The organism is Photobacterium makurazakiensis (assembly GCF_050336715.1).
In the GTDB taxonomy this organism is placed as follows: Bacteria; Pseudomonadota; Gammaproteobacteria; order Enterobacterales; family Vibrionaceae; genus Photobacterium; species Photobacterium makurazakiensis.
On record NZ_JAKJSJ010000034.1, the window covers coordinates 1 to 57,671 of the forward strand.

Below are 57,671 nucleotides of genomic sequence, written 5' to 3' on the forward strand. Positions count from 1 at the left end.
CTTATTAATCCTGCTATAAATAATAGTAGACATTGTTGTGACTACAAATAGACATTTGAAGGTTTTTTTCAAGGAGTGATAAATGAGCCTGTTAAATCGGTTTTCTATAAAATCAAGGCTGCTTTTTTTAATAATCATACCGCTGGCACTTTCAAGTACACTTGCCTTTGTTGAGGTTAAGTCATTGTTTTATAAGGTTGAAAGCCTGAATTACCTTAATGCCAGAATACAATTATTAGAAGCGAATTCAAATTTTGGGACATTGGTCCACAAGTTAAGAACAAATAAGCTGTATGAAAATGAATCAGAGTTCACAACAGATGAATTAACAAGATCTATCTCTCAAATTACAACTGCAATACCGAGTGCCTTTACAGTCGAGTCGAGTTCTGATCTTATTTCTATTTCCGAAGAAATGGAGGAGTTAGCATCAGATTATGATGGTGTTGGGCAGGAAGATATTAATGATTGGTCAGATTGGGCGTATGACTTATCAGTACAAAGTATGGTTAATTTGGAAAAAAGTAGCCTGATCTTGAATGATGTGAATATAGAGCAGAAATTATCGGTTCTTTATCAACTTCAATGGTTACAACTGTGGGCACAACAAGAGAATTGGTATATTCATTTAATTAGTTATAACCCTTTAAGTAGTAATGACTTCAAAGAGCAGCTTGATACCATCATTGAACGACAGCAATTGATTATCGATAGATACCTTACTATAAATGCTAATCCAGAACAGATTGAGTTACTGAGTAAAACCTTTGCAAATCCCGTTTTCTCTGAAAGTTACCGTTTACGAACGGATATCATGTCTGATGCATTCGCTGGTATTCAATCAACGGAAAGTTTTAATGCGATTGATGAACGATTTAATCTGATCAAATTCGTTGTATATCAAATAAGCAATGAACTTAGAGCAGATATCGATCAGTCTATCAATGAAGCTAAACAATTAATGCTACTGTACTTGGTGGCTATTGTTTTATCACTTACGATACTCGTTATCTTGGGCGCAAACTTAATTAAGCGGATAGGCTCTTACTTGCACCGCGTACTAAAAGCTATGTCAGCCGTTAAAGACAGCTCAGGTGAAGAGGCAAAAGTAAAGGTTGATGGTAATGATGAATTTACGGTTTTCAGTAAGAAGCTAAATGCGCTGATTGAGGAGCGAACGCATAATCAAGCCAACCTTGTAAAAGCGAAAGATGAAGCAGAAAAAGCAAATGTGGCAAAAAGCTCATTTTTAGCCAATATGTCTCATGAAATCAGGACACCTTTAAACGGAATTATTGGTATGTCTTCGATTCTCTCCGATACAGATTTAAATCCATCACAATCAGAATATTTACAAACCATAGAAACGTCCTCGCAAACGTTATTGTTATTGATTAATGATATTTTAGATTTATCTAAAATTGAATCTGGTAACCTTATTCTTGCTCCAAACGATTGCCGCGTCAGTGAAGTTGTCTATGACACAATGTCAATTGTCATTGCTAAAGCGGCAAATACGGGGCTGGATTTAATTGTTAGTATTTCACCAGAGGTTCCCTCTGTAGCAATGATTGACGAACACAGGTTACGTCAAGTGCTGATGAATTTAATGTCTAACTCCGTTAAATTTACCACAAGCGGATCAGTTACGTTAAAAATTGACGCTGAATTGAAGGAAAATAATAAAGCTGCATTAACGTTCTCTATCATAGATACAGGCATTGGTATTGCTAAAGATAAACAAGCACAAGTATTTGCACCGTTTACGCAAGAAGATGGTTCAATCACTCGCCAGTTTGGTGGTACGGGGCTAGGACTTGCCATATGCCGACAACTTGTAGAGTTGATGGGGGGGGATATAGCACTTGAGTCTGAAAAAGGAAAAGGGAGTAATTTCTTCTTCACTTTAGAGGTTGATATTGTTACTCAAGAACCGAAACTGCTCCCTGAAATCAATCAACGTAAAGTCTTAATGATTAGTCGTGAGCAGAAGCAGCTTGAACGATTGAAAGCTGAAAGTGAGCTTAATGGACTTGTTGTTGAAACGTGTAATGAAGTTGATGAAATAAAAAATGTAACTCAACCAATTGATGTAGTGATGTATTGCCAAGAGTCACTGTTTTTATCTACGAAAGAACTAGGTGATATAAAGGGGCTGTTACCTAATACACCGTTAGTCTTGTGCTGTAGTCATTTGGATGAACAGCATGATTTTGGACATACTGTTGAAGGTATTGTGACCACACCACTATTGGGCAGTCGTTTTACCAAGACAATTAAATCTGTCATCACATCAAAGGGTTCTAATCGAACGCAGTTTAATGAGCAGCTTGATGAAGCAAATAGTATTGTGAAAAGCAATCATAAGGTTTTGATTGTTGAAGATAACTTAGTCAATCAAAAGGTTGCTTCTCTATTTTTGAAAAAAGCAGGTTATGAGTTTGACGTCGCAAATAATGGTCAAGAAGCGGTCGATTTTATTCGCTTAGGTAAACAATATAATGCGGTGTTAATGGACTGTATGATGCCGATTATGGATGGCTTTACTGCGACGCAAGCAATCAGAGCATGGGAAACTGAACAAGAAGAAAGCACGCGTATGCCGATTATTGCATTGACTGCGAGTGTGCTAGATGACGATATCAGCAAATGCTTTGATGCGGGTATGGATGATTACGTTGCGAAGCCATTCAAGAAGGACGTGTTACTCGAAAAATTAGAAGTGGCTGTTGCTGTGTAGTGTTCACTTCCTTTCGACGGTGCTCCTAATTTTTGAATACTTTACGGTGTAATCTTGCTCTATTCATATAGATAGCGGATAAAAAAGTGAGGCTCAATAGCCTCACTTTTTGAATTTATACTTAACTCGCTACTATTCTTGGCTTAGTACGTGCGCTCACAAGCAGCATGTAAATTGCGGTGGCTAAAAACAAGCTAAAGAAGAACCCCATTAACCCCATATCACCTTTCATAAATTCATTGGCAACAAGTGGTCCAGTCGCAGAGCCAACGCTGTAACTAAATAACATCACTTGAGTCGCTGAAACAATAGCTGAAGAAGCTAAGCCATCACACGCGAGCGTGATGGCAACTGGGTACAGCGCAAAAGCTGACATGCCCAGTATTGCTAAAGCAATAACTTGCGTACTGTAGCTTGGATCTAACAAATATAACCCCATCGCAAATACGCCAAGTAGCGAAAAAGCGGCGAGCAATAATGATTTAGACATCAGGTTTGATACTTTGCCCACAATAGGCTGTATAAGCATCCCACCAAGTACTGTTATAGCCATAAGTACACTAATTTGGTGATTGTCTTTCACTGTCACTTTCAGTGCTAAAGGCAGTAAACCATATATAGAACCCATCACCATGCCTGAGACAAGGCAGCCGATGATTGCAGGCTTACTTAATGCCAAAATTTTACGCATTGATAAGCTCTGGTGTTCATCACAGATCGGGTTAACATTTTTAGCCAAAGCGACTGGGAGCATCGCGATAATCAATAACGTCGCTATCGTGACAAAAGGAAGAACCCCCTCAATACCAACCGTACCTACACCAAACTGGCCAATTGTTGTTCCGCCGTAGAGCGAAGTCATATACAGACCCAGGTTTTTAGCGCGTTCTTTGGCATTGTCACCAATCAATAGCCATGACTCAATAACAACAAAAACACCCGCAACAGCCATTCCGGCAATAAATCGAGCGAAAAGCCAGCTTGCAAGGCTTGGCAGCATTATCATAGTGATGACACTCATGAAGAGTAAAATCATAAAAATAACAAAAGCTCGCTGGTGGCCGACTTTCTTTATGACAGGTTCTATAAACATCGAACCAAACAGTAGCCCTAAATAATAAACACTTGCTAACCAACTCGCCGATTCTTTTGGAAGTTGGTATTGCCCTAATGATAGCGGCAATAAACTCATTAAATAGCCAGAAGCAATAGCGAAAAGAGACAACCCTAAAATAGGAACCCAGACTGTGTTACGTGCAAGTGGTACTGTAGTGTGCTTATTCACTACTGTGATCTCCAAAGCATGAGAGACATAGACAGATAAAATTGCTATGAATCAAAAATTAATATTTAGAATGACAAATACGAAAGATCGATAAGTAGCGAAGGATTGCTAGTATTTATCAATCTTTTGGATGATTGGTTAAATCCGTGGGTGGAATATGAACTTAAAAAAGCACACCGTAAAATGAGTAAAACTAATAGTAAGAAATAAGGAAATTAATGGATTTAAAATAACATTATTACTCTACATAAAAAAATAAATAAGCAAATTTACTTGAAGAGCGATTATCTAATAAATCAGTTAGTTWGAGGTTGTAATCTTGAGAGAGGTACTTGAATTAGAAACAATTATTTAGTGGTGTAATCAAATTTCACGAAATAAACCGATATTATCGATAGGGATTTTTATCTGATTGTCAAAGACAGAGAGCGTGACTTTTCGGTTCATGGCTATCAAAGAGGGTTATCTAAGTGGTGCAAGAAAGCACAAAAAAAGTGCAGCTGGTTTATGTCGATAACACTAAGTAACTGATTATTAAGCCTTATACTATTGGCATGAACTATGCAGCTATTAATTTATCATTTGTCAGATAAGTGATACGTATCGGGAAGGAAGTGTAATCGCATTTTTAGGGCGCGACTCCCAGTAGCGGGGGAGTCGCGCCTCTTTTTACTTAACACGTGTGAACCGGGAGAGGTAGCGACCATCTTTTGAGAAGAAGATAATTTCACGTGTCGATTCATTATCATTTCTATTAATACGTATTTTATTATCGACACCAATAGCAAATAATGTGTTTTTATTCATTACTTGTAACGGTATATTGAATTGGTTGACCTTTGCCATCAGAGAGCTATCTTTGTATACAACTTGCAGCGGAATCCCTCCGGTGTCGAGGTAATTACCGATAACATCAATATCATACTGCCAGCTTGCTAAGTCAGTTTTTGGAGGGGTGACTTTATTAATGGGTTTCTTATCATTAAGTATATTGATTAAATCGACAACGAGTAAATCGATGTTGGTGTTATTTAAGTTACTTAATGCGACTATATTTAACCCAGAGTGGGGTTCTTGAACAATAAGCCCTTTAAAACCATCAATATTACCTCTATGCAAGTAGTAAGACTTCCCGTCAATTTCTTCATGAAATATGCCATATTGCTGCTCTAGCATCTCTTGATATAAGGGTTGCGATATAATACTGCCAGACTGTAGTGCTCGGCTCCATTTATAAAGATCTCGAGTTGTAGTGATCAACTCACCAGCTGACCATGCACAACCTGAAGGCGTGATAAATGCGTTAACTAAGCCTGATAGTTCATACGACTTAGCTAACTGAAATGACAATGTCAGCTTCAAGCTGCTGTCTTTCATGCCTAGGGGGCGTAAAAATTCCTCGGTAATGAAAGTGTTATAGCTTTTCCCTGAAGCTTGTTCAATAATCCCCCCCAGAAGATAATAGTTGTCGTTGCTATAGTTAAACATCTTACTTGGAGGGTAAGAGCTAGATTTTTTAATTGTTTCATTAATGAGTTGGCTCGACTCACATCTATCCTTATATTCACGCCAAGATGCATCACGATAAAACCCAGCGGTATGATTTAGTAGCATTGCTGTTGTTATTGAATTACTGCGTTTAAGCTTTGGGTAATATTGTTTAATCGGTTGATGAATGTTCAGCTTACCTTGATCATGTAGTCGTAATATAGCAGCAGCTGTCAATTGCTTAGTAATGGCCCCAACTTTAAAAAGAGTGTCTTGTGATATTTGGCGTTTAAGCTTTATATCGGCATAACCAATAGAATGTTCGAAGGCGATGTTACTGTTATAAGCTATGAGTATGTTACCGCTAAATCGACCATAATGATTTTGGTGTTCAAGATAGGATTTTAATGCACTTGATTGTGAGGATTCTGTTGCCTTTGCCGGTATTGTTATAAAGGAAGTAACAATCATGAATACAACGCAGACGAATTGAGTACTTAATGTTGGATGGGCCATTTTTCAATAAAGTAGAAGAAATAATGAAAACGATATCATTTGGTAAAGACAGCGAATATAGAATTGATTGCAGTAGTCTAAGAAAATGGACTCATTATTCTTTTTTTATGCTGTCTTAAGATAAGTTTCATCAAGTAATGTCGAATGATACGAGCTGGTGATTTTATTGACGTTTTTGTTTATTAACCAGTAAGACTGATCAAGTACTTATGTAGGTTGGTATAATAGCTGGAAATGAGAGGAAGATGTTGGAAAACAAAAATAGCGGCTCAAAAGTAGAGCCGCTGAGATAAGTTATGAAAAAATTACGCGTTTAGTCTTCCCATTGAACCAGCTTGTCTTTTGGCCAGTTAGCACCTACGTCATGGTACTTTTTCTCTAATAGGTGACGTTTAATTTTTAAGGTCGGGGTTAGTATCCCGTTTTCAATGCTCCAAGGCTCTTTAATCATCAGCACACCTTTGATTTTGGCATGCGACTCTAACTCTTGGTTTATTGTCTCGATTACTCTTTGTGCTTTTCGCTCATAACGAGCATGGTCGAAGTTAGGGAATTCATGAGGTATTGCGAGCAGGATTGGTGCTGGCATACCCGAACCCACAACACACATCATTTCGATGTTTGCTATTTCAAATAAACGCTTTTCAATGGGGACAGGGGAGACAAATTTCCCTTTCGCTGTTTTAAATGTATCGTTTTTACGGCCTTGTATACTGAGATAACCTTCTTCATCCATAAAGCCGATATCACCAGTATGTAACCAGCCATCATTATCGAACATGGCTTTAGTTGCATCTTCATTTTTATAATAGCCCGTAAATAGCCCCACACCACGAACAAGAATTTCTTCATCCGCAGCAATTTTTACTTCAACACCGGGTCCTGCATTACCGACAGTGCCGATTTTATCGCTGCGGAATGGGTGGTTAAGGGTGCTGTAAGCAAAGGACTCTGTCATCCCCCAAGCTTCTGTAATGTTTAAGCCTATACTTTCATACCATCGCAGTAGTCCTGCTGATACGGGGGCTGAACCACAGCCAAGCATACGTGCTTTATTGAGACCAAGGCCGTCAGCTAATTTACGTTTAATCACACCCGATATGAATGGAATTTTAAGTAATATATTGAGCTTTGCTTGTGGTAGTTTTTCTAGAATACGCTGCTGGAATAGTGTCCATAAGCGAGGGACTGAAATAAACAGGGTTGGGCGATGCATTTTGACATCATCAATAAAGGTATCAAGTGATTCTGGGAATGCGACTTGGATACCAGACATGACTGAAGCCCCAAGGATATAAACACGCTCGGTAATGTGCGCAAGTGGTAGGTAAGAGAATAACCTTTCGCCCTCTTGCATACCAATGTGGTCAACGATACGTTGTGCAGACCAAGCAAATGAGCCGTAAGTTAGCATTGCTCCTTTCGGAAGACCGGATGTACCTGACGTATAAACAATTGACATTAAATCATCGAGTTGATGATTAGGGCGCTCTTCAGTTGGGGAAAATTCTGCGACTAACGATTCAAATTGGTATTGGCAGGTTGGTGCCGACGGGTAATTAAATGCAATAGTTGGCAAAGAAGGGTATTTTTCCATGACAGAGGTTATTGCTTTTTGGTCGTCAAGCTTACCAATTAGCAGCACCTTTGATTCACTGTGAGTTAAGCAGTGCTCAACGGTTTCAGCGCCAGCTGTTGGGAAAATAGGGACGCTGATATAGCTACCGAGCATGAGAGCGAGATCGGTAATAAACCATTCAGCACAGTTTTTAGACATTAACGCGACACGTTCACCGGGTTTGATACCAAGATCTCTAAGGGCGCTAACAAGCCGTAATGCTTTGTCGGCAACCTCTGCATATGTGTAATCGACAAACTGGCGATTAATAATTTGGCGAAGATACACTTCATCTGGGCGCTCTTCTGCCCATTTAAGTATCAAGTCAGTTGGCAGTGGTTGTGTCATGAGTGTGTCCTTTAAGCGATCCGATTGCAGAGGTAGAGTCATACTACGATCCTTCCGTGTTGTGGTTATGTTAAAATAATGCTAATCCTACTGGTCAGTCAAGTATCAATTTGGTTTCTAACTGCTTTAATTTTAGTCATAAGTTAGCCAAAAAGGTCTCGATTTTTATATTGTTACATCATTAAAATAGAACAAAATTCAAACAACAGTACAATTTTTTACCATAACCTCCAGCTGTTTATAAATTTATGTTTCTATTATAGTTATGATAATTTTAAGCTAGTTACAGGTGTTATTGTGAAACGGCTTCCTCGTGAGGAAATGGTGCTTATAATAGCTAGTAATCAGAATATTATTCTGTAATACTGGCTTGATATTATAACTAGTTTAATGCGATGCACGTCGCATGATACTGTTATTTAAAGGTTAAAATGATGCCTTACGCAAAAAAGTTTGCGTTGGTTTTTTGTCGATTGAAGAGAACGATAGAGTCAACCCCTTATGCCGAAGCGTAGTAAAGAAGATACTGAAATCACAATTCAAACGATCATGGATGCTGTAGTTGATCAAATTTTGACGCTAGGTTATGACAAAATGTCATATACAACGTTAAGTAAACAAACGGGAATTTCTCGTACCGGTATTAGCCATCACTTTCCCAAAAAACAAGATTTTGCGAATGCATTAGATGGCCGAATTTTCCGATTATTTGTTGAAAAGTTAGATCTAGATAACGGAATTGATGGATTCAGTGCAAGCTGGGTTGCTGCTTTAGATGACGAAAAATTTCGTGCAACATTACGTTTGCTCTTCCACCATATTGCGGCAGCAGAAGTGACTAACGAGTTTTCTAAGCGTGGTATTGAGCGTTTATTTAGTATGTGTACTGAACGTTTTGGTATGGATAGTGTAAAAGAACTTGAATGGTTATTGGGTAAATCACTTATTAGCCTCGTTCGTTAGTTCTCTCAGTCAAACACCATAAAGCAGCCTTAGAGGCTGCTTTGATGTGATTAGCCTCATCAAAATTGCGCAAAATATCACCACTCAGCTAAGTTTAACAATGCTACTGCGAGTATTATTTTACTTGTTGTGCATTGTTATAATTCTTATGTATATAATGTGATTGTTGTTCGTAATATAAAAAAGAGAATCACATGCTTAAATATATTGTTATCGCATTAGTTGGGTTTGGTATCTATATCGGTGTAACGTATAAAGATCAGATTGAAGATCTAACGAATTCACGCTCACTCGAAGAAGTACAAGATGCGTATGAAGATATGAGCGACAAAGCGTCAGATACTGTCAGCGACTTAAATAACAAATTAAAAGAACTGAAAGAGTAGCGGATAAAGTGCTTTATATTTAAAGCCAGCACGTATTATCGTGCTGGCTTTTTTATATGGAAGATGCTTTAGACGTATTGAAAATGCATTATCTGAAACCAGTAGTCAGCAATTAATGCGATGAAATAATATAAAAATAGTAAATCATCGAAGAAGCAATAAGGTAAACCGACCAGTGATCTTCTTTATAACGCCCTGTTGCTAGTTTTAGGAAGGCATAGACCAGCATGGCAGCGGCAATACCATTACCAGCATTAAAGCTGAACACACTCATTACAACACAGACGAATGCTGGCAAGTACTCGGTAATATCATCGTAATTAATTTTCTTCATTGAACTCATCATCACAATCCCGATATACATTAGTACGGGGGCAGTGGCCGCCGTTGGGATCATGCCTGCGAGTGGCGCTAAGAATAACGTTAGGCAAAAGCAGGCCGCTGTCACTAAGGCAGTAAAACCTGTTCGTCCACCAGACTCAACACCTGCTGAACTTTCAACATATGTTGTTAATACTGGGCATGAGAATAGTGCACCGACGGTTGTTGCCGTTGAATCAACATGAAAATTCTTCTCTATACCAGGTAAATTACCGTTTTTATCAAGATAGCCAGCCTGAGCACCTAAACCTAACATTGCGCCGAGGGTTGAGAAAAAATCAGGAATAAAAAAGGCGAGTAAAAAGGGCAGGTAGACAGGGCTAAGCGCACCGATAACATCCAGCTCAAACATCATTCCATCCATGCTGCCTGGCATGCTGAAAAAGTTTTCTGGCATAGAGGTAATACCGAGAGGGATACTTAAAATCGTGGTGATAATAACGGCAAGAATGATACCGCCTTGTACTTTTCGCGCAGTAAAGAAAAGTACCATGAAAAAGCCAACAATCGCGGTAACTACATCAATAGATGCTAAGTCTCCAAAAATAAGCACGTTTTTACGTGGGTCAGCAATGACAATACCAGCTTGCTTAAAGCCTAGTAATGCGATGAATAAGCCAATGCCGACACCAACAGAAACTTTTACACTGTGTGGAATAATACGAACTACAAAGTCTCTCACACCAAGGAAAGAAACTAGCATAAATAAGACGCCACTGATAAATACTATGCCTGCAGCGATACTTAGGGGAACATCATTACCAAGTAATGTAAAAGAAAAGATAGCGACGCTGCCTAGACCAGGGCCTAAGACAAAAGGGCGGTTGGTATACAAAGCCATGGCAATCGTTGTGACGACTGTCATTAAAACCGTAACCGTTAGCGCACTACTAAATGGTATCCCCCCTTTACTCAACATGCCGGGCACAACAGCAATCATGTACGCCATGGTGGCGAATGTTGTTAGGCCTGCAATAATTTCAGTTCTTAAATTAGTATTATTACCTTTAAAATCAAACCATCTAGCAATACTAAAGCCGGGTTTGTTAGCAACAGTTTCCATCGGGATCCCTCTGTATATTTTATGTCTTGCGACTTTATTCACTTAAAGTGCGAGTTAGCGGCGATACTGAATGAGTTGTTCAGCCTCGATGCTTGGTTCTTCAACTAAAGAAGATCGCAAGTTGTCAAATGCTACTCCCCACGAATCTAGCCATTGCTGTTTAACGGATTCAGGCATCCAGCTAGCATGTATGCTGTTCACCATCATTTGACGCAAACTGTCTAGATCAAAACCAAAATCTTCAACCATGACCCTATAGCAATTTGCGCTGGTGGTATTATGGATGTGCCAGTCATCAGTACAAGGAATAATATTTAGGCCAGCTTTTGCCATTGCGCGTATTGGGTGATGCCGTGACCACTCTTCTCGTTCAGGCCATTGCGTGAAGTAATACGTATTAGAAGGAATAACTGTAAAAGGCACGCCTTGCTCAGCATACTTTTCCGTAAGTTTGGGGTTATCAATAATGGTGTAGCCATGATCGATGCGGTCAACATTGATAAGCTCAAGGCCTGTTTCTACATTTCGCCAATGTAGACCGAATTCTGAACAATGGGCTGTGAGCTTTAAGTTATTGTCACTAGCGAGTCGATAGGCCTTCCAGAAATTTTCAACAGGCGCGTTATGTTCTTTATAATCAATGCCGATGCCAAGTACATAAGGGTGAGGGTACGTAATCATGTCCTCTACCATATCAACGGCTATTTCGGGGGCTTTTTCGCGGTTAATAGAGGGGATCAATCGGATGATTAGTCCCATATCACGCTCAACTTGATCTATTGCTTCAACCAGAGCGATTGTTGCATCACGATAAGAAAGGTTCGTGTCGCTTGGATTCCAAAATGTCTCGATGTAGCGAACACCGCAAGCGTGAGCATCCTCGGCGACTTCGACTAATACTCGGTAGTAATCTTCAGGCTCACGCATCAGTTCGTACAAGAAGGTGAGTGCTTCAATACCGCCTTTCACGATCCCCGTTTCATGCTGATGGGCACGGTAATAGCACTTTGCCTCAGTCTCAGATAACGGAACATTATATTTGCTAGCAAAATGCAGCATGGTTTCAAGGCGGACACCGCCAAGAAGGTGATAGTGCAGATCAGCCTTAGGAAATTGATGGTAAAACTGATCAAGAGTTATTGGTGTAGAAGTCACTGTTCCCCCTTTGACGCAATAATTTGCGCAAACGTTTGCCTTTTGTGAGTATCTACCTCTCTCCGTTATAAGTGAAATGCAAATATTGATACGTTAGTGCCGAATTGGCACCAGCGAGTTGTTTTAGTGCCAAAAAGAAATGCCTAATGCCAGTTTAAAGGCTGCCTGGCTGCCAAGGATAATTGATTTGCCAACCAGACTTTACTTGATGGTTAAGTGCGGACCATAAGGCTTCTGCATCTTTTCTTAGTGGTGCAGAATTTCGGTAGAGCCGAATTTGGTAGGGTAATCGGTATATGTGCGGTGCAATAGCAACGAGTGACTTATCTTTAAGTTCTTGTTGTATTTGTGTATCTGGCAGCCAAGCCACACCTTTTGCCCGTAACGCCATTTCTTTGTGTAATTGACACATAGAAGACTCAAACACTGGAAACGTGTTGAGTTGGGCTAGTTTTGGTTGATATTGTTCTATAAGACGCGCGCTATAGGATTCTGCACTATATCGAATAATGGGGGTTTGGCTTGTTCGCGGATCAAATAAAGGATTACCGTCATCATCGGTTGCTGAAACAAGTAAGAAGTTTCCATGGCCGATACATAAGTTATGAAACGGTGGCTGAAGCAGCGATAAGATTTCAAAGCCAAGGAAAAAGTCACAGTTGCCTTCGGTAAGGGAACTAACAGCAAAATCGACCCGTAATATATCAACTGAAAAAGTTAGATCATGTTCAATTTCACTGTGCTCAATAAGGTTAAGTAACGTTGGTGACGACAATGAATGAGGCGACGCAATGCGTATAGGGTTGAGCAGTGGTTGCTCAATTCCGTTAAGTAATTTAAGCCCTTCTTCCATTTGCGAGACAATGTTTCTTGCAACATTTCTGAATTGTCGCCCTGCTGGCGTGAGACTTATCGGTGTTGTTGAGCGGTCGATAAGTGTTTGGCCAACGGCCTTTTCCAGCGCTCGAATATGGCGGCCAAATGCAGGTTGTGTGATATGGCGAGCTTCAGCTGCACGCGAAAAATGCTGTAGTTCCGCAAGCATTAAGAAATCTTCTAGCCATTTAGTATCTAGGTTCATTTATTTTGTCTCCCTTACTTACGCAGCGCGGTTACTTTTGTTTGAATAACGTTTTGTACTTGGCTCATTAACCATTGCGTTTTGGGGTGTTGCCGATCCCGTTTTCGACTTAGCATATCAATATCAAAGTCCGGTATAGGAATTGGAGGTACACAAGTTGTTACCGTGTCACCAAATAATTCAGAGCGTCCAAGCATCTCTGCCATCACACATAATAATCGCCGCCCAGTAATCATGTGGCGTAACGTTAAAAAACGCGTTGAACCAAGCACAACGCGGCGTTGTTTGTTCATATCAGCGAGGGTGATATCAACGGGGCTTGAAAGTGCTTGGTTGGCACTAATAACCAGCTGTGGTGTTGCAAGATATTCATCTAAGCTGATGGGCAATGAAACGTTAAGCTTTTGATTATCGAAAAGACACACATGGCTTTCACGGTAAAGAAAGGTTCGGCTTAAGTGTTCTGATTGTGTTTTAAATACGCCGATGGCGATATCTATAGAACCACTTTCTAATGCTTGGTCACAGTTTGCTGAGTCGATAGCTTGAAACAAGATTTGGCACTGAGGCGCTTCTTTAATGAGGTGGTCAAAAATATCTGGGCCAAAGACTTGTTCCGCATAATCTGTTAGCCCAATAACAAACCTATCTTGAAATGCCGAAGGTTCAAAGATTGGGGGCTGCAGTATCTCATTTCGAATGATGCTTAAGACGACGTTTATTTTTGGTTCAAGCTCGATAGCACGACTTGTCGGCACCATGAGATTACCTTGGCGTTCGAAAAGAGGATCCCCAAGTAGAGTACGTAATCGTTTTAAGTTATAGCTTGTTGCAGGTTGGCCTAAATGTAGTCGTTCAGAGGCACTAGAAACACTTCTACAAATCATCATTGCCTCAAAAGTCAGAAGCAAATTGAGGTCTACGCCTTTCCAGTTAATTTTATCCATCTCATTTAGCCTGTGAATAAATACATTTGAATGGGTCAGTAACCACAAGGGTATCAAAACCACTTATAACTTGTATTGATTTATTCGATTTCACTGATTTAATCATATTTTCTAGAATCGTTATTCACTTAACTTGCTGGCTAACACTTCTACCGTGTTACCGACTTTAGCGATAGAACGATGATATGAACACATGTAACACCACAGTGCCTAATAGTCACAACACAGAAGATAACAGTGTTAAAATGTCGCCACTTGAGCAGTTACAAGCTCTGCCAATAGTCGCTTTTAAAACACATAGCCAAAAAATCAACCAAGGTGATGTCTTTGTTTGTCGTCAGGGGCTAACTTGGGATAGTCATCGTTCGGCGGCAGATGCTGTTAAGCAGGGAGCGATAGCCGTTATCGCGAATCGGCAGCTTGATCTTAATGTGCCATGTATTGTTACTTCTAGCCATGCCAGTAGTATTAACCTAATTAACCAATATTTTAACTACCCCCAAGATAGAATTAAGCATATTGGTGTTACAGGTACAAATGGTAAAACAACAGTATCTTATTGCCTACAGCGTTTACTGAATCAAGATAGTGACTCGGCTTATACTGGTACATTGGGTAGCTTTTTCGGTGACGACTTGTACCCACTTGATAATACAACGCCTGACGCCATTACCTTGCTAACGCTATTTAATGCAATGCAGAAGCAAAAGATAACCAGCCATGTAATGGAAGTAAGCAGTCATGCATTATCACAAGATCGAGTGAGCATTATCGATTTTGAAGCAGTACTTATTACTAATATTGGTACTGACCACCTGGATTATCATAAGAGCCGAGAAGATTACATACAGACTAAACTCAGATTAATTGATCGTTTAAAGCCTAATGGTGCTGCAGTCATTAATCTTGATGATGCACTAGCACCAACCATGATTGAACGATGCCGTTCTCGTGCCAATGTCATCACGTTCAGCCTTAAGAATCCCAATGCAGATCTCTATGCCAGTCATTTAAAAGCAAGCTGTGAAGGTAGTGAATACACCGTTACATTCAAAAAGCAGGATTATGCGGTAAAAACAAATCTTCCTTTTATGTTCAATATTGAAAATACAATGGCAATGCTTGCCATGATGGTTGCACTTGATGTACCTGTCGAATCAGCGGTTTCAAGGTTGACAAAATTACAGCCAGCCCCTGGTCGGAGCGAAGTATATCGCTTGCCTAATCAAGCGATGGCCATTATTGACTATGCACATAATTACGACAGTTTGTTGAACTTATTCAATAATGTACGTAACCAAAGCTTTGGTAAAGTCTATACCGTGTTAGGTGTAACAGGTGATCGCCTTAGTGATGCTGCAGCAATTGGTAGCCTGTGTAGCAAGCACTCTGAGCACGTTTTCTTTACAACTGATAATCCATTAGGTTTTTGCCAAACTTCCATATTTGGTGAATTGACAAGTCAAGTGTCGGGTAAAAATGCCACCGTTATAGAGGACCGTGGTTTATGTATAAAGGCCGCAGTTTCTTATTTGAAGAAAGGGGATGTATTACTCCTTTGTGGTAAGGGGGATGAAAAGCACCAATATGTCAGTGGAAACAAAAATGAATATGTTCAATATATTGGTGATTACGCGGCGTTAATGTTAGCTACCAAGCAGGATGTTGAATCTGCTGTGGAGCAGCGCTTATAAAAACAATTTATTTATTTTTAATAAAAAGAGAAGTAGGTAATAACAAAGAGAGCTAACAGTGAAACTAATAATAAAAAGTATTAAGCGCATTTTTATCGGTGTCACCATTGTACTTGTTCCAATTACGGGGTGGGCACGTTCTGTTCCGGATGTTCCAGAAGTGGCTGCGAAAGGTTATGTACTCATGGATTATAATTCGGGTGATATTCTGGCTTCTGAGAATATAGATAAAGCAATGGCACCTGCTAGCTTAGCAAAAATGATGACGGCATATATTATCGGTCAGGAAATTAATAATGGTCGTCTAACACTTGAAGATGAAGTGGTTGTTAGTGAAAACGCATGGTCAGTGAACTTTCCAGAATCGTCGAAGATGTTTATTCAGCCGGGTGACACGATACGTGTAGCCGATTTGGCCAGAGGAATCATGGTGCAATCTGGGAATGATGCTTCTGTTGCTATGGCAGAGCATATTGCGGGTACAGAGGAGGGGTTCGTTAGTTTAATGAATAGCTGGGCCCAAACGATAGGAATGGATAATACACGCTACATAAATGCGCATGGCTTAGATGGTGACGGTATTTCAACATCACCAAGAGATATGGCAATTTTATTGAAGCGACTGATCCAAGATACACCTGAGATCTATGCTATTTATAAAGAGAAGAGCTTTACTTGGAACGAGATTACTCAATATAACCGGAATAAATTGTTGTGGGATCGAACATTAGATGTTGATGGCGCGAAAACAGGGTATACACCTGAAGCAGGGTACAGTTTAACGACATCAGCGACTGACGGACGAATGCGATTGATCTCTGTCGTTATGGGAGCGGGGGATCAGCAAGCCAGAGAGTCCGAGACGCGTAAGTTACTTAATTATGGATTTAGATTTTATGATACCAAGGCTGTAGCCCTGAAGGGAGACATACTTGGCACCGATAAAATTTGGATGGGTCAGGAAAATGAAATTAGCTATAGCGTTGGTAGTGATGTTTACCTGACATTACCTAGACGTTCACAAGGAGGGCTGCAAACGGAGCTCCAATTACCCGATGCTTTTATCGCACCAGTTACACAAGGGGATGAAATTGGCACAATAATATGGACTGTCGATAATAAAGTGATTAAGGAAGCGCCATTAGTAGCGACGAATACAATCGAGTCTGGGACGTGGTATAACCGTCTGCTTGATAGTATAAAATTAAAAATTAAATCATTATTTCTGAGTTTTTTTGATTTTGTTGGGCGGTGAGTATGGCGACAGAAACATTATCTGCATCGTCATCGATGTGGAAAAATAAAACATACATTAAGTTACTGAGTGCACAGGTTGTATCATTAATCGGTACTGGGATCAGCTCAATTACATTGGCACTACTGGCATGGGATCTCGCGGAAGAAAATGCGAGCGCTGTGTTGGGAATGGCTTTTGCGATAAAAATGGTTGCTTACGTTGGGCTAGCACCAGTTTTTGGTGCCGTTGCACATAAATTACCACGTAAAAAATTCATGTTTGGGCTTGATATCGCTCGAGCTGGACTGATTCTTTGTCTACCTTTTGTCACACAGCACTGGCAAATCTATCTGCTAGTTTTTCTGATTAATGCTTGTTCAGCTGGTTTTACCCCGTTGTTTCAATCAACGTTGCCCCAAGTTTTACCAAATAGAGAACAATATGTAAAAGCGTTGTCATATAGTCGCTTAGCTTACGATTTAGAACAAATAATCAGCCCGCTGCTTGCTGCAACTTTGTTGTTAGTCATTAGCTTTCGCCATCTGTTTCTTATTGATGCCTTAACATTTCTATTATCAAGCCTTTTGATTATGAGGTGTATTTTTCCTGTGATCCAACCGATCGCGCATGGCAAAGGAGCATGGAATAACCTTAAGTTTGGTATTCAGTCTTATTTGCGAACGCCAAGTTTGAGAGGCCTTTGGATCGCATATATAGCAGCATCTGGGGCCAGTGCGATGGTGATAGTTAATACAGTTGTGTATATCAATGAAGTGCTTGCTGGTGGAGACAAGCAGACAGCACTAGCAATGGCTTTTGTTGGTTTTGGTTCAATGACTGTCGCTCTAAAGTTACCAACATTAATGGATAAAGTTAAGGTGAGAACATTAGTAATCACAGGCACAGCAGTCATTACTTTAACTTTAATCTCTATAAGTTTATTGCCAACGTGGGTTGGCTTTGCGGCAGCGTGCTTCATGCTAGGGGTTGGTATGGCCTGTATTCAAACACCTGCAGGTGTATTAATTACCCGTTCATGTGAAGAGCAAGATTCAGCCGCATTTTTTGCCGCTAACTTTTCACTTTCACATTTATGGTGGTTCTTTACATACCTACTGGCTGGGTGGAGTAGTACGGTACTTGGATTATCAGCGTCTTATGTATTAATGGGAATGTTGAGTGCGATAAGTTTTCTACTTGTTGTGCGGTATTTCCCTAAGGAGGGAGAGGTTAACTAACAAGGATCCAATATTGTGATGTAAAAACGGCAGTGAAATTATTTCGCTGCCGTTTTAGGTATTATGGTGTTATACCAAGCTGTATAGGTATTTGGTCACTATTACAGATTAATAAAACCAGCTTGTGTCATTTTCTCAACCACAATCGCTTTCTGTTCATCTGTTAGCGGTGTTAGAGGCAGACGAGGATCACCAGCATCAATGTCATGCAGTGCCATTGCAGCTTTACCTGCAGCAACACCACCAAATTCTACCAACACGCGTATTAATGCAATAACACTGTCCATATCTTTATAAACAGCACCCATATCACCAGCATTAAAGTCGTTAATAACTTTATTGAATAGCGGAGCTGCGTAGTTATAAGTACTACCAACAGCACCAATAGCGCCAACAGCTAGTGCACCTGGTAGGAACTCATCAACACCGAAAGGGATATCGAATTTACCATCGCAAGCGCGTAGGCAGCGTTGGTATTCATATAAGTCACCACTATTAAACTTTAGGCCGTATAAGTTAGGAATACGGTTTTCAGCTTTGATTAAAAATTGCTCCATGTCTAAATTAACGCCAGACATACCGGAATGGTAGTAGTAGAAACCTTTAGATGGTGCAGCTGCTGCAACTTGAGCACAGTACTCTACAAGGTCATCAACAGAACCAGGCTTGAAGAAACACGGACCAATTGCTGATGTAGCGAAGATATCAAGTGTTTCAGCGTGGCGGGTCAGATCTAAAGTATCAACAATACTCAGTGCGCCAGTGTGAACCGTGATCTTCAGTTTACCTTGTGAAGCGGTAACCCAGCGCTCTGCGATTGCTTTTCTTTCTTCAACAGAGCAGTGAATGCCTTCGCCTGTTGTGCCACAAATATATACGCCATTGACGCCGTCGTTGATCAAATGCTCAGCAATCTGATCAATGACAGGTAGGTTAACTGTACCTTCGGTAGTGAAAGGTGTGTGTGGGGCAGCGATAAGGCCTGTTAGCTTTTCCATAAAGTAATACCTGCTAGTTGAAGTTAAACTTCATAATTCAGAGTGATTCTGGAGTTTGAGTTTATTCTATGGAGTAAAGCTTCATGTGGCAATCAGAGATAGCTTAATTTTATCGTCGTTATCCAAAAATGTGACATAGCTTACAAACTTCATTTATTATGCCAGTAGGAGCTTCATTAGTTAGAATAGGTAATAATTTGTTAGCGTGTTGTGGAGTATCACTTCACAAAGCGTTATTCTCGTGGGAAGATAATCAACAGTTTACATAAATTACCATTGCGAAGGTGTAACGATGGCCTCGAAACATACTCCAGATCCAGTTAAAGCTGGAAAAGTTCTTGATATGATGGGAAGCCTGCATGACAGCTTTACTCCATCTGCGAGGCGTATCTCCGAATTTGTATTAAAAAAGCCAGCAGATGTTACCAAGTTATCCATCGCAGAGCTGTCTCAGGCGGTTAATGCGGGAGAAGCAACGATAATCCGTTTCTGTCGTACCCTTGGCTTCAAAGGCTTTCAAGACTTCAAAATGGAGTTAGCCATTGAGCTATCGAATCAAAATCAAAGCGAAAAGTCGATTTTAGACACTGATGTCACCGCCGATGATAATGCTGAACTTATTGGTCAGAAGTTGCAGAATACGCTGAACAACGTTTTGACTGAAACGCTTAACTTATTAAGCTTTGAAGCGCTTGAGCAAGTGGCAGAACAGATACGTAAGTCAAATGCGGTGTACTTTTTTGGCGTTGGTTCATCTGGCATTACAGCAGAAGACGCTAAAAATAAATTTATGCGTATTGGATACAATGTTGATGCTTTAACAAATAATCACTTTATGTATATGAAAGCATCGTTGCTCAAGGAAGGGGATTTAGCGATAGGCATTAGCCATTCTGGTAATTCCGTAGAAACGAGTAAAGCGCTGCAGTTAGCGAAAGAAGCGGGTGCCAAGACTGTTGCGTTAACGCATAACCCTCGTTCAACAATCAGTCAGTATTCTGATTGGGTATTAGTCAATGGTAACCGGCAGGGACAGCTGCAAGGTGACTCCATCGGAACAAAGATAACTCAGTTATTTGTTATCGATCTTATTTATACCCTGCTGGTAAAAGATGATGTATCAGGTGCGCAAGCCCAGAAGCTTAAAACAACCCAAGCTCTTGAAAATTAAAGCAGGGATTATATTTAAACATGATCGAAAAAAGTGACGCTAGAAAGCGTCACTACTTAAATGGTAAAAAGGGGGTTAACGTTAGTCAGCAATGAACTGTTGCCCCATCTGATAAACACTGTGGACTTTATTATCGCTCGTTAATAGGGTCAGATTGGCCTTGTATCCTGATTGAATAACACCATAGCTGTCATTAATGCCCAGTGCTTGCGCAGGGTATAAACTGGCCATTCTCAGAGCTTCTTCTTTTGAAATACCGACATGGTCTATCAGGTTGTTTACGCCATCAATCATAGTGAGGGCAGCACCTGCAATTGTTCCATCTTTATAATGGCATTTCCCTTGTGTAACAAATGCTTCTGTACCTGCCATGTCATATGCTTTCATATTTGTGCCTGCAGGAGTAACAGCATCTGTTACTAAGAAAAGCTTCTCTTTAAGAACATTCTTAGCGATTCGAACCGAAGCATATGAAGCGTGAATACCATCAACGATGATACCTGCCGCTGGTTGTTTCTCGAATATATACCCTACAGCACCTGTTTCTCTCGAGCTTAGTGGCGTCATCGCATTGTAAAGGTGTGTCGCCATTGTAATGCCTTGCTTTTCAATAAGCTGCTGATAAGTGGCATTGGTATGTCCCATAGAAACCGTAATGCCAGATTCAATAAGGCAGTTGAGTGCATCTTGGCTGGTACGCTCTGGAGCAAGTGTCACGACTTTTATTATATGGCTAAATTTTGCTAGTGCTTCTGCCGCTTCTAAATCGAGCACTCTGATAAAGTCGGCGTTATGTGCCCCTTTTTTCTCATAGCTGATAAATGGCCCTTCAAGGTGAAGCCCTAAAATACCTTCTGATTCAATTGAGGGGATCGAATCGATTAAAGCGATAGCCTCATCCATGTCGTTTGCCGAACTCGTAATTAGAGTGGGCAAGTATTGGGTTGTTCCATGGGCTAGGTTAGTTTTATTTATGGTGTCTAAAGTGGCTTTACTAATATCGGTATTGAAAAGAACACCGCCACAGCCATTTAGCTGAACATCAATGAAACCTGCGGTGGCCAATAAGCCTTCACAGCTGATCTGTCTTTTAGGTAATTGTGTGATCTCATTCATTGGTATGACACTTTCGATCGTATCACCACTAATAATAACTGCTTGATTCTGTAACGTAGAAGAGCCGTCAAATACACTAATGTTTGTTAGGGCAAACTCATTGTTTTCGGTGGTAGTAATAGGCATGTTTCTTTCCATGTGATGAATTTCTGAACAGGCGAAGTTGTTTGTAATGCGAGGATTCTTCACTGGTGCTGTTAGTAATCCTGGGTGGAGTCAAACTTCTATTCGTGAAGATTATAGTCAATTAGACTTCATTACAAGCTCGGAAAAGGTAGGTTAAGTCTCATTTTATTTAAGTTGTGGAGTTTAACTTCTGTTTGTAAATGAAAGATAAGTACATATTAATCGCCGAATTGAGGCGGTTTAAGTGAGTTGTAGAAAAAAGTGTGGCGTTGATCTCTTTTTTTGATCGTTAGTGTTGAAGTAAAACTCCATGGTGTTAATTTGGAGCCCAACTTCGTAGTAATGAGATTTTGTGGAGTAACGCTGTATATGAATGGCATTGCAGAAAAATGTATTAATACATTACAACAAGGCTTTGTTGCCTCTTGTCAGCCTGTTGATAATGGTCCGATGGACTCGCCTGAAATTGTGAGTGCGATGGCACAAGCAGCTGTTGAGGGTGGAGCTGCCGGTTTACGTATCGAGGGTATTGCTAATCTTAAAGCGGTAAGAGGGAAAGTATCAGTCCCAATCATTGGCATCGTAAAGCGTGATCTTGAGGGAACAGATGTACGTATCACCCCTTACTTAGATGATGTTCAAGCACTCAAGGATGCTGGCGCAGACATCATTGCGATTGACGCAACTAACCGTGTTAGACCAGAAACAGTAGAAGCGTTGGTCAATAAAATACACCAGCTTGGTTGTGTAGCAATGGCAGATTGTTCAACGCTTGAAGAAGGACTTTACTGTAGAGAGCTTGGTGTTGAAATTATTGGTTCAACCTTATCCGGTTACACTGGAGGACCAGTACCTCTTGAGCCAGACTATGTGTTAGTTGAGCAACTATCGAAAGCAGGCTGTAATGTAATGGCAGAGGGGCGTTATAACTCACCCGAACTTGCTCGTATGGCAATTGAAGCTGGAGCATTTTGTGTCACTGTTGGTTCTGCTATTACTCGAATTGAGCATATTTGCCAATGGTTCCATACTGAAGTAGAGCAGGGCCGAGAAAATAACTCAAAGGCTATCGCATGAAGACTTACTTAGCTGTTGATCTTGGTGGTACTAAAATAGCTGCCGCTTTGGTTCGAGATAATATTATTGTTCACCGCGAACAAATTGCGACCCCCTCAGCTAAATCGCCTGAAGCGTTAATGAATACTTTAACTTCATTGCTTTCACCGTTGGCAAGTAGGGCAGATTGTGTTGCTGTTGCTTCAACTGGCATCATTGATAATGGAGTGCTTAAGGCACTAAACCCTGCCAACCTTGGAGGGATGAATGAGTTTCCATTACTGGCAACTATTCATCAAATTACAGGGTTAAAAACAGTTGTTATCAATGACGCACAAGCGGCAGCGTGGGCTGAGTTTCAAGCATTAGATCAGCACAGTAATAATATGGCTTTTATTACTGTATCAACAGGTGTTGGAGCTGGCTTTGTTTATAACAAAGAGCTACTTATTGGCCCAAGAGGTATTGCAGGGCACGCCGGGCATATGCTGGCTGATCCGAAAGGTCCCGTATGTGGCTGTGGCCGAATAGGTTGTGTTGAAAGTATTGCGTCAGGAACAGCAATTGGCCGTGACGGGCAGGTGCTTTTTGGTGACAGTTGCACTGGACAGATGGTATATCAAAAATACCTCGAGGGAAATAAAGACGCAGAGTTAATTGTTCGACGTTCCGCTAAAGCAATTGCAAACCTTATTGCTGATTTGACGATAAGCCTTGACCTTGATGTTGTTACTTTGGGGGGAAGTGTTGGTTTAGCGGATAATTACCTCTCCCTCGTTCAAGAATACTTATCACAACAACCGAGTATTTATCAACCTAACGTAATAGCTGCAACGACAGGAGTCGATGCAGGATTGATTGGTGTAGCTAAGTGGGCTGAAAGCCACACTTAGTATTAATAACCAAAATTATATATACCTCACCCTACAATTAGAGGAACTACGCATGGAAATGCACGCATTCGGAACACTAAACTATGTGGTTTTAATAGTTTATTTATCAGCAATTATGCTTGTTGGTGTTTATTTCGCTAAACGACAAAAATCAGCTGATGACTACTTTAAAGCGGGGGGAAGAATCCCTGGTTGGGCTGCCGGGATTAGTGTTTTTGCTACGACCCTTAGTTCAATAACTTTCATGTCAATTCCAGCTAAAGCATATACGGAAGATTGGACATTTTTGATTGGTCAGTATATTGCCATCATTATATTACCGTTTGTCTTTATTTATTATATTCCATTTTTCCGTAAGTTAAATTTAACATCCGCTTATGAATATTTAGAAAAGCGATTTGATGTGAAAATGCGATTGTTTGCCAGTATTTCGTTTATGCTGTTTCATATCGGTCGTATTGCGATTATCACTTATTTAACAGCGCTAGCGTTAATGCCATTTATTGATATTAGCCCGTTAACGATCGTGTTCTTGATTGGCGTATTGTGTATTGTTTACACCTTCCTTGGTGGTATTGAAGGTGTGATCTGGACTGATGTAATACAAGGTATTATGCTCTCTGTCGCTGCAGTAATGATTTTTATCATGATTTGCTTTAACGTTGATGGCGGTATTACCGAAATTTTCAGTATGTCAGCAGAAGCAGACAAATATTTCCCTGCTGATAAATTTGCTTGGAGTTGGTCTGAGAGTACCATTCCAGTGTTAATGATTGGCTTCTTATTTGCGAGCTTACAGCAATTCACTGCTAGTCAGGATGTTGTACAGCGTTACATTGTTACAGACTCTGTTGAAGAAACGAAAAAGGCACTGGTTACAAACGCTAAGCTAGTTGCAATTATCCCTGTATTCTTCTTTGCTGTCGGTGCTGCTTTGTATGCTTATTACACGCAAAACCCACAACTACTACCAGAGAACTTTAACACCGGTGGTATCTTACCTTTCTTTGTTATTTCCCAAATGCCAGCAGGTATTGCAGGATTAATTATTGCCGCTATTTTTGCAGCTTCACAGTCTAGTATTTCAAGTAGTTTGAACAGTATCTCTGCTTGCTTTACGTCAGATATCTACGCCCGCTTCGGTAAAAAGAAGACACCAGTAGATTGCTTGAAAGCAGGTCGAATGGTAACAGTTTGTGCAGGTATCTTTGGTGTGATTGCCTCTACTTACTTAATCATGGCGAACGAAAGTGAGCTTTGGGATGCATTCAATAGCTTAATCGGCCTGATGGGTGGACCAATGACTGGTTTGTTCATGCTTGGTGTCTTTGTCCGACGTGCTAATGCCAACAGTGCACTCGTTGGTGTTATTGCCGCTGTAACGTCAATCCTAGTTGTTCGTTCAGCGACAGACCTTAACTTCTTCTTCTATGGTGTTATCGGCACATTAGTTGTAGTGATTGTTGGTTACTTAACTGCTCCATTGTTTAAAAGTAGCCATAGTAAAGAAGAAATTGCTTCTCTAACTATTCAGCGTCAACAGTAATCAGATTTAGTTAAAATCCCCCTAGAAGGCTTAAGTCACGTTACTTAAGCCTTCTTTTTTGTATAGGATAAATTCAAATGATATTAGCGCACTTAGATAAACTGGAAACATTTTCATATTTACCAACAGCGATTGTTGAAAGCTTAAATCATCTTAAAGGTCTCGACTTAAATGAATTAGAGCTAGGCAAGCACACAGTTAATGGCGATAAAGTTTTTATCAATGTTATGGAGTTTGAAACGGGTAATAGTGCAGATAAGCAGGCTGAAGTACATAAAGAGTATTTAGATATTCAACTGTTAATTCGCGGTGAAGAAAGAATTGAGTTTGGTTTACCGTCAGAGAAAAACCCTATCAGTAAAGAGTATGATGAAGGTGACGATTATTATTTAGTTTCGGATATTAACGCTCAAGCATCAATCGAACTCGAGCCAAAAATGTTAGCGATTTTCTTTCCGGAAGAACCACATAAGCCGGGCTGTTATATTTCAGGCAGTACAAAAATAAAGAAAGCCGTTTTAAAACTGCATAAAAGCTTAATTTAAAGTACTTTAATGTTAGAACTAAACGCCAACTCTTCAACGTTGGCCTTTAGTTGAGCGAATTAAAAACACATTATCATAAACGACAATTTGGTTTCGCCGTTGTCGTTTTAGGTAATCGCGCAATCTCTGCTCGCAAATCGTCAATACGGGTATCATGTGATGGGTGAGTAGATAACAGTTCTGGTGGCTGGTTTCCCCCTGATGCTTTAGCCATGTTTTTCCATAGACTTACACTTTCATTTGGGTTAAAACCAGCTTCTGCCATAATTTGTAGGCCAATAATATCAGATTCTGATTCTTGTGCTCGCCCATAAGGCATCAGTACACCGTATTGTACCCCAAGCCCTAATCCAGCCATTGCCGCGTCATGATACTCTGTACCACTAATGGCCATGCTGGAAACTTGCATACCAATATTGGCCAGTTGACTACGGGATAGTCGCTCGTTGCTGTGATGAGCAAGAACGTGGGCGATCTCGTGGCCAATTACCGTTGCGAGCTGATCTTGGTTTACCGCGATATCGAGTAATCCGGTATATACGCCAATTTTCCCACCCGGTAAGGCAAAGGCATTGACTTGTTTACTGTCAAAAACCACCACTTCCCATTGACCTGCGGTTTGGCTGCTGCCCACATGTGCTGTTAAAGCGTCCGTAACGCATTGCACATATTGGTTTGTACTTGGGTCAGTATAGATTTTTTCTTGTTTTTTCAAATCATCAAAAGATTGTGCGCCGAGCTGAGACATGTCTTGCTCTGAAAATAGCAGAACTTGCTGGCGTCCTGTCGGCGAACTGCTACATGCAGTAAGCAAAAGGGACGTTGTGATAATGCTGGTTACAAAAAGGGGCTGTTTAAAATTCATTGATGATTCCTTTCATTCAATCCTAAAATCACGATAGCATATTGTGTATCATCATTAAAAATATGAATGTACGGATAGTGTAATGACAATCTGGAAAAAAAACTTCACGTTAGAGTCGTTGAATCAAACCTCAGCCAATACGCTGGTTGAGCACTTGGGCATAGAGTATGTCTCTTTTGATGGTAGTAGCTTATCTGCCGTTATGCCTGTTGACTCGCGCACTCATCAGCCGTTGGGTATGCTGCACGGCGGCGCATCTGTTGTTCTGGCGGAAACGTTGGGTTCTATCGCGGCAAACTTATGCGTTGATGAAGGTAAGTACTGTGTTGGCTTGGATATTAATGCCAACCATATACGAGGTATGCGCAGTGGCTTAGTAAAAGGTACTACATCTCCCATTCATATCGGTGCGACAACGCAGGTTTGGCAAATCGAGATTGTAGATGAGAGAGAACGATTAGTGTGTACCAGCCGTTTAACCATGGCGGTGATGGTGCATAAGAAGAAAGAGAGCTTACAATGAATATTACCTTTTCTGAAGGTCGAGTTATCGCAAACCAATATGAGTTAGTCGTAAGATTAAACGGGAATGCTCGTGTCATGCTACAGGCGATGGTCGATGATGTTACGTTGATGGGAAAAGGTGCCAATGTCATTACGGCAATGGGCAGCGGTGTGAATTGGTCAGTTAAACTTGATAATGCACAGCAACTTGAACAAATAGCTCAATCGTTGGGAATCGCTATTCAATAACGTCTTCAAATATAGCCCTCTAATGCGTTAGGGGCTTTTTCCTCTCCCATATTAATCCAATATCAATCCAATATTTAGTGAGATCATTAGCTCATTATTGACCATTGTGACCTGTTTTACTGGCACTTAATGTTTTTGTGTAGCATGCTAGTGTTATAAATAAATATAATAAATTCATGGTCTTGAGGGGTATTCCTCAAAGGGATAGTTGTCAGCTCAACAATGGTAATAAGGATTGTCAATGAATAAACCTCAGCTAAAGCATATAGCTGAATTAGCCTATAGAACATTGTTTCGGCAGGCTCCTGATTTATGTGAAATTCAAGAAACGTTTTATGGTTGGGTTGTTTTTTTAGCGTCAGAAAAAGGGCGTGTTGTTGTAAAATTTTCCCGTGAAATTGGTCGATTAAGAAAAGAAGTTGAAGGGCTAGGGCGATTAAGAGAGGCTGTGCCATGTAAAGTACCTGAGGTGCTTTTTTTTGGGCGTGAGCAAGGCTATAGCTATTTAGTGCTGGAGTGGGTTGATGGTGTATCGGCGCATCAGCTTCCTACTAATAAAGAAGCGATACAGACATTTAGCCATAGCTATATTGATATTCTGTTGTCTTTGCACGATGTAAGTTCACCTGAGGGATTTGAGAATGATCATGGTGAATTTGAACCACACTTTACCGATGCGTTTGAACAATGGATGGCACCTGTTTATCGCTATGTAATGAGTGATGGTTCGCCTTTTTCTCCGGAGTTAAAAGAAAGCTATCTTCAGTTGTGGGAAATGAAAAATCGAATACTGACTTCTATGTCGCCACAAAGCTCTCTCGTACACGATGATTGCCATCTCGGAAATGTGTTATTTGATCCTAAAACCTATCAAGTGTCAGCCATTCTAGACCCTTGTGACGTCGGTTTTAAGCACCGTGAAATGGATCTATTTCACTTGTATGATGTTCGTCCTGAATTGAATTTAGTGGAAAAGTATACACAACAACACCCAATAGATGATGAGTTTACTGTTCGACGTTGGTTTTTTAGTTTGTGGGATGACGCAAAGCATAGCCGAAATATGGGGTGGTATGATGAAGCTTGGCTTCAAGATAAAGTCGACAAATTTAATCGTTGTTATTATCAATAAGTAGTGGTTTGAAAAGTTAGCTATATGACTTATTCTAGCTTACTAGGGTTTATACTAAATATTTGGTATATATTGAATTATATGGATGTACGAGGGATAAGTAGAATAATGAAAAAAATAACCCCACTTTTTATGTTTTTATTACTCTCTGGTTGTGCACAGCAAACGTCAGAAGTAACAGATACAATCCCTGAGAAAGAAATAGGTGGAACAACTGATCCTATTACCCCTCCTGTTGTTATCGAGCCTGAAGTGCCTGTAACTCCGGGGAAGACGCCTGAAATTACTCCAGAGCCAAAGCCTGAGATTAAACCTGACCCTAAGCCTGTTGAACCGATAAAGCCTGTTGTGACCAAGACTGATGATGGTAAATTAATTCTTGGTTCAGAAGAGTGGATTTGGCTATCGCCCGCCAACCAGTATGTACGTGCTCGTGTCGATTCAGGTAAAAAGATTTCAACTATTGGTGTTAGCCAAATTCAAGCATTTGAGCGTGATGGCAGAGATTGGGTGAAATTTAACGCTGGTGGTGATGCCATTGAGCTACCGGTTGAGCGTTGGTTAAGGAATAAGAGCAATGAGACACGCCAAGCGGTAGTGAAGTTACGTGCCAAACTTGGTGAGTTAAATGAACTAACGGAATTTTCGTTAACGGTTGGAAAGGGCATTATTTTAGGTGGTAATTTTATCAAAGACGTTGCTGTGGTCGATGGTCAACGGAAATATGTTCAACCTAAAGCGCCGAAATAATACGGCATGAAATGTAATTTTTAATATTAATGTTATAAAAAACGGCTGCTATCAGCCGTTTTTTTGATCAAGCTACTTTAACATTTAAGGCGTTTCTACCGTTACTTCATAACTGGTGAATTTTCGAATATTGATCACGCCAGTATCAAATATTAAGTATTGTCCCTTTATACCGAGTAAAGTCCCTTGAACAACGGGTTCTTTATCGAAATTATGAGAGCTGATTTTGGTCGGATACTGCTCCACAGGGTAATTAATATCGACGACTTCTTCATGAAGCTTTTCTACAGCATCCTCGCCATACAATTCAAGCAACTCATTCAACTTGTTTTCAATATTTGGTAACAAGCGTTCAGCTTCTTCTTTTAATGGCAGCGGCTTGTTGTCACCCTTAAGCATTGCACGCCAATTTGTTTTATCAGCGACCATTTCAGCCAGCGCAACTTCGGCCAGGCCAGAGATCTGACGCGTTTTTACTTTTAGGATCGCTAAAGCTTGCGTTGCCCCTTGATCTATCCAACGAGTGGGTAGCTGAGTATGGCGGGTAATACCGACTTTCAATCCTGAAGTGTTTGATAGGTATACATAGTGAGGCACCATACAGTTAGCTTCACCCCACTCAGGCTCACGACATGTGCCTTGTGCATAGTGGCAAGTTTCTGGCTTCATGATACACATATCGCAACTTGCCAGCTTTTTCATACATGGAAAGCAATGGCCTTGCGAGTAGCTTTTTTTGGTTTTCTTACCACACGAGCTACAGAAAATATTTCCAGTGTGAGTTAACTTGAGTGATTTACCTATCAGTGGGTTCAGTGATAGCTGCTCATCACCAACAGGAAGTGAGTATTCTACTTGCTCGCCGAGTGACGACTTCATTTTACTAAGTGTACCGTGCATGACTTTGCTCTTTATTATGTTGTATCTCTTGATAATACCAGCCAGTAACTTTTATCGCTGCTGTTTCGTGTTCTTGTGAGCGATATCTAACCAACCGTTATTGCTTTGTGCGGTTATTGTAAATCTTTGTAAGTGTAAAGAGCTTGTTGTTTACAGGGGTTTGCATCTTGGTATCATTTACGCAGTATATGCACCAATGATGTAGGATGCGAGGTGTATGCTAAAAATTAGCTAGATTACACCTTCATTATCAAGCAGTAATATCAATAATAATAGGGAAGTGAGTCAATGAAAAAAATACTTTTAGCAGGACTAGTGTTAACCGCTACTAGCATTTCAGCCAGCCCATTTGAAAAACCATCAGATGCAATTGAATACCGTCAGTCAGCATTTACCATGATTGCCGCTAACTTTGGTGATTTGGCAGAAATGGTTAAAGGTCGAAAAGACTGGGACCAAGATCAGTTTAGTCAGCGTGCGACATTTATCTCTCAGTTAACACTTATGCCTGAAGAAGCTTTTGCGGTAGAAGGTTCCGACAAAGGTGATACAAAAGCTAAGCCTGAAATTTGGTCTGATTGGGACGGTTTCACCGCTAAGTTAAACAAGTTTCAAGGTGATATGGCGAACCTAGCGAAAGTGTCGCTTGACGGTGATGAGCGAGCAACGAAACGTGCTTTTGGCGAAGCGGCAAAGAATTGTAAGGCTTGTCATAGCGATTATAAGTACCGTTAATTGAGCCGTTAAGAAAGCTAAGCCCAATGCCACTCATTAATGACATTGGGCTTAAAATATTTCCAGTACCATCGGTATATCAAATACCTTAAAATAAATAGATCACAACGTCTTTGGCGAAACGCTGATAAATGAGTGTTCCAAGCACTAAAAACACCCCCCATGCAATTAAACTATTCGATAGCTTAGGCTTGTTTGCTTCAGTGATTTGTTTTTTGCCGTGCAACATAGGGGAAATTAAATTATCCTTCTTCAATAAGTAGATAATGATTGCCGTTAAATGTAGTCCAATGGCACCAAGGATAACATTGAAGTTGATTGCGTGAATCTCGGTTAGTAGACTACTTATCTCTCCACTGACGTACATTGCAAACGGGCCTTCAGAAATAATATCGTCGTTAGCAAATAGTCCAGTTGTCAGTTGCGTGGCAATTAACACCATAAATGCAATAACCATATATCCACCTGCTGGATTATGACCGACATGAGATGGCTTTTTTTCAGAGTGTATAGAAGACAAGTAACGAATTGTAGTACGAGGCGAACGTACGAAATGAGTAAACTGAGCTGTTTCGCTACCAATTACTCCCCAAATAAAACGAGTGAGTAATAATGCTAAAAGGAAATAGGCAATAGCAAAATGCCAATCCATTAAGCCTTCTGTACCTGTGTACCACAAGCCACCAATACAGAGCGCCTGAAGCCAATGATAACCACGAATAAAACTGTCCCAAACGGGGATAGGCTGAACTGACGTTTGCATATTTTTTTCCCTGTTATAAATAACCACATTGAATAATGCTATTTTACAGGGTGCATACAGCCACGCTACATTTAGGTGTATTAATTTTCAAACATTTACAATTGAACCCCTCTACGGTTGATTCGACGTAGAGGGGAGTGTTTATGCTAGCGGTTTTGCAGCCGATTGTAATCCAGTAAACCAGCTTCGATTGGAAAGCTATCTCGATACAGCTGGTTGAGTTTATCGCTGAACGACCAGAAATCTTTGCTTGTTCTGCGTACCGCATATATATCAAGCAACTCACGATAGTCCGCTTCTGATTCGACATAGCTTAATTGAATCGCTAGCTGAGAAAGTTGCGACTCTTTTACGTGCCAAAATGCACCTGGGTAACTTCCTAGAATACCTCTAGCCAATGTAACGTCATCAAGCGCATGTAGTCTATTTGACTCTTCATCAAATAGACTAGATATGTTTTTATGTGCGCTATTTCTGACTAATGTGAACAGTTGTGATTCTGCGTTTTGATCAATTGGGTCAATCATTATCATGGTGATTTCTGGTAGCAGTGATGCCGGCTTACCATGAATTCTATCTATCGAGTTTAAAGCTCGGATACTTTGGGGCTGCAATTTTGCTTCTTGGTATGAATACCGGGATGGGTTAACGTTCTCTAACTTAGTTTCCAATAACGCTAATAGCTCACCTTTTGGATTTGGAGTTTTGAACGTAATGCCAGATGGCTGATCAAACTGGTTAATATCACCTTGTAGAAATTCACGGAGATGTTGATTGGAACCTTGGTACCAATTAGCAAGTTCTTCTCGACGAACATTTTCAGGAAGTAATGAAAGGAAATTAGATTCACCTTCCATGCGCAAGAAGTCCATGTACATGCGGGTGACTAATTGATGGCCAAAATTGCCATAAACATCAAAGCCAGCAACCAACAGATAGTGAATTCGCTCTAATAGTGAGTAATCTAATACCCAAGCTGTTTTGGGGTGCGTACCAACAAGCCCTTTGGTTACCGTAGCACTGTCAAAATGTCGAAATACCGTCAAGCTAGCATTGTTATTATATCCGTCACCGTCCCAGACTAAATCCGTTGTTAAGTGTTCACCGTTTATAAATTTTTCGTCAAGGAAATCGTTTTTGGCGCGCAGAAAGCGGCCTTGCTGTTTGGCATAGCTAACCCAGTTAGATATCGGTAACGTGTTACTTTCTTTTTCTGCCGGAAGACGCAGGTTGTGAGCTTGAGAAGCATAAAATTCATTTACGCTAGGTGTGTTTGCCATTGCTGGGTCAACAAAAAACACCCAAAACCTATCGTTGATAACGTTTAGAGCAAGCTGCCCTCGACATACTGGGCCTTTAATAAAGCCCATAATGGTATTTTGAGCATTATCGATCATGAAGCGGTAGCGTCCATCAACCGGTAATTGGCTGAATGCAATTAAAGGGTTGGCGGCCACTTTAGGTTCGTAAGATGGAAGGGTAGAAACGGTATAGTCAGGCTCGATAAAGAGTGTTTTGTAACGCGTCATCTTTGCATCATTGAGTGCATACGGCATATGTGTTTTATCAACAATACTCTCTTTTACTTGCTGCAAACGATAATATACGCGATGCGTTTTGGGGTCATCGAATGGTCTTCTTGTCGCGATAAGATCGATTGGTTTCCCTGGAGCAGTTCGAGAACGAACGAGCTTGAAAAAAGTCGGAGTACTCTCACCATAAAAATATAAGTGTGATACAAAAAGGTGTTCGTAGATGTATCGACTGACTAGCTGCTCTTTTAGACTGTTGCCGTTTAAGAACTCTTCCCACTCTGTCACTTTAGTTTGTTCGCGGGTGTTCGGTGGGGCAACGGTTGCCATTGGAGAGCCTGAAGCCAACCAATCCATTAAAATTTGATTTTCTTGGGCATTTATCTCTGGGAGGCCGTAAGGCATTCCCCATTTAGGGTAATTTTGTTCATAGGTCGCCATTTTTTCGATAGTTGGGCACTGTTGATCTCTATCGAGTGAAAAATCCCATTCATTACTGTCTAAAATGGTTTGAGTGGGAAGGGGATGAGCTTTTTTAAGTTGCAGCATTCTTGCCATTACCCCCGCTTGAGTATTGGCTTGGGGGGATTGCTCTCGCTCATTTAATACTGCCTTAAAGCCTTTTTCTCGCCATTCAGAGGTTGACTGAGCATCAATAAACATACGGGTAGTATTGGCTGCGAGTAAGCGTGTGCCTTGATAAACTTTCTCGCTATTTGCTCCTCGGTCAATGCCTTCTGCGGAAGACATCTTTAGCTGGCAAGGGGCATCGTAGCAGGCGTGACAAACAACGCAGCGGTTCTCTATAACGGGCTTAACTTCAGTCAGATAGGTATTCGCCTGCAGCGATGATGCAGGTTGCATTCGATCTTGAGGGGCTGCTTTGCCGTATAGTTGATCAAAGTTTAAGCCCGCATAAACGGCACAGCCTGAAAAAAGCAGCGTGAATAAGATTAATATGATTTGCTTGCTGTTAGTGACTTTACTCATAGTAATTATTTTCAATATTCGGGTGCGTATAGTTATGATTATATTGTAAAAACACGTGCGTTGATTTACATCTAGAAAAGAAATATCACAATTGGTAAAGATTGGCGACAAAAAATCAGATGACTTTAACTGTTATTCACTTAGTTGCGTTTTGCTAAATTGGTGCAGTTGCTTATGGATACGAAAAGTATTTATGCCAATTCTTCGACTGTTGAATTGGCGTTAAAATTTAATTGGATAGTCGCGTTACTTTATAAATGTTTTTTTAAAAACAGCCAATTATTTCAGCAGCTTTAGAGCATTTTAGGGCATAGAAGTAAGTGCTGTTTTAAACCATCAGTTATGTGCGATGGAAAGGCTGACCATAGTCGCACTGTAACACTCCTGCTTTCAGTGCACTTATGGCTCATAAAAAATAACAACTGGTACTACGTGAAGGGAAGTAATGTTTTTAGCCTGCTTAGCGCCATATTGTTTTATTTTGCACTGAAAGGAGATCGGTATGAAAAACAGGTTAAAGGCAGCGTTACTATTATCATCGATGGTAATAATCACAGCGTGTAATTTTAATAGGGGAAGTAGTAATACGGAAACTGCTGATACTATTTTTTATAACGGTAACATAATAACGATGGATGATGAGCAACGGATCGAGAGCGCTATTGCTATTAAGGGTGGGGAAATCATAGCCGTTGGTACGGAAGAAGAACTAAATCGTTATACATCGGCTTCAACCGTAAAAATAAATTTAGAGAGTGCCAGTTTAGTTCCCGGGTTTATTGATGCTCATGGCCACATGTCGATGGTCGCTCAAAGTATTAACCATGCAAACCTAGCCCCATCCCCAATAGGGAACAGTGATTCAATCTCTGAACTGGTTAAAGAAATGCAATTATTTTGGCAGGATAGAGAGCTTGCTCCTGAGCAATGGATAACAGGTATGGGGTACGATGATTCACTGCTTGCTGAAAGAACTCATCCAACACGTTTCGACCTAGATCAGATAAGCACTGAGGTGCCCATTGTCATTATGCATGTCTCTGGTCATTTAGCTGTTATTAATAGTAAAGCGTTACAAGTTCTTGAGATAGATGAAAATACGCCTGATCCTGACGGTGGTAAAATTGTACGGATTGAGGGGAGCAATGAGCCTAATGGTGTTTTAGAAGAAACGGCAATGTACCTTGCTATGGTCGGTTTTACTTCAGTACCTCAAGACATGCCGTCAACAATTCAGTTGTTTTCTGATGCACAGCAGTATTACGCAAGTTTTGGTATCACGACAGTACAAGATGGTGCTGCGAGCGCAGAATCAATAAAGTTATATGAAACCCTAGCGAATGATAACGTTTTGTATCTTGATGTAGTGGCTTATCCCACTTGGGATGTACTAACAATGCTTAAATTGGGTAATTATGATATCAGCGATGAATACCATAATAATTTCCGCGTTGGCGGGGTTAAAATTATCCTTGATGGTTCTCCGCAGGGCAAAACTGCGTATATGACTCAGCCGTACCTTAATCCGCCTGCTGGCGAAGCAACCAGCTATGTTGGATATCCTACTCTTACGACAGATTTCCTTGAGCAAAAATTGAGTGCTTACCTTAAGAGTGGTACGCAGTTTATTGTCCATACAAACGGGGATGCGGCAGTGGATATGTACCTAGATGCCTTGGATGAAATTGTTAATGAAACGCAGGACATGAGCTTAATAAGACCGGTATCTATCCACTCACAAACGACAAGAGACGACCAACTCGAACGAATGCTTGATTACCATATGATACCTTCATTCTTTTCTGCGCATACTTTCTTTTGGGGGGATTGGCATCGAGATGAAGTCTTTGGTGTAGAGCGAGCCGAGCGCATTAGTCCTACTCGTTCTGCATCTAATTATGGAATTCAATATACGACTCATAATGACTCTCCAGTTGTTGACCCCGATATGATCCGCCTTATGTACAACACGGTCAATAGGGTAACACGCAGTGGAGAAACTTTAGGAGAAGAGCAAAAAGCAACAGCCTATGAGGCGCTGGCTTCAATAACGCGGAATGCGGCTTATCAATATCATGAAGAACAGCGAAAAGGTTCGCTGGAAAGAGGCAAGATTGCAGATATGGTTATTCTGTCTGGCAATCCACTTACAATAAAGCCCGAAGAAATCAATTCTATTCAGGTGCTAGAGACATTTAAACAAGGGAAAAGTGTGCATAAAAAATAACGCTAAATTACGTGGCCGGTTAGTAGTAACCGGCCTAACTTTTATCAAAACTTTAAACGTGGCGCTTGGGCCATTTTGTGCTTGGTATGTATTTAGCGTGACTCTTGATCAACCGAGTAGCGTTTATAGTTAAACTTTTTGGTGTCTCTTTCACTGTTATGTACCCAAAAGAGACCTACTTCATCGTTAAGGACTAGGTCAAGGTATGGCTGTTGGTAAAGTAGATAGCTATATGAAATGGTTTTTGATTTAAATTTGTTTTGTACACTTTCTTCAACCTGTAAGGATGTTGACTTACTTTCAGTAATCACGTCATTGTTTTGGTACGCCCAATGGTACATCTCTGGTTTTAACTCTGCTGTCGCAAGAAAAGGTGATGCATTGTTAACAATGGTCACAATGGCTGAGCTTATCGAAAGGGCATAATGGTATTCAGTTTCTTTTTCTGAGATAAAAGTAAGATATGAATATGTTAAGTCGTTATTTTCATCTTTAGATATGTATTGATAAACCACTTGGGAGTCGATACCGGAGTCATCAACAAACTTTAAGTATACCTGAGATGTAGGGTCACGCGCTAAGTCAGTTTGAACGATTGGATCGGTACGTGTTTTATCTAGCCCGTCGATTGTAAATTTCTCAAATGTTGACCAGTCATCATGACTGATTAGATAGGAGTGATCTGTATAAGGCTTACATTGTTGACTGTCGTTTACTTTACACCACGATAATGAGTAATGATTATTACCTTTATACGCAAAGATCTTTAAGTTTTCTATCGGCTTACGTGCTGGATTTTCTTCTCTCAGTTTGTAAATATTAAATAGTTTGTCCGTTAAATCATCTAAATCAGCTTTATTTGAGCCAATTAATGTCACTGTGTTTTTCGGCGTTTCTGTTATTCGTATTTGATACTCTGCTTGACTTGGGTACTTATAGCCATAATGCCAAGATAAGCCAATGAGTATGAATGTGGTTAAACCAATCAGACTAATTATTAGGTGTGGAATATACTGTTGTTTTATTAAAGTTAATGTAAAAGGGGCTTTATCAGAAAACGCTTCTGAGCTAAATTGTGTGATCTGATAACCAACACGCGGCAGCGTTTCAATAACATCGCCTTTATTTATTTCTTGTAGTTTAACGCGTAAGCCTCGAATGGCTTGAAACAGTGAGGCTTCAGATACTACGCGTTCAGGCCAGCCTGCTTGAAGCAAGTCACTTTTAGACGCTGGTTGATTTGCGTTATCAATAAGATATTGAAGAATATATTGTTCTGAGAGGTTCAGCTTCTGGGTAGAAGAATCTGACTTTATCACGCCTAGGCAAGGAATAAAGTACACACCGTTTATAAATTTATATTTTAGCTTCTCAGACATCGACACCTCAAAATCGCCATTACCAATAATTCCTAGTTATGCATTTCCAGTCCATGCATTCTTGTTGTGAATGCTTTGTACTAGTAAGAGGAAAAGCGATTAATAATCATTCATTATTTTACGTTATTTTATCATGAAAAATGAGAAATAGATTCAGTCGTCTCATTAGACTTCTTGCTGAAAAGCACAGGATGGTAGGAGCTATGTGATAAAAAAGGGAGGGGGACCTCCCTAGTGCTATTTATATTCAAGGAAGTGGATTACTTCTTGAAGATTTCCGTAAACTCACGTTTCATTGGTGGGTTACGGCGTGCTTTCTTCAGTTGCTTACACATGTCTTTAACACAGTTATGTAGCACTTTATCAAGCGTAACAGCTTTGTACTCAGTGAACTCATCGTCAGTCATATCAGATGGTTTTTCACTGTCTTGCATTTCACCAAGGAAATCTATACCAGAATAGCTTTGGCTAAGTGCAACTAGTGCATGAAACTGTTCGAAGTTATCAAGTACATTTTGTGCACTTGCAGGCAATTGATTCCATGCTTCATGGGAAGTTGGTTCAGATGCTTTATAAACATTGATCAGCATGTCTAGAAGTTCTTCTGGCACTTCTTCAAACGCAACAACTTGACGTAGCTCTGGTGAGCAATCTTCAAGTGTGAATTCTACTTCTTCAATGATTTGCTCTTCTTTGTTTTCGATATCAGACATCGCTAATTCCTACAGCATGAATTGTTTACAGAATGGAATCCTAAAGCCCTGTGATGAAAAGTCAACTGTCAGTACCATCGACCAGTCAAAGTTTAGTATTTGATTGCTCACAATCTATCCTAGTTAATAAATATATCGGCATATTTATTTTTTTCATTGCATTTCACTCTAATGAAWATGTTGAATTACGAGGTTTAGATGTTTTTTTTGCAAGCAAAATCACGTTCGTTACTTAGAACAGCCTATCAATGAGGAACATAGTTAGGTTAATTGGTGAGCTGTGCTATAAATTAAAGAAGGAATATTTTTGATATCAACAGGATACTTTCATGGAAGCAATGCGGATCTTATTAGTTGATGATGTCCATCTTGAGCGAATGCAACTTGCAATGCGATTACAAAGATTGGGCCATGTTGTTGAGGCTGTTGGTTCAGGGATAGAGGCAATTGAAAAATATCCGTTATTTGACCCAGATTTAGTACTACTTGATGTCAGTATGCCCGACATGAGTGGCACTGAAGTGGCAGAGCAACTTCGAATTAAACATTCAGAGTGGGTGCCAATCATTTTCTTGAGTGGTCATGATGAACCCGAAATGATAGCAAAGGCTATTGATATGGGGGGAGACGATTACCTTGTTAAACCCGTTAATAAAATTGTTTTAGCCTCAAAGTTAAAAGCGATGCAACGCATTGCGGATATGCGTCATCAGTTAAAACAAGCCAGCGAAAAGTTAGAAGAAGCGAATGATCTGCTGTCAAAACAGGTTAATGAAGATGGCTTAACGAAACTTGCGAATAGAAGATACCTCGATCAGAAGTTGGAAGAATTCATATCTTGGCACGGCCGTAATAGCTTTTCGCTTACAATGATAATGATAGATGTTGACCATTTTAAGCCATTTAATGACCACTATGGACATCTTGAGGGAGATCGCTGTTTACAGGCTGTGTCTGCTGAATTGAAGAAGAATTTTAGTCGAGCAGGAGAGCTGGCAGCAAGGTATGGTGGCGAAGAGTTTGTTGTCTTACTCAGTAATTGCGATAAAACTAAAGCAGTAAGAGAATGTGAGAGATTAAAGGCTTGCATTCAAAAACTTGAAATTCCACATTCTAAGTCAACAACGTCAGATATTGTGACGGTGAGTCAAGGGATGGTGTCATGGATGCCGACTGGTCTTGAAACGCATGAAAACATGTATGAAATAGTTGATAAGGTGCTGTACAAGGCTAAAGAGCAGGGACGAAATCGCTTTGTTGCTGCTGAGTTTACCTAGCGTTAATATCACGAGAAAGGTTAAATTTAAATCGCTTCTGCGATTCAATAATTTGAACTTACCAGCAAAAAATATCTTCAAATGAATCATTTGGTTGTTTTACAGCCAAATGATTTTTTTGGTGCTTGTTGTTATAGCAAGGCATGCTAATCTCCCATTAGGCGTTTTAGCCATTGTATTTTGAGTAATAGAATAAAGGGTGAGGGAAGATCATGGATATTTGCTTTTCACAATCAGAAGCTAGAGTGATTGGTTGTTTATTAGAGAAAGAGGTAACCACACCTGATCAATACCCATTAACATTAAATGCACTAACAACCGCCTGTAATCAAAAAAGCAACCGTGACCCGGTTATGTCGCTTGATGATGCAACAGTACAAGACACCATTGAAGCGTTAAAGTCGAAACATTATATACAAGAAGTCACTGCTGGCTTTGGTAGCCGTGTTGCTAAATATCAGCATCGCTTTTGCAACACCGAATTCAGTACTTTTCAATTCACAGCTCAAGAAAAAGCAGCACTTTGCGTAATGTTACTGCGTGGCCCGCAAAGTGCGGGTGAAATTCGAACTCGAACAAATCGCTTATGTAGCTTTAGCGATGTTAAAGAAGTCGAATCTGTACTTGATGGTTTAGTTGATCACCCTAAAGGTGCCTATATTGTTAAGTTGCCAAAAGAATCGGGTAAACGTGACTGTCGGTATATGCATCTATTCAGCGGTGAAATAGATCTTGAAGCCTTAAAGTCAGCGCCTGCTGTCGTACCAAGTTCACCAACATCAGAACGTATTGAACAGCTTGAAAGTCAAGTTGCTGAATTACAACAAGAGATGGCTGAATTAAAAGCAATGCTTGACTCGTTGACGTCGTAATTCAACATATTACAAGACTACGTTGTACTAACAATATTTTATGATTAAGCCCAGGCCCAGCAAAGCTGGGCTTTTTTGAATGGATAGAAATGGATCAAGAGCAAAATGTAAACCCGACCGAAGGGCTGAAAGTTGAGCCTGTTTGGTCGGTCTATTTAATTAGAACAGCATCAAACCAGCTTTATTGTGGCGTTACAACGGATGTACAGAGGCGCTTTAAAGAGCACCAAGGGACGATGAAAGGTGCCAAATACTTAAGAGGAAAGGGACCATTAACCATTGCTTGGTCATCAGAGGTAGCTTCGAAGCGTATAGCAATGCAGTTAGAGTACCGAATAAAACGACTATCCAAAAAGCAAAAAGAACAAATTGTGAACGGTGAACTTCCAGTATTAACGCTATTAGAGAGTTGATGTGGCGAAAAATACCGCTTTGATTGTCTCTTGTGTGTGAGTGCGATTTATTGCTTTGAAAAATAAATAGAAATTGAAGAATGATTAGGTTCGGATTACACTGCGAGTCATTAAAGCATCCCCTGTTGGGATAACGTTTCAGGAATTAAAACTATGGCACTTAAAGCCACTATCTATAAGGCTCAATTTAACGTCGCGGATTTAGACCGTCATGTTTATATTGATAAGTCACATACCCTAGCATGTCACCCGTCAGAGACACTACAGCGGTTAATGCTGCGTTTGATTGCGTGGGGTTTTTATGCAGACGAAGATCTTCAATTTACGAAAGGTCTCTGTGATGTTGATGAGCCTGATCTATGGATTAAAAGTCTGAGCGACGAAATTGAACTGTGGATTGATCTTGGCCTGCCAGATGAGAAACGCATTAAAAAAGCAGCGCATAAGTCCAAGAAAGTGGTACTTGTTGTTTACGGTGATAATGCAGCACCTGTTTGGTGGAAGCAGAACCAAGCCAAAATTTCACAATATGGCAATATCTCTGTGGTCTTTTTCAATGACCAAATGCTTTCTGAGTTAGAGGCACTGGTTGAACGTACTATGCAGCTTCAGTTAACGATTGAAGGTGAACAAGGCTGGTTAAGTGCCGGAGAGAGTAGCTGTACGATCACTCCAGATTGGTGGTTACGCTAGTACTTAGTGCGAGTGATCGTCATTAAATGGTCACCTGTCTTTGTCATGCTAAGTAAGGATACTTAATAATCAAATAGGAGCATTACATGCCTTCAAAGATACATAGTTTAGCAACAAAAGTTTGGGACTATCATCATTTAAACCATAACTTGGAAAAAAGTGATTGTATCTTTGTGCTTTGCAGTAACGATATACGTGTTGCAGAGCGTGCTGCGCAATTGTATTTAGAAGGGTATGCTCCTTATATTGTTTTTTCTGGTGGCGTTGGGGCATTAACAGAAGCGCTTTTCGGATGCTCGGAAGCCGAAGCGTTTGCTACGGTTGCTGTTGATATGGGTGTACCAGAATCAAGTATTTTAATTGAACCTCAATCAACCAATACGGGTGAGAATGTACAATTTACCCGCGCATTACTTGAAGAAAAGGGGCTTGACCCCAAGTCGCTGATTCTTGTTCAAAAGCCGTTTATGGAAAGACGGACTTACGCAACATTTATGCGTCAGTGGCCGGGTAAGGAGATTATGGTAACTTCGCCTCAAATCAGTTTTGATAATTACCCTAATGAGTTACTGACATACAGCGATGTTATTAATGTCATGCTTGGTGATCTTGAACGAATTCATGTCTATCCAGAGCAGGGTTTTTCAATTGAACAGGACATACCTGAAGATGTGTGGCAAGCCTTCAATCAGCTAGTTCACCATGGGTTTAAAGAGCACCTGATAAGTAGCTAGCATACACATTATGCGTTATCGAATAAAAAGCCAATCGCAGCGAATACGATTGGCTAAAGATCCTAATGAGCTTTTTTAGGTATGATTACTGTGCCGCGTCCATACCTTGTTGCCAGAAAGCGACTTCCATACGTGTTGCTGTTCTAAAGATTTCACATAAACGCTTACCACGCTTACTTTCAAGTGGGATCTCTTCCAACATGGCATCTAGGCGACGAATGGTTTCTTCAACGCCAGTTTGAAAATCTTCGCCGCTATATAGCTCAACCCAACTATTGTAAGGGTTACCTTCAAGTTTAGTTTCAGACCATGTGCCTAGGCGTTGACCTATTACCGCGTAACCAATCGCACAAGGTGCTAGTGCGGCAAACAAATCAGCGCGATCACCGGCCATGCCAGTATCAAGTACGTAACGTGTATAACTTACGGTACCAAAATCTTCTGGTTCAGCTTCCATTTCATCAGCAGATATTCCCCACGTTTGACAATATTCAATATGGTGGTTCATTTCTGATTCTAGCAGGGCGTTCAAACCTGGTAGTGGTTCACGCATCTCTTCAAGTGTTGTTGATTTGAAAATAGCCAGAGCATAAGCACGAGCATAGTGCTTAAGGAAAAGAAAATCTTGCTTGAGGTAGTGGAAATAAGCGTGCTTATTTAGTTCGCCTTTTGCCAGTTGATTAACAAAATCATGTTCGGTGTATTCTGTCCAATCTTGTTGGCAATGCGCAATTAAGTCTTGATAGTTCATGGTAAGCCTTATGAATAATTAGAAAGTTAAAACGTAGTCTTTTGCTGATGGCAAGCTACGGATAATGTCATGTTCTTTCATGAATACGGCGTAGTCGTCGTATCGCTTAAGATCAACGGCTGCAGGGCGTAGGGCAAAACGCGTTAAAGTATCAGCCCATGCTCGGCGGTTAAGTTCGTTATTCAACGTATCGGGTGAATAAGCAACAAATTCATTCCAAGCTTTCTCAGGGTGGTTGATGATATAAACAGTTGCTTTTTCAATCGCGCTATTGAATTTTTTAATCATTTCAATATCGTGCTTGTTTTTATTCGCAACGAAGATTAGTTCATCATATGGCGGTACACCGTGCTCTTCAGGGTAGAACGCCGTTGATTCGTAGCCTTCGATTGCAAGCTGATTGAGTTCAAAGTTACGTAATCCACCCCAGATGGCATCGACTTTCCCCGATGCTAATGATGATGATAATGCCCAACCAACATTAATGATTTTCACGCTGTCCATTGATACGCCTTCAGAACGAAGCATTGTACCGATGGTTGCATCTTCACTTCCGCCAATGGCGACGCCAATATTCTTACCTTCTAAATCTTTTAGGCTCTTGATGCCAGACTTATTCAGTACTGTTAGTGCGTTTAAAGGCCCTGCAATAAGTGTTGCTGAACGAACAACAGGTAATTTTGCTGCGGTACTCGAAATGAGCGTACTTTGGTAAGAAACAGCCAAATCGATTTTGCCAGCAGCTACCAGTTTGTCTGGCACACTTGGGTCGGCTGGTTCTTGAATTTCAATCTCTAACCCTTGATCGGCAAATAAACCGTTCTGTTGGGCAATAATGATTGGGCCATGGTTTGGATTCACAAACCAGTCGAGCATTAGCGTTACTTTTTCAGCAGCGACGTTAAATGAGGCAACGGTTAAACCGAGTGCGGTAATAACGCGAATTATTGGGGTCTTCATTCACTATTCCTTTTGATTAAGCAATGTTGTGTTTTTATTTACTGTTTTTGTCATGTTATTTGTCTTGCCACGGTATGGCCTTTCTTAGTATTAAATCAGCAGCAAAATACAAACTGATAGAAAAGAAAGCCAAAATGAATAATGCGGCAAACATTTCGTCAACAAACATGCGCGCGTTAGCTTGTAACATCAGATAACCCAAGCCTTCACTCGAGCCAACCCACTCACCAACAACGGCACCGATAGGGGCGACGACGACAGCAACGCGAATACCGGAAGCTAAAGCAGGTAAAGCGGCTGGTAAGCGTATACGCCATAATAATTGCCAGCGTGTGGCACCCATGGTTTTGGCTAAATCTAGGTAGCCAGTAGGAGTGTTACGTAAACCGTCGTAGCAACACGTTGTGACGGGGAAAAATATGATCATTGCTGCCATGACAATTTTTGACGCCATGCCATACCCTAGCCATAGCATGAGTATTGGGGCAATAGCAAAGACAGGTATTGCTTGACTGGTAATCAATATGGGTAGCAGCCAGCGGCGAAGCGGAGCAAAGAGCAACATCTGTAAGGCAAAAAACAATCCTAAAAAGAGACCCAAGAATAAACCTAAGATAACTTCAGTACCGGTTACTAATGTGTGTTGCCAAAGGATATCAAACCGCTCAACCAGTTTCGTTAATACGGCAACAGGGCCGGGTAATATAAAAGGGGGTAATTCAAAAAGAATAACGATGGCATGCCATAAACCAAAAATCACACATACGCTCACCGTAATGCGTAAAAGGTGCTGAGACCAATGGTTAACTTCCTTTAAACCTGTATTTGCCGTGTGTTGCTGCTGCGTTAACAAAGGAGATGCTACCGTTGAATCATCTTGGATATTCTGTGTTGATTGATTACCCATAATCACGCTCCAATTGGTTGATAATCGTCTGCTGGTGGCTAGCGAGTTCAGCGGTAAACTGGCGTGGAGGTAACGAGCTTGGAACACCTAATGGTACGAGTGAGGCAGGGCTTCCAGACATAATATGGATATTATGACCAAGACGGAGAGCTTCTTGTGGATCATGAGTGATTAATAAAACAGTTCTGTCTTGCAGTAACTCAGCAGAGAGCGTTTGCAGCTTATAGCGTGTTACAGCATCAAGGGCTGAAAATGGTTCATCCATTAACACCAGTGGCTTATCTTGCATAAGTGTACGTGCAAGTGCTACACGCTGACGCATACCGCCAGAGAGTTGATCCGGGGTCGCTTTTGCGTAATCTTTTAGCCCTACAGCGTCAAGTAATGCTGTTGCGCGAGACATATCTGCGGGATGTTTGTTCCCAAAGCGGGTACTTAAGCAAACATTGTCAATAACGTTGAGCCATGGCAAAAGTAAATCTTGTTGTGCCATGTAAGCCACATTACCTAATAAGGGAGTGTTATTAGATGTCTTGAGTTCACCTTGCCATTCCACTTTATCCTCAAGCAACCCAGCAAGGTGACGAAGTAAGGTTGTTTTACCACACCCACTTTTTCCAAGTAGGCAAGTCCATTTACCAGCAGGCAGCTCTAAGCTGAGTGCAGAAAATAATGGCTCGGCAGCATCTTTATAACGGAGGGTTGCCTTTTTTAAGGCAACACCGATATTGCTAGCGAGTCCTGTTGTATTGATTACAGGTTCAGGCATCGTCATCACTGTTTTATTTATTCAGGCTTGAAATGACCAGCAAAGAAATGGTGAACAGGGCCGTGGCCTGAACCGATTTCTAGCTCGTCAGCGTGTGTGATCGCTTGCGTAATGTATGATTTAGCATGTTTCACTGAATCAACCAGCGAGTATTCTTGGGCAAGGAATGATGCGGTAGCTGCTGAAAGAGTACAGCCTGTACCGTGTGTATTACGTGTATTAATACGTAGCGTAGACATTCGAATAACATCGTTGCTTAGGATGAGTAGGTCAGTACTATTTTCATCTTGTTCCAGATGACCACCTTTCAGTAACGTTGATTTAGCCCCGAGACTACGCAGTCCGTCAATCATTGCAGACATGTCTTGCTCTGTTTCTGGAAGCGTAGTGCCAAGTAAAGCAGCGGCTTCAGGCAGGTTCGGTGTTATAACATCGGCAAGTGGAAGCAACTCTGTTTTGAGGGTTTCTATTGCTTCTTGCTCGAGCAGAAGATCACCACTCGTTGCGACCATGACGGGGTCGATAACAAGGTGCTTTGGCTGATATTGGCGAAGTTTACTGGCAACTGCACGTATAATATTTGCATCGCTTAACATGCCGATTTTGACTGATTTAACGTCGAGATCAGAAAAAACTGCATCAAGCTGCTGTTCTACAAAAGTGGGGTCAATACCGAAGATGCCGGTGACGCCTTGGGTGTTTTGTGCTGTTAAAGCAGTAATAACAGAGCAGGCATAGCCACCTGTTGCTGAAATCGCTTTAATGTCAGCTTGAATACCGGCACCACCACCGCTGTCAGAGCCAGCAATAGTCAATGTGATTGGTGTTTTTGATGGTTTGGCGTTGCCCATAACTACCCCTAAATGAATAAAGCGGAGGGTAGCAGGTGTCAATATTGGACTCTGAATACAGAGTAGTGATGAGACACGTGTGCTAGTTCCCTACGCCATTGCTAAATGGATCAGGTTCAACGGGTCCCACAACGTGGTCTCAGCCTAAGCTCCCCGACTAACGAAACATTAATTAATTGATATAACGCGTTATTGTAACCACGTTTAGAAACAATGAGCAAATAAGATTAACATTATTGTCTGCCAGGTAGCGTATTTAGCTATAGGTAGAATAAAAAGTGGGCAGCATAAATGCCGCCCATTTTCCCACGTTAGCCAAATTTCAAATATCGGAAGGGTAAATGTTAGATGGCTAAGGCTAATTACATTTTTTTACAGTAAGCTGCGATAATAACCATGTTAGTACCTGCCGCTTTACCTGTTACATGCAGTGGGTTGTCAGTTAAACGGATACCACGAACCGCTGTACCTTGTTTAACAACAAGGCTTGAGCCTTTAACAGGAAGATCTTTGATGATAGTAACGTTATCACCAGATTGTAGGGCTGTACCGTTAACATCTAGCGTTTTAATTGCATCAAGCTCGGCAAGAGCAATACCTTTTTCAGCCCACTCAACCATATCTTCTTCCATGTACATCATATCTAGAAGATCTTGAGCCCATGTTTCAGCTGAAAGGCGCTTAAGCATACGGTAAGCCATAACTTGAACTGCAGGTTCTTGGCTCCACATGCTGTCGTTTAGGCAACGCCAGTGGTTTTGATCCAATGTTTCTGCATCTTCGATTTCTGTACGGCAAGTACCACATACCATTACACAACTACCAGCGGTTGTATCAGGAGAGGCTGGTACTTCATAAACGCTTAGGTTGTCAGCAGATGCACAAAGTTCACATTTCTCGCCAGAACGCTGTTTAACAATATTTTCAATACTCATAAGGGTGTCCGTAGATGTGTAATGGTGGGTGTATACCATACAGGTAACTGTTCTGTTTATTATTATGACAGCAAATAAATAGAAGGGAAGGAATCACGGTTAAGATCACAGGAAATTGCAAAATAAAGGGTAAAAAACGAACGGGTGAATTAATCAATGTTAAAAATGTGACTTTTTAGTATGGGGGTTGCATTGTTTTGTGGCTAAACTGTAAGTGTTTGACTCTAAAGTAATGGTTATTAATAGGGACGGTTATGAAAAAAGGAATTATTTTACTGACAGTGTTAGCGCTCTTGGGTTGCGATGAAGATGATGTGAAAAATACTCTGACAGGAAAAGCTGAAGTATTTGCTGTAGTTAGCGCTGAAGTTGAAAGTGTCGATGGATACCGAAGTGTTGAAGACCTAGAAAATGACTATGGCATAACTTTGCCCGATGAGTTTCCAGGAGGGACTGAAACCGCTCTCGACAGTAAACTAAATGCTTTGGGAGTTAGCTTCGATGATACCAGCTGTGGTGTCATCGATACCTCTGGTGATGTGTGTTTCAGTGATGGTGGAAACAGTGTCTGTGTTCCTGATGAAATAGAAAATATCGGTCTGAAACTCTATACGATAAGTATGGGGGATGTTGACGAGGCTTATAAAAATGGCTTCTACCCGAAACTTKCAGCCGAATTACTTGGTGATACATATTCCGATTTTAATATTGATGAAGATGTAAGTTGTTCGACGATAGGTTTATAGTTGAGGTCCAATTTATAGTTATAGTATTCAATTCGAGTTGAAGAAAAGCCATTTAATATGGCTTTTCTTTTTAACGCTTCAGCTCAAGTTTTTTCCCTGCCTCTCAGGCTTTATTGTAATAATAAGTTCTTTCACTCCATATCGACATTTAACTCGCAAGTTAGGTGTAATCTTTAATTTGAAATTTGATGTGTTGGTAGAATAGCCGTTAAACAAATTTAACTAAACGGAATTAGTTACCATGAGGATACCATTATTATCTTTAGCGCTGGTGGCTGCTATATCAGCTCCTATTGCCAATGCTGCCGATGTTACGGGCTATGTAGTTGGAGGAACACCTGTTGACCCCGCAGATGAACAAAGCTGGATGGCCTCTCTACGTTTTACACCGAATGATACTGCACATCTATGTGGCGGTAGTGTGATTAATAAAAACTGGGTGCTGACAGCAGCACACTGCGTAGTTCATCAACTTGATGGGGATAGTTTTTCGGTGTTACCGCCTAGTATGCTGAGCGTCATGGTGGGTACAACAAGCAGCGCTATTGAAGATCCTGCGGCACTCTATGCAATTTCGCATGTTGTTGTTCACCCCGATTATACACCAAACCCTGTATTACAAATTACTACAGCGGCTGATGGCTCCGTAACCCAAGATGTTATTGCAACGGCACTGGATAATGATCTGGCACTTTTACGTGTGGGGCGTAGTTTTCCACAATCAAGCATCACTCCCATAGCACTTTCAACGGCAGGAATAGCTTCTTCAATTGAAACACGCCTTAATCGTGAGTGGTCTGAAAATAGCCGGCCAAAGAATACAAAAGTATCAGGCTGGGGATCAACCAGCTCTGATGGTTCAGGTATTGCAGAAGCCTTGATGGAAGCCGAGTTGTCATTCCTTCCAATGGCAGAGTGTTTTGAGCGATTGGAGTCAGGTAATCAACAGCACTATATTTTAGATAGCCCACTAAACCGAACTAAAATCTGTGCTTTGCCACCTGAAATCTTATTTGATGCAGACGGTAGCCCTCAAGGGTTCGGCCCTGATTCTTGTAAAGGTGATAGTGGAGGCCCATTGAGGGCACAAGATGCCAGCGGTGTTTGGCGGCAAATCGGCATCGTTAGTGGTGGTCCTGTCGGCTCCCCGGTATGTGGCTCGATATCTCGCCCAGGGTTTTATACTCGAGTGGGTACATACTATGATTGGATAGAATCTACGGTGAGTTCGATTCCCAAGCATCCTGTCACAAACCCTGACTTTATTGATAACGGTTTGTACGGAGACGCAAAAGAGGATGCTGTTAACTCTGAAGATTGCATTGATGGCGTAAGTGGTATTAGCCCAACCAACTGTAGTCTACAGTCAGGCGGAGGAGTTGTGGCGTGGGTAGCCTGTTTACCGTTACTACTTCTGGCTTTCGTTCGTAGAAGGTATAAAAATGCCTGCTTATTATAAATTGAAAATAAGCAGGCTCACTGTTAAGGGGGAAACTTAGGTTTCCCTCCTTATTAACTTAACAACTAACGACGAAAAGTGACGTCTTCTTTACCGTTATCAAGTTCGATCTGCGTTACAGCTGGCTGTGTTTGGGCAATGATGTTGCCTTGACGTACAGAGTAACGTACAGGTACTTGGCGTCGTACTGCATCAAATCCATTCTCGGCAGGCAAGATAATCAAGTTACCAGGCTTACCGGCTTCAATGCCATAACGGCTCTGAATGTTCAGCGTATGCGCAGAGTTAGTACTGATTAAGTCAAGTGAGTCATTAATTTGGTCGTAACCCATAACTTGGCAAACATGTAACCCCATGTGAAGAACTTGCATCATGTTCGCTGTACCTAGCGGGTACCAAGGGTCAAACACATCATCATGGCCAAAACAAACATTAATATCAGATGCCAACATCTCTTTAACGCGAGTTACACCACGGCGTTTAGGGTAATCATCAAAACGACCCTGTAGGTGGATGTTTACCAGCGGGTTAGCAACAAAGCTAATACCAGACATTTTCAACAAACGGAAAAGACGCGAAGCATAAGCACCGTTGTAAGAGTGCATTGCTGTCGTGTGGCTCGCCGTTACCTTGTCACCCATATCAAACTTATGAGCAAGTGCAGCTAGGGTTTCAACAAAGCGTGATTGTTCATCATCAATTTCGTCACAGTGCACATCGATAAGGCGATCATACTTACGTGCTAATTCGAAAACATAGTGCAGTGATTCTACGCCGTATTCTCTTGTAAACTCGAAATGCGGAATAGCACCGATAACATCAGCACCTAGCTGAACAGCTTCTTCAAGTAGCTCTTTCCCGTTAGGGTAAGAAAGAATACCTTCTTGTGGAAATGCAACAATTTGGATATCTACCCATTGTTTCATTTCTTCTTTTACTTCAAGCATTGCTTTTAAAGCAATAAGAGTCGGGTCTGAAACATCAACGTGCGTACGAACGTGTTGTACACCATTGGCAATTTGCCATTTTAGTGTTTGTTTAGCACGAGATTTTACATCTTCAACCGACAGCAGTGATTTTCGTTCAGCCCAGCGTTCAATACCTTCAAATAAGGTACCGGAAATATTCCAGCTTGGTTCGCCCGCAGTTTGCGTCGTATCAAGGTGAATATGAGGTTCACAGAATGGTGGTATAGCCAAACCACCTTCGCCATCAATGACAGTTGCAGTGTGATTGATCGTTTCATCCATAGTTGAAACTGTTTTAAACAGTCCATCCTCTATGAGGATTTGATGCAGGCCGTCCTTGCCGCGAAGAGTAACATTTTGGATGAGCATGTTTGAGGTATGCATCGTGAAAAATCCTTATGCGTTTGAAGCCGATGTATTGGCTGCGCCGTTTAATAATGGATTAAGAATAAGGTAGCTGATTGCACCACCCATGACTGCATTAAGAGGAACCACACCTGGTAATAAGTGGCCAGCAGCAACACCGATGGCTACACCAATAATGGCTGCCCAATTAATCGATTTGAATTCTGCATTTGCAAAATCTTTGTAACGATGACGGTTTTTGAAGAAATCTGCAATGATGATGCCGCCGATCGGTGGAATTGCTGCCGAAAGGAAGGTTAACCAACCAACAAAGTTATTGTATAGCCAAAGCGCGCAAAGTGTACCAATGAGGCCATTTACCATCGAAAGGTATTTACTCGGCAGGCCTGTAACGTTTGAGAAGCCTAAACCTGATGCATAAAGTGCATTGTCGTTGGTTGTCCAAATGTTCAAACCCAGAACGATAATGGCAGGGATAAGTAACCCTTGTGCAATCATCACCTCAGAGATATCAGATTGACCGGTCGCGGCTGCACCAGCTGCACCGAAAATAAACATGAGTGAGTTACCTATAAAGAAGGCGATCATTGTGACGGCCACGGCACCCATAGGTCGTTTACCAAAGCGGACGAAGTCTGCAGTTAGTGTGCCTGCTGAAACAAAAGAGCCAACTACAAGTGCAAGTGCTGTTGAGAATTCAATTGGGTTTTCAGGGGTGATGGCTTTAAGGCCATCAATACCGCCTACGCTGCCGATAGCTTCAGTTACTGAATAACCACCTAGAAGGGCGATTGCTGGAACCGCAATAGCGGAAAGGACCATGAGAGCTGAAATACCGAAGTAAACGGTAGCTGTCATGAGTAAGCCAGAAACAATAATTAGAATGTTGGTATCAATGCCTGTCGCTTTGTGGACAGGTATTGCAAACATGGCAACACCGACGCCGAACCAACCGACCTGTGTACCACCAAGAAGTGTGGAAGGAAGCCAAGAACCTTTAGAACCAAAAGAGAAACGAGCAAGAAGGTGAGTAGAGAGGCCAGTTGAAGAGCCGATGTAACCAAGGAGGGAGGTATAAATGCCGAGAATGAGATTACCAATAAGAACAGCGAGTATGAAGTCATCATATGAGAGCCCTGTTCCTAATGTACCTCCTGTCCACATACTGGCAGAAAAAAAGGTTAACCCCAACATTACCATGGTTAGGGACAACACGCCTTTACGTGCCGATTGCGGCACTGCGCCAAGACTGTAATTATTATCGCCAGCCATTTATACACCTCAAGCTACATCATTATAATAGTAAATTACGTTGCCGTAATATGGGCAAACGGCGCGTATTTTATTGGATTTATTGTTGGTGTCAATTGATTAATTTGTTTGTGTGGGTGTTTTGTTGGGTTACGTAATTAACTTATTGATTTTAAATGTTTATATTTTTTTAGTGGTGGTGAGTTTGTTTGTATAAAATCGATTTCATAAGTTTGGATTGTGCTTTAATTTACAACTTTTGAACAACTTTTGGGTTAGATTGGCTTTTATATATGTCAGCGTTTTATTTACAGATTTGCATATAAAAAGCAAACGGTTGTCTTTCTTGGTTGGGATATCTTGTTCTGAATATGTAGAGGTTAATACATTTCACAAGATTAAAGTTGTTCTTTTATCGGTTTGGAGTTGTTTGTTGTTCGAAGTGCTATATTTTCATCTTTTTCTTGGCGATTTTAGTGGTGTTTGATGGGTTTTATTTTTTTTTGGTGTTTTTTTGCTCTGTAAGTGTGCCTACTTTCCTGTGGATAACTTGGTTATCCACAAAAGCTGTGAGTAACTCTGTGGGAAATGATGGCGGGCTAATACTCACGCTGGCTACAGTAAAGTCAATAGTTTGAGTGATGAAAATGGGTGTAAATTCACTGTGGTTGACATAGTTCAATTTTGCCTAAATACAAGAAATTAATGCACAATCTGACCAAGATTTATTGTTATCAGCAATATTTTACTTGATCAAATATCAGGAAGAATTGATAATCCTTCAAGCTTGATAATGGTTATTATTTATAGGTCGGCGTGTGTCTAAGATATTGGTTATTGATGATGATGTAATGCTCTGTGAGCTACTAGAAGAAGTGCTGGTAGAAGAGGGCTATGAGGTTCATTGTGCGCACTGTGGTGAATCGGGTTTAAAATATATACAAGAAAATGCCACCGATCTTGTATTACTTGATGTTATGTTGCCTAACTTGGATGGAATGCAAGTTGCTAGACGTATTTGCCAACGCTTCGCGACCCCAATTCTAATGTTAACGGCATTAGCCGATGAATCTTCTATGTTAGATGGGTTACAAGCAGGTGCTGATCATTATGTAGCTAAGCCTTTTCGAGTTCCTGAACTATTAGCTCGTATCACCTCGATACTGAGAAGAGTAGGTTTAGAACGTCAGCGATTAGGCACACACCTAGCTACTTCAGTTGTTACCGAGCAACTACAAAGGTTGCCCTTAACAGGTACAGAGTCAGAGCTACTTGATTATTTAATTACCCATAACGGTATTGTTGTATCAAAAGCAGAATTACAAAAAAAAGTATTAAAAAAAGACCTAAGCCCATTTGACCGAAATTTAGATATGCATATTAGTAATATTCGACGGAAAATGGTGCAGTCAGGCTTATCTAAACAACATATAAAAACAGTAAGAGGCCGAGGATATAGCTTCTTAGAAGCAGTTGGGTCTATATAAAAAAAGTGACGCAATATGCGTCACTTTTATTATTGATTTACTTATCAACTTTTATTATTTACTTGCTATAAGAGCTAGCAATATTGTCAATACGCTGGTTGGCGCGCATCGCTTCTTGGTATGCAGCATCAGATGCAGCACGTGCATCATTAACTGCGCCAGCCATCTGATCTTGCTGGCTTTGCAGAGCACCTACCTGATCAGAGAGCATATCGACTTTGTTAGTGAGTTGCTGCATTTGATCAACTTCGTCTGAGCTAGAACAACCAATTAACGTTGCACTCAGAATAATACCGGTAAGGATAGATAATGAACGGTTCATTTTTCTTTATTCTCCTTTGTTTGCCACTACAGACCGAGTGTTAAAATTTTCAATCGGCAGAATTAGTATGGCATAAGTTGTGCAAATTGCTGCTTGAACACCAGTTTTCTTTAAAAAATCCCCTCTCAAAAATGAGAAAAATGGTAATAGCAGCCTATTTATAAGGTCTGCAACCTTATGAGTTCTCCACTTTTAGTATTTGGTTAATAGCTTCAACTAAAATATTTGGGTTAAGTGTGTGCTGAACTTTATCAACCAAAGTGCCATCAGGAGTAAGGAAGTAGAAATAAGAACTATGGTCAACGGCATATTCTAGCGCAGAGTCTTCGAGTTCTGTTTTCATATAGAGCACACCATATTTCTCTGCTAATGCTTTTGTTTGATCTGAGGTACCAGTCATACCGACAATGCTTTTATGAAAATATTTTGCGTATTGCTCACTCTTTTCAGGCGTATCACGTTCAGGATCAAGTGTGATAAAAATAGGCCATAGTTGCTCAAGTTGATTATTATCGAGTTGCTGAAGCGCTGCAGATAATACGGCCAGTGAAGTAGGGCAGACATCCGGGCAGTGTGTATAACCAAAATAGATGACTCTGATTCTTGAATCTTCTTGTGAATATAGGTCAACAGCCTCTTTACCACTTTCAAGAATGTTCAGTGGGTATTGGGGGGCTGATACTGTATCGTTACGCTTTTCAACAACGAGACTGGTAATAAGGCCAGCGGCCAGCGCCATTGCAAGAATTATCCATTGATATTTCACTTTATCATCCTTATTGAAATATTTATCGGTGTCGACTGGTTGTCTAAGGTATTACTACTGATCGTACCTTGCCATGTCATCTCGTTGCTAGTGCAAAAAGGTAGCATCAACTCAGCTTTATATTGGTGAGCTTGATTACTTGGCGTCAGTACTAGTTTATACACGCCCATCATCATTTCCTCCCCTTCTAAAGATAATAATAATTCATGAGTATCTTCTGGAAGATCTGGCCAATTTACCGTTATCTCACTAGTGCGCATTGGCCGGATAACATCCTCACTCAAGGTGATAGAAGCTCCCTTCTGTTCACATGCGAGGGTACTAAGTTCACAAGATTCTCCCTTAGTAAGTAGTGAAGACTCAACTTTATTCTCATAAAGTAGAAATGCACTGATGACTACGGCAGAAAGGGTTGAATATCTGATGGCCTTATTTTTTGATATGACTGACAAAACTTGAGTCTACCTTTGATAGTTTCATTAACTTTATCATTCTCTTAGATGTGCCTCGGGTTTTTGCTCCTATTTTTGTGATTTACCTACGAGTTAAACATATTGGTGCCATGTAACACGTTGTTAATGTTGTAATTAAATGGTAGTGGATTGGCGGGTTATGGGCGTTTCAGGTTAAATTTTTTATTTAGTTTCAAAATTATGGCTAATGGATCACATTTCGTAATGGCAGAATAGTGATCTATACCTCGAAAGTGTTACCTAATAATAGCGATACTTCTGCTCAGTCATTGAAATATAATATAAATAACTATCAGGTAATAATAATGAAGAATAATCTTGTAACTATTGGTTTGTTCGTAGCAGGGGTTTCTTTCAGCGGTTTAAGCATGGCTGCTGATTTACCGAATATAAAAATTCTGGCAACAGGCGGTACTATTGCTGGCTCTGGTCAATCTGCGACAGATTCTAGCTATACATCAGGTAAAGTAGGTGTAGATTCCTTGATTTATGCCGTGCCTGAAATGACAAATGTTGCTGGCATAAGTGGTGAGCAAGTTGTAAGCATCGGTTCGCAAGACATGAACGATGAGGTTTGGTTAACGTTATCGAAGCGCGTTAATGAATTGCTTGCCAAAGATGATGTTGACGGCGTGGTTATAACACATGGTACTGATACTATGGAAGAAACCGCCTATTTTCTTGATTTAACCGTTAATAGTGATAAGCCTGTCGTACTTGTTGGTGCGATGCGCCCATCAACGGCGATGAGTGCCGATGGCCCTATGAACCTTTATAACGCTGTAGTAACAGCAGCAGATGAAGATTCAGCAGGCCGTGGCGTCCTTGTTGCTATGAATGACACTGTCTTTGGTGCGAGAGATGTAACAAAAACAAGTACAACAGCGGTAAATACATTCCAAGCACCAAATGTAGGCCCTGTTGGTTATATCCATAATAGTGATGTAAATTTCCAGAAAAGCGCCACACGTAAGCAGGCCGTTGAGTCAACATTTGATGTATCAGAGTTAGAACAACTACCAAAAGTCGGCATTGTTTATAATTACTCAAATGCATCTGAACTTCCGGTTAAAGCGTTTGTAAATGCTGAATATGATGGCATTGTGAGTGCGGGAGTTGGCAATGGTAACATGTTCCATACAGTTTTCGATGAACTTGCTAAAGCAAGTGAAGATGGTGTGATGGTAGTGCGAAGTGCACGTACCCCAACAGGTTCAACAACCTTGGATGCCGAAGTTGATGATGATAAGTACGGTTTTGTTGCATCAGGTAGCTTGAATCCACAAAAAGCGCGTATTTTATTGATGCTTTCACTGACACAAACGCAAGACTATAAAGAAGTGCAGAAGTTATTTCAGTATCACTAATTGATGCACATACTTTGGCATTTCAACGAAAGTTGTAATTTGTCACAGTAATAAAAAAACCGCCTAACTTTTAAAAAGTAGGCGGTTTTTTAAACTATCAAACAATTAGTTAATTATCGGCAACTTTCTCAAGTCCCCAGACAATCAGTATACCAAAGCACATTGCAATAACGGCATAGCCAAGAAGTGCGGGCTGGCCTGTAACTTGTTCAAAGTTTATCGGTGATAGGTTTTTTTCGATTAGTGGTATCTGCTCACCACTCGAATTTATACGCCACGTTAGTGTCTCTTTCCATGGCCATATTTTACTTAAAGTACCGATCATCAGCCCCGTAAGAAAGGTTAATGCAATGTCACGGTAGTTTCTTAGGACCCATGAAAGTACATGAGAGAATGTCAGTATACCCACTAAGCAACCTGTAGCAAAAAGGCCTAGCGTGATGATATCGAATGATTTTGCCGCAGACAAAATAGGGCCATACATGCCCAGTAGTAGCAAAATGAAGCTGCCTGAAATACCTGGTAATATCATGGCACAAATAGCAATTGAGCCAGCAAGCATGATGTTGATATAAGTTGGATCAAGGGTTAGAGGGTGTAAAACCGTAATGCCATAGGCAAAAGCAGCTCCAGCGATAATGGCTATTCCCCGTGTCATTTTCCAGTCTTCAACTTGTTTAAACATATGAATCACGGATATAACAATCAAACCAAAGAAGAATGACCATAGCGGAATAGGGTGGGTGTGAAGCATCCATGTTATCACCCTAGCGAAGGTGAAAATGCTAGTAAGAATACCGGCAAGCAGCAGGACTAGAAATGTACCATTGATATGGTTAAATGCAGCTTTATAACCATCTTTACGCCAAATGCCGATTAGACTTGGATTCACCCGGCGAATGCTTTCAAGTAATGTATCGTAAATACCCGTTATAAAGGCGATAGTGCCGCCCGAAACACCAGGAACGACATCG

The 57,671-nt window shown here is 40.8% G+C and carries 52 protein-coding genes, 1 pseudogene and 1 riboswitch (1 of these 54 running past the window's edge); of the genes and pseudogenes, 26 read left to right on the plus strand and 27 right to left on the minus strand.

Features of this window, described 5'->3' with window-relative positions:
* Nucleotides 1–82 precede the first annotated feature (82 nt).
* Nucleotides 83–2,740, plus strand: a complete 2,658-nt coding sequence (locus L4D09_RS15855) for a hybrid sensor histidine kinase/response regulator (RefSeq protein WP_428458485.1) — start codon at nt 83–85, stop codon at nt 2,738–2,740.
* A gap of 121 nt (nt 2,741–2,861) precedes the next feature.
* Here the strand turns inward: L4D09_RS15855 and L4D09_RS15860 are convergent, their stop codons facing one another.
* The 3 genes from L4D09_RS15860 to L4D09_RS15870 form a co-directional block, all read right to left on the minus strand.
* Entirely contained in the window at nt 2,862–4,025 is a 1,164-nt protein-coding gene (locus L4D09_RS15860; RefSeq protein ID WP_428458486.1) for an MFS transporter, read from the minus strand.
* 669 nt (nt 4,026–4,694) lie between these two features.
* Entirely contained in the window at nt 4,695–5,984 is a 1,290-nt protein-coding gene (locus tag L4D09_RS15865; RefSeq protein ID WP_428458487.1) for a serine hydrolase domain-containing protein, read from the minus strand.
* 358 nt (nt 5,985–6,342) lie between these two features.
* A complete protein-coding gene (locus L4D09_RS15870) occupies nt 6,343–7,995 on the minus strand; it encodes an AMP-binding protein (protein WP_428458488.1) in 1,653 nt (550 codons plus the stop codon).
* A 501-nt stretch (nt 7,996–8,496) separates the two neighbouring features.
* Here L4D09_RS15870 and L4D09_RS15875 point away from each other — a divergent pair.
* Complete coding sequence (locus L4D09_RS15875; protein ID WP_428458489.1) at nt 8,497–8,958, plus strand: TetR/AcrR family transcriptional regulator; 462 nt, start codon at nt 8,497–8,499, stop codon at nt 8,956–8,958.
* A 194-nt stretch (nt 8,959–9,152) separates the two neighbouring features.
* Nucleotides 9,153–9,344, plus strand: coding sequence for a YtxH domain-containing protein (locus L4D09_RS15880; protein WP_428458490.1), 192 nt, complete (start codon nt 9,153–9,155; stop codon nt 9,342–9,344).
* Nucleotides 9,345–9,456: 112 nt separating this feature from the next.
* Here the strand turns inward: L4D09_RS15880 and L4D09_RS15885 are convergent, their stop codons facing one another.
* The 4 genes from L4D09_RS15885 to L4D09_RS15900 form a co-directional block, all read right to left on the minus strand.
* Nucleotides 9,457–10,788: an NCS2 family permease gene (locus tag L4D09_RS15885; RefSeq protein ID WP_428458491.1), complete on the minus strand. Its 1,332-nt coding sequence runs from the start codon at nt 10,786–10,788 to the stop codon at nt 9,457–9,459.
* A gap of 54 nt (nt 10,789–10,842) precedes the next feature.
* On the minus strand, nt 10,843–11,943 hold the full coding sequence (locus L4D09_RS15890) for an adenosine deaminase family protein (RefSeq protein ID WP_428458492.1): 1,101 nt from the start codon (nt 11,941–11,943) through the stop codon (nt 10,843–10,845).
* 154 nt (nt 11,944–12,097) lie between these two features.
* The gene (locus L4D09_RS15895) at nt 12,098–13,024 is read right to left on the minus strand and encodes a LysR family transcriptional regulator (RefSeq protein WP_428458493.1); all 927 of its coding nucleotides are present in this window, start codon (nt 13,022–13,024) and stop codon (nt 12,098–12,100) included.
* 14 nt (nt 13,025–13,038) lie between these two features.
* Nucleotides 13,039–13,971 carry a LysR family transcriptional regulator gene (locus L4D09_RS15900; protein WP_428458494.1) on the minus strand — a complete coding sequence of 311 codons (933 nt, stop codon included), beginning with the start codon at nt 13,969–13,971 and terminating at the stop codon, nt 13,039–13,041.
* A gap of 185 nt (nt 13,972–14,156) precedes the next feature.
* On the opposite strand from L4D09_RS15900, the gene L4D09_RS15905 reads away from it, so the two are divergent.
* The 3 genes from L4D09_RS15905 to L4D09_RS15915 all read left to right on the plus strand — a co-directional run bounded on the left by L4D09_RS15905 (nt 14,157) and on the right by L4D09_RS15915 (nt 18,140).
* Nucleotides 14,157–15,665, plus strand: coding sequence for a Mur ligase family protein (locus L4D09_RS15905; RefSeq protein ID WP_428458495.1), 1,509 nt, complete (start codon nt 14,157–14,159; stop codon nt 15,663–15,665).
* Between the two features lie 67 nt (nt 15,666–15,732).
* Nucleotides 15,733–16,920, plus strand: a complete 1,188-nt coding sequence (locus tag L4D09_RS15910; protein WP_428458558.1) for a D-alanyl-D-alanine carboxypeptidase family protein — start codon at nt 15,733–15,735, stop codon at nt 16,918–16,920.
* A gap of 2 nt (nt 16,921–16,922) precedes the next feature.
* Nucleotides 16,923–18,140 (plus strand): MFS transporter, encoded by a 1,218-nt coding sequence (locus L4D09_RS15915; protein WP_428458496.1) that lies wholly within the window; start codon nt 16,923–16,925, stop codon nt 18,138–18,140.
* A gap of 101 nt (nt 18,141–18,241) precedes the next feature.
* Here the strand turns inward: L4D09_RS15915 and L4D09_RS15920 are convergent, their stop codons facing one another.
* Nucleotides 18,242–19,138, minus strand: coding sequence for a dihydrodipicolinate synthase family protein (locus L4D09_RS15920; protein WP_428458497.1), 897 nt, complete (start codon nt 19,136–19,138; stop codon nt 18,242–18,244).
* Nucleotides 19,139–19,430: 292 nt separating this feature from the next.
* Between L4D09_RS15920 and L4D09_RS15925 the strand changes: the two genes are divergently transcribed.
* Nucleotides 19,431–20,309 carry a MurR/RpiR family transcriptional regulator gene (locus tag L4D09_RS15925; protein WP_428458498.1) on the plus strand — a complete coding sequence of 293 codons (879 nt, stop codon included), beginning with the start codon at nt 19,431–19,433 and terminating at the stop codon, nt 20,307–20,309.
* An 81-nt stretch (nt 20,310–20,390) separates the two neighbouring features.
* Here L4D09_RS15925 and nagA read toward each other — a convergent pair whose 3' ends face one another.
* Entirely contained in the window at nt 20,391–21,551 is a 1,161-nt protein-coding gene (gene nagA / locus L4D09_RS15930) for an N-acetylglucosamine-6-phosphate deacetylase (protein WP_428458499.1), read from the minus strand.
* A gap of 369 nt (nt 21,552–21,920) precedes the next feature.
* On the opposite strand from nagA, the gene L4D09_RS15935 reads away from it, so the two are divergent.
* The 4 genes from L4D09_RS15935 (at nt 21,921) to nanQ (ending at nt 25,591) form a co-directional block, all read left to right on the plus strand.
* A complete protein-coding gene (locus tag L4D09_RS15935) occupies nt 21,921–22,628 on the plus strand; it encodes an N-acetylmannosamine-6-phosphate 2-epimerase (RefSeq protein WP_428458500.1) in 708 nt (235 codons plus the stop codon).
* Complete coding sequence (locus L4D09_RS15940; protein WP_428458501.1) at nt 22,625–23,500, plus strand: N-acetylmannosamine kinase; 876 nt, start codon at nt 22,625–22,627, stop codon at nt 23,498–23,500. The genes L4D09_RS15935 and L4D09_RS15940 overlap by 4 nt, the downstream gene beginning before the upstream one ends.
* 52 nt (nt 23,501–23,552) lie before the next feature.
* Entirely contained in the window at nt 23,553–25,046 is a 1,494-nt protein-coding gene (locus L4D09_RS15945; protein ID WP_428458502.1) for a sodium:solute symporter family protein, read from the plus strand.
* A 77-nt stretch (nt 25,047–25,123) separates the two neighbouring features.
* A complete protein-coding gene (gene nanQ / locus L4D09_RS15950; RefSeq protein ID WP_428458503.1) occupies nt 25,124–25,591 on the plus strand; it encodes an N-acetylneuraminate anomerase in 468 nt (155 codons plus the stop codon).
* Between the two features lie 73 nt (nt 25,592–25,664).
* On the opposite strand, the gene L4D09_RS15955 is transcribed toward nanQ, so the two are convergent.
* On the minus strand, nt 25,665–26,456 hold the full coding sequence (locus tag L4D09_RS15955) for a M48 family metallopeptidase (protein ID WP_428458504.1): 792 nt from the start codon (nt 26,454–26,456) through the stop codon (nt 25,665–25,667).
* A gap of 82 nt (nt 26,457–26,538) precedes the next feature.
* Here L4D09_RS15955 and L4D09_RS15960 point away from each other — a divergent pair, with 82 nt between their 5' ends.
* The 4 genes from L4D09_RS15960 (at nt 26,539) to L4D09_RS15975 (ending at nt 29,091) form a co-directional block, all read left to right on the plus strand.
* A complete protein-coding gene (locus L4D09_RS15960) occupies nt 26,539–26,979 on the plus strand; it encodes a hotdog fold thioesterase (RefSeq protein WP_428458505.1) in 441 nt (146 codons plus the stop codon).
* Nucleotides 26,976–27,209 (plus strand): DUF3389 domain-containing protein, encoded by a 234-nt coding sequence (locus L4D09_RS15965; RefSeq protein WP_428458506.1) that lies wholly within the window; start codon nt 26,976–26,978, stop codon nt 27,207–27,209. Before L4D09_RS15960 ends, L4D09_RS15965 begins: the two co-directional genes overlap by 4 nt.
* A 241-nt stretch (nt 27,210–27,450) precedes the next feature.
* Nucleotides 27,451–28,341, plus strand: a complete 891-nt coding sequence (locus L4D09_RS15970) for a phosphotransferase (RefSeq protein ID WP_428458507.1) — start codon at nt 27,451–27,453, stop codon at nt 28,339–28,341.
* 108 nt (nt 28,342–28,449) lie between these two features.
* Nucleotides 28,450–29,091, plus strand: coding sequence for a putative ATP-dependent zinc protease (locus L4D09_RS15975; RefSeq protein ID WP_428458508.1), 642 nt, complete (start codon nt 28,450–28,452; stop codon nt 29,089–29,091).
* 84 nt (nt 29,092–29,175) lie between these two features.
* Here L4D09_RS15975 and L4D09_RS15980 read toward each other — a convergent pair whose 3' ends face one another.
* Entirely contained in the window at nt 29,176–29,991 is an 816-nt protein-coding gene (locus L4D09_RS15980; RefSeq protein WP_428458509.1) for a DUF2797 domain-containing protein, read from the minus strand.
* A 288-nt stretch (nt 29,992–30,279) separates the two neighbouring features.
* Here L4D09_RS15980 and L4D09_RS15985 point away from each other — a divergent pair, with 288 nt between their 5' ends.
* Nucleotides 30,280–30,726 (plus strand): c-type cytochrome, encoded by a 447-nt coding sequence (locus L4D09_RS15985; protein WP_428458510.1) that lies wholly within the window; start codon nt 30,280–30,282, stop codon nt 30,724–30,726.
* An 88-nt stretch (nt 30,727–30,814) separates the two neighbouring features.
* Here L4D09_RS15985 and L4D09_RS15990 read toward each other — a convergent pair whose 3' ends face one another.
* Complete coding sequence (locus L4D09_RS15990) at nt 30,815–31,489, minus strand: cytochrome b/b6 domain-containing protein (protein ID WP_428458511.1); 675 nt, start codon at nt 31,487–31,489, stop codon at nt 30,815–30,817.
* A 146-nt stretch (nt 31,490–31,635) separates the two neighbouring features.
* The gene (locus tag L4D09_RS15995) at nt 31,636–34,011 is read right to left on the minus strand and encodes a fatty acid cis/trans isomerase (RefSeq protein ID WP_428458512.1); all 2,376 of its coding nucleotides are present in this window, start codon (nt 34,009–34,011) and stop codon (nt 31,636–31,638) included.
* 502 nt (nt 34,012–34,513) lie between these two features.
* On the opposite strand from L4D09_RS15995, the gene L4D09_RS16000 reads away from it, so the two are divergent.
* A complete protein-coding gene (locus tag L4D09_RS16000) occupies nt 34,514–36,238 on the plus strand; it encodes an amidohydrolase (protein ID WP_428458513.1) in 1,725 nt (574 codons plus the stop codon).
* Between the two features lie 92 nt (nt 36,239–36,330).
* On the opposite strand, the gene L4D09_RS16005 is transcribed toward L4D09_RS16000, so the two are convergent.
* Nucleotides 36,331–37,617 carry a winged helix-turn-helix domain-containing protein gene (locus L4D09_RS16005; protein WP_428458514.1) on the minus strand — a complete coding sequence of 429 codons (1,287 nt, stop codon included), beginning with the start codon at nt 37,615–37,617 and terminating at the stop codon, nt 36,331–36,333.
* A 260-nt stretch (nt 37,618–37,877) separates the two neighbouring features.
* Nucleotides 37,878–38,330: a DUF3069 domain-containing protein gene (locus L4D09_RS16010; RefSeq protein WP_428458515.1), complete on the minus strand. Its 453-nt coding sequence runs from the start codon at nt 38,328–38,330 to the stop codon at nt 37,878–37,880.
* A 338-nt stretch (nt 38,331–38,668) separates the two neighbouring features.
* On the opposite strand from L4D09_RS16010, the gene L4D09_RS16015 reads away from it, so the two are divergent.
* The 5 genes from L4D09_RS16015 (at nt 38,669) to L4D09_RS16035 (ending at nt 42,319) form a co-directional block, all read left to right on the plus strand.
* Nucleotides 38,669–39,607 carry a GGDEF domain-containing response regulator gene (locus tag L4D09_RS16015; protein WP_428458559.1) on the plus strand — a complete coding sequence of 313 codons (939 nt, stop codon included), beginning with the start codon at nt 38,669–38,671 and terminating at the stop codon, nt 39,605–39,607.
* A gap of 212 nt (nt 39,608–39,819) precedes the next feature.
* The gene (locus L4D09_RS16020) at nt 39,820–40,479 is read left to right on the plus strand and encodes a YceH family protein (protein ID WP_428458516.1); all 660 of its coding nucleotides are present in this window, start codon (nt 39,820–39,822) and stop codon (nt 40,477–40,479) included.
* Nucleotides 40,480–40,568: 89 nt separating this feature from the next.
* Complete coding sequence (locus tag L4D09_RS16025) at nt 40,569–40,892, plus strand: GIY-YIG nuclease family protein (RefSeq protein WP_428458517.1); 324 nt, start codon at nt 40,569–40,571, stop codon at nt 40,890–40,892.
* Between the two features lie 153 nt (nt 40,893–41,045).
* A complete protein-coding gene (locus L4D09_RS16030; protein WP_428458518.1) occupies nt 41,046–41,585 on the plus strand; it encodes a YaeQ family protein in 540 nt (179 codons plus the stop codon).
* A gap of 86 nt (nt 41,586–41,671) precedes the next feature.
* Entirely contained in the window at nt 41,672–42,319 is a 648-nt protein-coding gene (locus L4D09_RS16035) for a YdcF family protein (protein WP_428458519.1), read from the plus strand.
* An 85-nt stretch (nt 42,320–42,404) separates the two neighbouring features.
* On the opposite strand, the gene tenA is transcribed toward L4D09_RS16035, so the two are convergent.
* The 6 genes and pseudogenes from tenA to L4D09_RS16065 form a co-directional block, all read right to left on the minus strand.
* Nucleotides 42,405–43,070 carry a thiaminase II gene (tenA, locus tag L4D09_RS16040; protein ID WP_428458520.1) on the minus strand — a complete coding sequence of 222 codons (666 nt, stop codon included), beginning with the start codon at nt 43,068–43,070 and terminating at the stop codon, nt 42,405–42,407.
* A gap of 18 nt (nt 43,071–43,088) precedes the next feature.
* Entirely contained in the window at nt 43,089–44,030 is a 942-nt protein-coding gene (locus L4D09_RS16045; RefSeq protein ID WP_428458521.1) for an ABC transporter substrate-binding protein, read from the minus strand.
* A 55-nt stretch (nt 44,031–44,085) separates the two neighbouring features.
* Nucleotides 44,086–44,799, minus strand: a pseudogene (locus L4D09_RS16050) (ABC transporter permease); the annotation flags it as partial.
* Between the two features lie 130 nt (nt 44,800–44,929).
* Nucleotides 44,930–45,706 (minus strand): ABC transporter ATP-binding protein, encoded by a 777-nt coding sequence (locus L4D09_RS16055; protein ID WP_428458522.1) that lies wholly within the window; start codon nt 45,704–45,706, stop codon nt 44,930–44,932.
* A gap of 17 nt (nt 45,707–45,723) precedes the next feature.
* Nucleotides 45,724–46,557, minus strand: coding sequence for a bifunctional hydroxymethylpyrimidine kinase/phosphomethylpyrimidine kinase (thiD, locus tag L4D09_RS16060; RefSeq protein WP_428458523.1), 834 nt, complete (start codon nt 46,555–46,557; stop codon nt 45,724–45,726).
* A 70-nt stretch (nt 46,558–46,627) separates the two neighbouring features.
* A riboswitch (TPP riboswitch) is annotated at nt 46,628–46,723 on the minus strand.
* 196 nt (nt 46,724–46,919) lie between these two features.
* The gene (locus L4D09_RS16065; RefSeq protein ID WP_428458524.1) at nt 46,920–47,492 is read right to left on the minus strand and encodes a PhnA domain-containing protein; all 573 of its coding nucleotides are present in this window, start codon (nt 47,490–47,492) and stop codon (nt 46,920–46,922) included.
* 254 nt (nt 47,493–47,746) lie between these two features.
* On the opposite strand from L4D09_RS16065, the gene L4D09_RS16070 reads away from it, so the two are divergent.
* Both L4D09_RS16070 and L4D09_RS16075 read left to right on the plus strand, forming a co-directional pair.
* Entirely contained in the window at nt 47,747–48,238 is a 492-nt protein-coding gene (locus tag L4D09_RS16070) for a hypothetical protein (RefSeq protein ID WP_428458525.1), read from the plus strand.
* Nucleotides 48,239–48,479: 241 nt separating this feature from the next.
* A complete protein-coding gene (locus L4D09_RS16075; RefSeq protein WP_428458526.1) occupies nt 48,480–49,697 on the plus strand; it encodes a serine protease in 1,218 nt (405 codons plus the stop codon).
* Between the two features lie 65 nt (nt 49,698–49,762).
* Here the strand turns inward: L4D09_RS16075 and L4D09_RS16080 are convergent, their stop codons facing one another.
* On the minus strand, nt 49,763–51,049 hold the full coding sequence (locus L4D09_RS16080; protein WP_428458527.1) for a cytosine deaminase: 1,287 nt from the start codon (nt 51,047–51,049) through the stop codon (nt 49,763–49,765).
* Between the two features lie 12 nt (nt 51,050–51,061).
* Entirely contained in the window at nt 51,062–52,303 is a 1,242-nt protein-coding gene (codB, locus tag L4D09_RS16085) for a cytosine permease (RefSeq protein ID WP_428458528.1), read from the minus strand.
* A 797-nt stretch (nt 52,304–53,100) separates the two neighbouring features.
* Here codB and L4D09_RS16090 point away from each other — a divergent pair.
* Nucleotides 53,101–53,769, plus strand: a complete 669-nt coding sequence (locus tag L4D09_RS16090; protein ID WP_428458529.1) for a response regulator transcription factor — start codon at nt 53,101–53,103, stop codon at nt 53,767–53,769.
* Nucleotides 53,770–53,827: 58 nt separating this feature from the next.
* On the opposite strand, the gene L4D09_RS16095 is transcribed toward L4D09_RS16090, so the two are convergent.
* From L4D09_RS16095 to L4D09_RS16105, 3 genes are all read right to left on the minus strand, one after another.
* Nucleotides 53,828–54,091, minus strand: coding sequence for an Lpp/OprI family alanine-zipper lipoprotein (locus L4D09_RS16095; protein WP_036821101.1), 264 nt, complete (start codon nt 54,089–54,091; stop codon nt 53,828–53,830).
* Nucleotides 54,092–54,266: 175 nt separating this feature from the next.
* Nucleotides 54,267–54,857, minus strand: a complete 591-nt coding sequence (locus L4D09_RS16100) for an SCO family protein (RefSeq protein WP_428458530.1) — start codon at nt 54,855–54,857, stop codon at nt 54,267–54,269.
* Entirely contained in the window at nt 54,854–55,117 is a 264-nt protein-coding gene (locus L4D09_RS16105; RefSeq protein ID WP_428458531.1) for a hypothetical protein, read from the minus strand. The genes L4D09_RS16100 and L4D09_RS16105 overlap by 4 nt, the downstream gene beginning before the upstream one ends.
* Nucleotides 55,118–55,635: 518 nt before the next feature.
* Between L4D09_RS16105 and ansB the strand changes: the two genes are divergently transcribed.
* On the plus strand, nt 55,636–56,697 hold the full coding sequence (ansB, locus tag L4D09_RS16110) for an L-asparaginase 2 (RefSeq protein ID WP_428458532.1): 1,062 nt from the start codon (nt 55,636–55,638) through the stop codon (nt 56,695–56,697).
* A 109-nt stretch (nt 56,698–56,806) separates the two neighbouring features.
* Here ansB and L4D09_RS16115 read toward each other — a convergent pair whose 3' ends face one another.
* Nucleotides 56,807–57,671, minus strand: the 3' portion of a protein-coding gene (locus L4D09_RS16115) for a polyprenyl-phosphate transporter (protein WP_428458533.1). Its footprint extends 47 nt past the window's final position; the window shows 865 of its 912 coding nt (coding positions 48–912); its start codon lies off the right edge, out of view; the stop codon is at nt 56,807–56,809.

Excerpts from the sequence above, each read along its gene's own strand:
- L4D09_RS15855 (WP_428458485.1), top strand. The coding sequence starts at position 83 with ATGAGCCTGTTAAATCGGTTTTCTATAAAATCAAGGCTGCTTTTTTTA.
- L4D09_RS15865 (WP_428458487.1), bottom strand. The coding sequence starts at position 5,984 with ATGATTGTTACTTCCTTTATAACAATACCGGCAAAGGCAACAGAATCC.
- L4D09_RS15870 (WP_428458488.1), bottom strand. The coding sequence starts at position 7,995 with ATGACACAACCACTGCCAACTGACTTGATACTTAAATGGGCAGAAGAG.
- L4D09_RS15875 (WP_428458489.1), top strand. The coding sequence starts at position 8,497 with ATGCCGAAGCGTAGTAAAGAAGATACTGAAATCACAATTCAAACGATC.
- L4D09_RS15880 (WP_428458490.1), top strand. The coding sequence starts at position 9,153 with ATGCTTAAATATATTGTTATCGCATTAGTTGGGTTTGGTATCTATATC.
- L4D09_RS15885 (WP_428458491.1), bottom strand. The coding sequence starts at position 10,788 with ATGGAAACTGTTGCTAACAAACCCGGCTTTAGTATTGCTAGATGGTTT.
- L4D09_RS15895 (WP_428458493.1), bottom strand. The coding sequence starts at position 13,024 with ATGAACCTAGATACTAAATGGCTAGAAGATTTCTTAATGCTTGCGGAA.
- L4D09_RS15900 (WP_428458494.1), bottom strand. The coding sequence starts at position 13,971 with ATGGATAAAATTAACTGGAAAGGCGTAGACCTCAATTTGCTTCTGACT.
- L4D09_RS15905 (WP_428458495.1), top strand. The coding sequence starts at position 14,157 with ATGAACACATGTAACACCACAGTGCCTAATAGTCACAACACAGAAGAT.
- L4D09_RS15915 (WP_428458496.1), top strand. The coding sequence starts at position 16,923 with ATGGCGACAGAAACATTATCTGCATCGTCATCGATGTGGAAAAATAAA.
- L4D09_RS15920 (WP_428458497.1), bottom strand. The coding sequence starts at position 19,138 with ATGGAAAAGCTAACAGGCCTTATCGCTGCCCCACACACACCTTTCACT.
- L4D09_RS15925 (WP_428458498.1), top strand. The coding sequence starts at position 19,431 with ATGGCCTCGAAACATACTCCAGATCCAGTTAAAGCTGGAAAAGTTCTT.
- nagA (WP_428458499.1), bottom strand. The coding sequence starts at position 21,551 with ATGCCTATTACTACCACCGAAAACAATGAGTTTGCCCTAACAAACATT.
- L4D09_RS15935 (WP_428458500.1), top strand. The coding sequence starts at position 21,921 with ATGAATGGCATTGCAGAAAAATGTATTAATACATTACAACAAGGCTTT.
- L4D09_RS15940 (WP_428458501.1), top strand. The coding sequence starts at position 22,625 with ATGAAGACTTACTTAGCTGTTGATCTTGGTGGTACTAAAATAGCTGCC.
- L4D09_RS15945 (WP_428458502.1), top strand. The coding sequence starts at position 23,553 with ATGGAAATGCACGCATTCGGAACACTAAACTATGTGGTTTTAATAGTT.
- nanQ (WP_428458503.1), top strand. The coding sequence starts at position 25,124 with ATGATATTAGCGCACTTAGATAAACTGGAAACATTTTCATATTTACCA.
- L4D09_RS15955 (WP_428458504.1), bottom strand. The coding sequence starts at position 26,456 with ATGAATTTTAAACAGCCCCTTTTTGTAACCAGCATTATCACAACGTCC.
- L4D09_RS15960 (WP_428458505.1), top strand. The coding sequence starts at position 26,539 with ATGACAATCTGGAAAAAAAACTTCACGTTAGAGTCGTTGAATCAAACC.
- L4D09_RS15965 (WP_428458506.1), top strand. The coding sequence starts at position 26,976 with ATGAATATTACCTTTTCTGAAGGTCGAGTTATCGCAAACCAATATGAG.
- L4D09_RS15970 (WP_428458507.1), top strand. The coding sequence starts at position 27,451 with ATGAATAAACCTCAGCTAAAGCATATAGCTGAATTAGCCTATAGAACA.
- L4D09_RS15975 (WP_428458508.1), top strand. The coding sequence starts at position 28,450 with ATGAAAAAAATAACCCCACTTTTTATGTTTTTATTACTCTCTGGTTGT.
- L4D09_RS15980 (WP_428458509.1), bottom strand. The coding sequence starts at position 29,991 with ATGCACGGTACACTTAGTAAAATGAAGTCGTCACTCGGCGAGCAAGTA.
- L4D09_RS15985 (WP_428458510.1), top strand. The coding sequence starts at position 30,280 with ATGAAAAAAATACTTTTAGCAGGACTAGTGTTAACCGCTACTAGCATT.
- L4D09_RS15990 (WP_428458511.1), bottom strand. The coding sequence starts at position 31,489 with ATGCAAACGTCAGTTCAGCCTATCCCCGTTTGGGACAGTTTTATTCGT.
- L4D09_RS15995 (WP_428458512.1), bottom strand. The coding sequence starts at position 34,011 with ATGAGTAAAGTCACTAACAGCAAGCAAATCATATTAATCTTATTCACG.
- L4D09_RS16000 (WP_428458513.1), top strand. The coding sequence starts at position 34,514 with ATGAAAAACAGGTTAAAGGCAGCGTTACTATTATCATCGATGGTAATA.
- L4D09_RS16005 (WP_428458514.1), bottom strand. The coding sequence starts at position 37,617 with ATGTCTGAGAAGCTAAAATATAAATTTATAAACGGTGTGTACTTTATT.
- L4D09_RS16010 (WP_428458515.1), bottom strand. The coding sequence starts at position 38,330 with ATGTCTGATATCGAAAACAAAGAAGAGCAAATCATTGAAGAAGTAGAA.
- L4D09_RS16015 (WP_428458559.1), top strand. The coding sequence starts at position 38,669 with ATGCGGATCTTATTAGTTGATGATGTCCATCTTGAGCGAATGCAACTT.
- L4D09_RS16020 (WP_428458516.1), top strand. The coding sequence starts at position 39,820 with ATGGATATTTGCTTTTCACAATCAGAAGCTAGAGTGATTGGTTGTTTA.
- L4D09_RS16025 (WP_428458517.1), top strand. The coding sequence starts at position 40,569 with ATGGATCAAGAGCAAAATGTAAACCCGACCGAAGGGCTGAAAGTTGAG.
- L4D09_RS16030 (WP_428458518.1), top strand. The coding sequence starts at position 41,046 with ATGGCACTTAAAGCCACTATCTATAAGGCTCAATTTAACGTCGCGGAT.
- L4D09_RS16035 (WP_428458519.1), top strand. The coding sequence starts at position 41,672 with ATGCCTTCAAAGATACATAGTTTAGCAACAAAAGTTTGGGACTATCAT.
- tenA (WP_428458520.1), bottom strand. The coding sequence starts at position 43,070 with ATGAACTATCAAGACTTAATTGCGCATTGCCAACAAGATTGGACAGAA.
- L4D09_RS16045 (WP_428458521.1), bottom strand. The coding sequence starts at position 44,030 with ATGAAGACCCCAATAATTCGCGTTATTACCGCACTCGGTTTAACCGTT.
- L4D09_RS16055 (WP_428458522.1), bottom strand. The coding sequence starts at position 45,706 with ATGCCTGAACCTGTAATCAATACAACAGGACTCGCTAGCAATATCGGT.
- thiD (WP_428458523.1), bottom strand. The coding sequence starts at position 46,557 with ATGGGCAACGCCAAACCATCAAAAACACCAATCACATTGACTATTGCT.
- L4D09_RS16065 (WP_428458524.1), bottom strand. The coding sequence starts at position 47,492 with ATGAGTATTGAAAATATTGTTAAACAGCGTTCTGGCGAGAAATGTGAA.
- L4D09_RS16075 (WP_428458526.1), top strand. The coding sequence starts at position 48,480 with ATGAGGATACCATTATTATCTTTAGCGCTGGTGGCTGCTATATCAGCT.
- L4D09_RS16080 (WP_428458527.1), bottom strand. The coding sequence starts at position 51,049 with ATGCATACCTCAAACATGCTCATCCAAAATGTTACTCTTCGCGGCAAG.
- codB (WP_428458528.1), bottom strand. The coding sequence starts at position 52,303 with ATGGCTGGCGATAATAATTACAGTCTTGGCGCAGTGCCGCAATCGGCA.
- L4D09_RS16095 (WP_036821101.1), bottom strand. The coding sequence starts at position 54,091 with ATGAACCGTTCATTATCTATCCTTACCGGTATTATTCTGAGTGCAACG.
- L4D09_RS16105 (WP_428458531.1), bottom strand. The coding sequence starts at position 55,117 with ATGCGCACTAGTGAGATAACGGTAAATTGGCCAGATCTTCCAGAAGAT.
- ansB (WP_428458532.1), top strand. The coding sequence starts at position 55,636 with ATGAAGAATAATCTTGTAACTATTGGTTTGTTCGTAGCAGGGGTTTCT.